This is a genomic window from Streptomyces sp. NPDC017520, assembly GCF_044329855.1.
Lineage (GTDB): Bacteria > Actinomycetota > Actinomycetes > Streptomycetales > Streptomycetaceae > Streptomyces.
In genome coordinates, this window is sequence record NZ_JBIRKB010000008.1 from 329943 (window position 1) to 387613 (window position 57671).

50 protein-coding genes and 1 riboswitch (2 of these 51 cut by a window edge) are annotated in these 57671 nt (G+C 71.8%); of the genes, 44 read left to right on the plus strand and 6 right to left on the minus strand.

Annotated elements, in window-relative coordinates:
* The 11 genes from alaS to nusB form a co-directional block, all read left to right on the plus strand.
* On the plus strand, positions 1 to 1727 hold the 3' portion of the coding sequence (alaS, locus tag ACH4KB_RS21575) for an alanine--tRNA ligase (RefSeq protein WP_398067494.1). The gene continues 943 nt to the left of window position 1, outside the view; only the last 1727 of its 2670 coding nucleotides appear in the window; its start codon lies beyond the left edge, outside the window; its stop codon occupies positions 1725 to 1727.
* 8 nt (positions 1728 to 1735) lie between these two features.
* Positions 1736 to 2209 carry a Holliday junction resolvase RuvX gene (gene ruvX, locus ACH4KB_RS21580; protein WP_178798498.1) on the plus strand — a complete coding sequence of 158 codons (474 nt, stop codon included), beginning with the start codon at positions 1736 to 1738 and terminating at the stop codon, positions 2207 to 2209.
* A gap of 100 nt (positions 2210 to 2309) precedes the next feature.
* Entirely contained in the window at positions 2310 to 4079 is a 1770-nt protein-coding gene (gene mltG, locus ACH4KB_RS21585) for an endolytic transglycosylase MltG (protein ID WP_398067495.1), read from the plus strand.
* Entirely contained in the window at positions 4072 to 4902 is an 831-nt protein-coding gene (locus ACH4KB_RS21590; protein ID WP_398067496.1) for a shikimate dehydrogenase, read from the plus strand. The genes mltG and ACH4KB_RS21590 overlap by 8 nt, the downstream gene beginning before the upstream one ends.
* A gap of 145 nt (positions 4903 to 5047) precedes the next feature.
* Positions 5048 to 6232, plus strand: coding sequence for a chorismate synthase (gene aroC, locus ACH4KB_RS21595; protein ID WP_398067497.1), 1185 nt, complete (start codon positions 5048 to 5050; stop codon positions 6230 to 6232).
* Positions 6229 to 7866: a 3-dehydroquinate synthase gene (gene aroB / locus ACH4KB_RS21600; RefSeq protein ID WP_398067498.1), complete on the plus strand. Its 1638-nt coding sequence runs from the start codon at positions 6229 to 6231 to the stop codon at positions 7864 to 7866. Before aroC ends, aroB begins: the two co-directional genes overlap by 4 nt.
* Complete coding sequence (gene aroQ / locus ACH4KB_RS21605; protein WP_398067499.1) at positions 7863 to 8303, plus strand: type II 3-dehydroquinate dehydratase; 441 nt, start codon at positions 7863 to 7865, stop codon at positions 8301 to 8303. Before aroB ends, aroQ begins: the two co-directional genes overlap by 4 nt.
* Positions 8304 to 8445: 142 nt before the next feature.
* A complete protein-coding gene (locus tag ACH4KB_RS21610) occupies positions 8446 to 9363 on the plus strand; it encodes a Pro-rich N-terminal domain-containing protein (protein WP_398067500.1) in 918 nt (305 codons plus the stop codon).
* Positions 9364 to 9551: 188 nt separating this feature from the next.
* Positions 9552 to 10658 (plus strand): M24 family metallopeptidase, encoded by a 1107-nt coding sequence (locus ACH4KB_RS21615; protein WP_398067501.1) that lies wholly within the window; start codon positions 9552 to 9554, stop codon positions 10656 to 10658.
* Between the two features lie 50 nt (positions 10659 to 10708).
* Positions 10709 to 11275, plus strand: coding sequence for an elongation factor P (gene efp / locus ACH4KB_RS21620; protein WP_007453234.1), 567 nt, complete (start codon positions 10709 to 10711; stop codon positions 11273 to 11275).
* 2 nt (positions 11276 to 11277) lie between these two features.
* Positions 11278 to 11709: a transcription antitermination factor NusB gene (nusB, locus tag ACH4KB_RS21625; protein ID WP_007453233.1), complete on the plus strand. Its 432-nt coding sequence runs from the start codon at positions 11278 to 11280 to the stop codon at positions 11707 to 11709.
* A gap of 252 nt (positions 11710 to 11961) precedes the next feature.
* Here nusB and bldD read toward each other — a convergent pair whose 3' ends face one another.
* Positions 11962 to 12462: a transcriptional regulator BldD gene (gene bldD, locus ACH4KB_RS21630; RefSeq protein ID WP_003970358.1), complete on the minus strand. Its 501-nt coding sequence runs from the start codon at positions 12460 to 12462 to the stop codon at positions 11962 to 11964.
* 222 nt (positions 12463 to 12684) lie between these two features.
* Here bldD and pyrR point away from each other — a divergent pair, with 222 nt between their 5' ends.
* The 14 genes from pyrR (at position 12685) to ACH4KB_RS21700 (ending at position 29378) form a co-directional block, all read left to right on the plus strand.
* Positions 12685 to 13269, plus strand: coding sequence for a bifunctional pyr operon transcriptional regulator/uracil phosphoribosyltransferase PyrR (gene pyrR / locus ACH4KB_RS21635; protein WP_398067502.1), 585 nt, complete (start codon positions 12685 to 12687; stop codon positions 13267 to 13269).
* A 101-nt stretch (positions 13270 to 13370) separates the two neighbouring features.
* Positions 13371 to 14357: an aspartate carbamoyltransferase catalytic subunit gene (locus ACH4KB_RS21640; RefSeq protein ID WP_398067503.1), complete on the plus strand. Its 987-nt coding sequence runs from the start codon at positions 13371 to 13373 to the stop codon at positions 14355 to 14357.
* A gap of 2 nt (positions 14358 to 14359) precedes the next feature.
* Positions 14360 to 15646: a dihydroorotase gene (locus tag ACH4KB_RS21645; RefSeq protein ID WP_398067504.1), complete on the plus strand. Its 1287-nt coding sequence runs from the start codon at positions 14360 to 14362 to the stop codon at positions 15644 to 15646.
* On the plus strand, positions 15643 to 16251 hold the full coding sequence (locus tag ACH4KB_RS21650) for a hypothetical protein (RefSeq protein ID WP_398067505.1): 609 nt from the start codon (positions 15643 to 15645) through the stop codon (positions 16249 to 16251). The genes ACH4KB_RS21645 and ACH4KB_RS21650 overlap by 4 nt, the downstream gene beginning before the upstream one ends.
* Positions 16248 to 17411 (plus strand): glutamine-hydrolyzing carbamoyl-phosphate synthase small subunit, encoded by a 1164-nt coding sequence (carA, locus tag ACH4KB_RS21655; RefSeq protein ID WP_398067506.1) that lies wholly within the window; start codon positions 16248 to 16250, stop codon positions 17409 to 17411. The genes ACH4KB_RS21650 and carA overlap by 4 nt, the downstream gene beginning before the upstream one ends.
* The gene (gene carB / locus ACH4KB_RS21660; RefSeq protein WP_398067507.1) at positions 17404 to 20712 is read left to right on the plus strand and encodes a carbamoyl-phosphate synthase large subunit; all 3309 of its coding nucleotides are present in this window, start codon (positions 17404 to 17406) and stop codon (positions 20710 to 20712) included. The genes carA and carB overlap by 8 nt, the downstream gene beginning before the upstream one ends.
* A 93-nt stretch (positions 20713 to 20805) precedes the next feature.
* Entirely contained in the window at positions 20806 to 21918 is a 1113-nt protein-coding gene (locus ACH4KB_RS21665) for a quinone-dependent dihydroorotate dehydrogenase (protein WP_398067508.1), read from the plus strand.
* The gene (gene pyrF, locus ACH4KB_RS21670; RefSeq protein WP_398067509.1) at positions 21915 to 22754 is read left to right on the plus strand and encodes an orotidine-5'-phosphate decarboxylase; all 840 of its coding nucleotides are present in this window, start codon (positions 21915 to 21917) and stop codon (positions 22752 to 22754) included. The genes ACH4KB_RS21665 and pyrF overlap by 4 nt, the downstream gene beginning before the upstream one ends.
* Before the next feature lie 244 nt (positions 22755 to 22998).
* Complete coding sequence (locus ACH4KB_RS21675) at positions 22999 to 23322, plus strand: integration host factor (RefSeq protein ID WP_003970367.1); 324 nt, start codon at positions 22999 to 23001, stop codon at positions 23320 to 23322.
* A gap of 38 nt (positions 23323 to 23360) precedes the next feature.
* Positions 23361 to 23954, plus strand: a complete 594-nt coding sequence (gmk, locus tag ACH4KB_RS21680) for a guanylate kinase (RefSeq protein ID WP_398067510.1) — start codon at positions 23361 to 23363, stop codon at positions 23952 to 23954.
* Positions 23955 to 24015: 61 nt separating this feature from the next.
* Complete coding sequence (rpoZ, locus tag ACH4KB_RS21685) at positions 24016 to 24288, plus strand: DNA-directed RNA polymerase subunit omega (RefSeq protein ID WP_003970369.1); 273 nt, start codon at positions 24016 to 24018, stop codon at positions 24286 to 24288.
* A 162-nt stretch (positions 24289 to 24450) separates the two neighbouring features.
* Positions 24451 to 25692: a bifunctional phosphopantothenoylcysteine decarboxylase/phosphopantothenate--cysteine ligase CoaBC gene (gene coaBC / locus ACH4KB_RS21690; RefSeq protein WP_398067511.1), complete on the plus strand. Its 1242-nt coding sequence runs from the start codon at positions 24451 to 24453 to the stop codon at positions 25690 to 25692.
* A 199-nt stretch (positions 25693 to 25891) separates the two neighbouring features.
* Positions 25892 to 27100: a methionine adenosyltransferase gene (gene metK / locus ACH4KB_RS21695; RefSeq protein WP_069737325.1), complete on the plus strand. Its 1209-nt coding sequence runs from the start codon at positions 25892 to 25894 to the stop codon at positions 27098 to 27100.
* Positions 27101 to 27233: 133 nt separating this feature from the next.
* On the plus strand, positions 27234 to 29378 hold the full coding sequence (locus ACH4KB_RS21700) for a primosomal protein N' (protein ID WP_398067512.1): 2145 nt from the start codon (positions 27234 to 27236) through the stop codon (positions 29376 to 29378).
* A 131-nt stretch (positions 29379 to 29509) separates the two neighbouring features.
* Here ACH4KB_RS21700 and ACH4KB_RS21705 read toward each other — a convergent pair whose 3' ends face one another.
* Positions 29510 to 30073 (minus strand): hypothetical protein, encoded by a 564-nt coding sequence (locus tag ACH4KB_RS21705; RefSeq protein ID WP_398067513.1) that lies wholly within the window; start codon positions 30071 to 30073, stop codon positions 29510 to 29512.
* A 444-nt stretch (positions 30074 to 30517) separates the two neighbouring features.
* On the opposite strand from ACH4KB_RS21705, the gene fmt reads away from it, so the two are divergent.
* From fmt to ACH4KB_RS21725, 4 genes are all read left to right on the plus strand, one after another.
* On the plus strand, positions 30518 to 31450 hold the full coding sequence (gene fmt / locus ACH4KB_RS21710) for a methionyl-tRNA formyltransferase (RefSeq protein ID WP_398067514.1): 933 nt from the start codon (positions 30518 to 30520) through the stop codon (positions 31448 to 31450).
* A gap of 131 nt (positions 31451 to 31581) precedes the next feature.
* Positions 31582 to 33015, plus strand: coding sequence for an RsmB/NOP family class I SAM-dependent RNA methyltransferase (locus ACH4KB_RS21715; protein ID WP_398067515.1), 1434 nt, complete (start codon positions 31582 to 31584; stop codon positions 33013 to 33015).
* A 148-nt stretch (positions 33016 to 33163) separates the two neighbouring features.
* On the plus strand, positions 33164 to 33847 hold the full coding sequence (rpe, locus tag ACH4KB_RS21720) for a ribulose-phosphate 3-epimerase (RefSeq protein ID WP_398067516.1): 684 nt from the start codon (positions 33164 to 33166) through the stop codon (positions 33845 to 33847).
* A 133-nt stretch (positions 33848 to 33980) separates the two neighbouring features.
* On the plus strand, positions 33981 to 34976 hold the full coding sequence (locus ACH4KB_RS21725) for a sugar-binding transcriptional regulator (RefSeq protein ID WP_398067517.1): 996 nt from the start codon (positions 33981 to 33983) through the stop codon (positions 34974 to 34976).
* 105 nt (positions 34977 to 35081) lie between these two features.
* On the opposite strand, the gene ACH4KB_RS21730 is transcribed toward ACH4KB_RS21725, so the two are convergent.
* Complete coding sequence (locus ACH4KB_RS21730) at positions 35082 to 36158, minus strand: terpene cyclase (protein WP_398067518.1); 1077 nt, start codon at positions 36156 to 36158, stop codon at positions 35082 to 35084.
* A gap of 308 nt (positions 36159 to 36466) precedes the next feature.
* Between ACH4KB_RS21730 and ACH4KB_RS21735 the strand changes: the two genes are divergently transcribed.
* From ACH4KB_RS21735 to ACH4KB_RS21755, 5 genes are all read left to right on the plus strand, one after another.
* A complete protein-coding gene (locus ACH4KB_RS21735; RefSeq protein WP_398067519.1) occupies positions 36467 to 37933 on the plus strand; it encodes a GuaB1 family IMP dehydrogenase-related protein in 1467 nt (488 codons plus the stop codon).
* A gap of 165 nt (positions 37934 to 38098) precedes the next feature.
* Entirely contained in the window at positions 38099 to 39556 is a 1458-nt protein-coding gene (locus tag ACH4KB_RS21740; protein WP_398067520.1) for an aldehyde dehydrogenase family protein, read from the plus strand.
* 139 nt (positions 39557 to 39695) lie between these two features.
* A complete protein-coding gene (locus ACH4KB_RS21745; protein ID WP_398067521.1) occupies positions 39696 to 40154 on the plus strand; it encodes an Lrp/AsnC family transcriptional regulator in 459 nt (152 codons plus the stop codon).
* Between the two features lie 195 nt (positions 40155 to 40349).
* Entirely contained in the window at positions 40350 to 41147 is a 798-nt protein-coding gene (locus ACH4KB_RS21750) for a carbon-nitrogen hydrolase family protein (RefSeq protein WP_398067522.1), read from the plus strand.
* A gap of 49 nt (positions 41148 to 41196) precedes the next feature.
* Entirely contained in the window at positions 41197 to 42891 is a 1695-nt protein-coding gene (locus tag ACH4KB_RS21755) for a flavin monoamine oxidase family protein (protein WP_398067523.1), read from the plus strand.
* Positions 42892 to 42942: 51 nt separating this feature from the next.
* On the opposite strand, the gene ACH4KB_RS21760 is transcribed toward ACH4KB_RS21755, so the two are convergent.
* Both ACH4KB_RS21760 and ACH4KB_RS21765 read right to left on the minus strand, forming a co-directional pair.
* Positions 42943 to 44388: a uracil-xanthine permease family protein gene (locus ACH4KB_RS21760; RefSeq protein ID WP_398067524.1), complete on the minus strand. Its 1446-nt coding sequence runs from the start codon at positions 44386 to 44388 to the stop codon at positions 42943 to 42945.
* A 313-nt stretch (positions 44389 to 44701) separates the two neighbouring features.
* Positions 44702 to 45931, minus strand: a complete 1230-nt coding sequence (locus tag ACH4KB_RS21765) for an MFS transporter (protein ID WP_398067525.1) — start codon at positions 45929 to 45931, stop codon at positions 44702 to 44704.
* 159 nt (positions 45932 to 46090) lie between these two features.
* Between ACH4KB_RS21765 and ACH4KB_RS21770 the strand changes: the two genes are divergently transcribed.
* The gene (locus ACH4KB_RS21770) at positions 46091 to 47281 is read left to right on the plus strand and encodes an ROK family protein (RefSeq protein WP_398067526.1); all 1191 of its coding nucleotides are present in this window, start codon (positions 46091 to 46093) and stop codon (positions 47279 to 47281) included.
* Between the two features lie 312 nt (positions 47282 to 47593).
* On the opposite strand, the gene ACH4KB_RS21775 is transcribed toward ACH4KB_RS21770, so the two are convergent.
* On the minus strand, positions 47594 to 49960 hold the full coding sequence (locus ACH4KB_RS21775; RefSeq protein ID WP_398067527.1) for a chitinase C-terminal domain-containing protein: 2367 nt from the start codon (positions 49958 to 49960) through the stop codon (positions 47594 to 47596).
* Positions 49961 to 50284: 324 nt separating this feature from the next.
* Positions 50285 to 50415: riboswitch (FMN riboswitch) on the plus strand.
* A 173-nt stretch (positions 50416 to 50588) separates the two neighbouring features.
* Between ACH4KB_RS21775 and ribD the strand changes: the two genes are divergently transcribed.
* The 9 genes from ribD to ACH4KB_RS21820 all read left to right on the plus strand — a co-directional run.
* Complete coding sequence (gene ribD, locus ACH4KB_RS21780; RefSeq protein WP_398067528.1) at positions 50589 to 51689, plus strand: bifunctional diaminohydroxyphosphoribosylaminopyrimidine deaminase/5-amino-6-(5-phosphoribosylamino)uracil reductase RibD; 1101 nt, start codon at positions 50589 to 50591, stop codon at positions 51687 to 51689.
* Entirely contained in the window at positions 51690 to 52298 is a 609-nt protein-coding gene (locus tag ACH4KB_RS21785; RefSeq protein WP_398067529.1) for a riboflavin synthase, read from the plus strand. It abuts the gene before it with no gap.
* On the plus strand, positions 52295 to 52939 hold the full coding sequence (locus ACH4KB_RS21790; protein ID WP_398067530.1) for a nicotinamide riboside transporter PnuC: 645 nt from the start codon (positions 52295 to 52297) through the stop codon (positions 52937 to 52939). Before ACH4KB_RS21785 ends, ACH4KB_RS21790 begins: the two co-directional genes overlap by 4 nt.
* Complete coding sequence (locus ACH4KB_RS21795; protein ID WP_398067531.1) at positions 52936 to 54234, plus strand: bifunctional 3,4-dihydroxy-2-butanone-4-phosphate synthase/GTP cyclohydrolase II; 1299 nt, start codon at positions 52936 to 52938, stop codon at positions 54232 to 54234. The genes ACH4KB_RS21790 and ACH4KB_RS21795 overlap by 4 nt, the downstream gene beginning before the upstream one ends.
* Positions 54235 to 54279: 45 nt before the next feature.
* Positions 54280 to 54765 carry a 6,7-dimethyl-8-ribityllumazine synthase gene (ribH, locus tag ACH4KB_RS21800; RefSeq protein ID WP_003970409.1) on the plus strand — a complete coding sequence of 162 codons (486 nt, stop codon included), beginning with the start codon at positions 54280 to 54282 and terminating at the stop codon, positions 54763 to 54765.
* Between the two features lie 35 nt (positions 54766 to 54800).
* Positions 54801 to 55073: a phosphoribosyl-ATP diphosphatase gene (locus ACH4KB_RS21805; RefSeq protein ID WP_097868061.1), complete on the plus strand. Its 273-nt coding sequence runs from the start codon at positions 54801 to 54803 to the stop codon at positions 55071 to 55073.
* A 116-nt stretch (positions 55074 to 55189) separates the two neighbouring features.
* On the plus strand, positions 55190 to 56038 hold the full coding sequence (gene hisG, locus ACH4KB_RS21810) for an ATP phosphoribosyltransferase (RefSeq protein ID WP_398067532.1): 849 nt from the start codon (positions 55190 to 55192) through the stop codon (positions 56036 to 56038).
* A 39-nt stretch (positions 56039 to 56077) separates the two neighbouring features.
* Entirely contained in the window at positions 56078 to 56548 is a 471-nt protein-coding gene (locus tag ACH4KB_RS21815) for a PH domain-containing protein (protein ID WP_398067533.1), read from the plus strand.
* Positions 56549 to 56741: 193 nt separating this feature from the next.
* Positions 56742 to 57671 carry the 5' portion of a hemolysin family protein gene (locus ACH4KB_RS21820; RefSeq protein WP_398067534.1) on the plus strand. The gene runs 429 nt beyond the window's last position, so only the first 930 of its 1359 coding nucleotides appear in the window; its start codon is at positions 56742 to 56744; its stop codon lies beyond the right edge, outside the window.

The window sequence follows — 57671 nt, forward strand, 5'->3', positions numbered from 1 at the left end:
TCCGCAACATGCGCCTCATGGGCGCCACCGGCTCGGTCGTGAAGGACCTGGTCGACGTCGTGATCGACACGATGGGCCTCCAGTACCCGGAGCTGATCACCGACCGCAAGCGCGTCGAGACGGTCGCGCTCGCCGAGGAGGCCGCCTTCCTCAAGGCCCTCAAGGGCGGCACCAACATCCTGGAGACCGCCGTCACCGAGACCAAGGCCGCCGGCGGCCAGGTCCTCGCCGGCGACAAGGCGTTCCTGCTCCACGACACCTGGGGCTTCCCGATCGACCTCACCCTGGAGATGGCCGCAGAGCAGGGGCTCTCCGTGGACGAGGACGGCTTCCGCCGCCTCATGCAGGAGCAGCGCGACAAGGCCAAGGCCGACGCCCGCGCCAAGAAGACCGGTCACGCCGACCTCTCCGCCTACCGCGAGGTCGCCGACACCTCCGGCGCCACCGAGTTCACCGGCTACACCGCCACCGCCGGCGAGTCCACCATCGTCGGCCTGCTGGTCGACGGCGTGCCCTCGCCCGCCGCCACCGAGGGCGACGAGGTCGAGGTCATCCTCGACCGCACCCCCTTCTACGCCGAGGGCGGCGGCCAGCTCGCCGACACCGGCCGCATCCGGCTCGACACCGGCGCCGTGATCGAGATCCGCGACGTCCAGAAGCCGGTCCCCGGCGTCCACGTGCACAAGGGCGTCGTCCAGGTCGGCGAGGTGACGGTCGGGGCTCCTGTCTTCGCCTCCATCGACAGCACCCGCCGCCGCGCCATCGCCCGCGCCCACAGCGCCACGCACCTCACGCACCAGGCACTGCGCGACGCGCTCGGCCCGACGGCCGCCCAGGCCGGCTCGGAGAACTCGCCCGGCCGCTTCCGCTTCGACTTCGGTTCGCCCGCCGCCGTCCCCGGCACGGTCCTCACCGACGTCGAGCAGCGGATCAACGAGGTCCTCTCCAGGGAGCTCGACGTCCAGGCCGAGGTCATGTCCATCGACGACGCCAAGAAGCAGGGCGCCATCGCCGAGTTCGGCGAGAAGTACGGCGAACGGGTCCGCGTCGTCACCATCGGCGACTTCTCCAAGGAGCTGTGCGGCGGCACCCACGTCCACAACACCGCCCAGCTGGGGCTGGTGAAGCTGCTCGGCGAGTCCTCCATCGGCTCCGGCGTGCGCCGTATCGAGGCCCTCGTCGGCGTGGACGCGTACAACTTCCTCGCCCGGGAGCACACGGTCGTCGCCCAGCTCCAGGAGCTGGTCAAGGGCCGCCCCGAGGAGCTCCCCGAGAAGATCGCGGGCATGCTCGGCAAGCTCAAGGACGCCGAGAAGGAGATCGAGAAGTTCCGCGCGGAGAAGGTCCTCGCGGCCGCCGCCGGACTCGTCGAGTCCGCCAAGGACGTCCGCGGCACCGCCCTGGTCACCGGCCAGGTCCCCGACGGCACCTCCGCCGACGACCTGCGCAAGCTGGTCCTGGACGTCCGCGGCCGCATCCAGGGCGGCCGGCCGGCCGTCGTGGCCCTGTTCACCACGGCCAACGGCCGCCCGCTCACCGTCATCGCCACCAACGAGGCCGCCCGCGAGCGCGGTCTCAAGGCCGGTGACCTGGTGCGCGCCGCCGCCAAGACCCTCGGTGGCGGTGGCGGCGGCAAGCCGGACGTCGCCCAGGGCGGCGGCACGAACCCGGCCGCCATCGGCGACGCCGTGGCCGCCGTCGAACGCCTCGTCACCGAGACCGCGTGACGAGCGGGATGACGCAGATGCGCCGAGGCCGGCGGCTCGCCGTCGACGTCGGGGACGCCCGTATCGGGGTCGCCTCGTGCGACCCCGACGGGATCCTGGCCACGCCGGTGGAGACCGTGCCGGGACGCGACGTCCCGGCCGCCCACCGGCGGCTCCGTCAACTCGTCGAGGAGTACGAGCCGATCGAGGTCGTCCTCGGCCTGCCGCGCTCCCTCGGCGGGGGCGAGGGCCCGGCGGCCGTCAAGGTCCGGGAGTTCGCGCAGGTGTTCGCCCGCTCGATCGCACCCGTTCCGGTGCGGCTGGTGGACGAGAGGATGACCACAGTGACGGCCGCTCAGGGGATGCGCGCCTCGGGCGTGAAGTCCAAGAAGGGCCGGTCTGTCATCGACCAGGCTGCCGCTGTGGTGATCCTTCAGAACGCTCTGGAGTCCGAACGGGCGTCAGGCAATCCTCCGGGTGAGGGCGTCGAAGTGGTGGTCTGATCGCGATACGGTAACGTTCCGCGCGATGCGGCGGTGTTCGAACAAACACCGCACAGCGAAGCGAAGAGACGGAACGTCGTCTCGCGGCTCTAGGGGATCGATGACTGAGTATGGCCGGGGCCCCGGCTCCGAACCGTGGCATCCCGAGGACCCCTTGTACGGGGACCAGGGATGGGGAGGCCAGCAGGCCGCCCACGGCCAGGGCCAGTACGGCGACCAGCAGCAGTCCTTTCCGCAGGACCCGTACGCCCAGCAGCAGCAGTCCTATGCGCAGGACCCGTACGCCCAGAACCATCAGCAGTACCCGCATCAGCAGTACGACCAGCAGAACCAGCAGCAGTACGACCAGCAGAACCAGCAGCAGTACGGCACGCCCCAGCAGGACCCGTATGCCCAGCAGCCGGGTGCCCAGCCGCAGTACAACGGCGGCTGGGACACCGGGCAGCAGGCCGCCATGCCGTACGGGGCCGAGCCCCAGGACCCGTACGCCCAGCAGCCCGGCGGCTACGAGGCGTCGCAGGACTACTACGGTACGCCCGAGGCGTACCCCCCGCCGCAGCCCCCGGGCCGCCGCGACGCCGCGGCCGAACAGCAGCAACAACAGCATCAGCAGCAGTCGACGGAGTGGGACCCGGACGAGCCGCAGGAGGAGACGCACCCCTTCTTCACCGGTGCGGACGAACCGGCCGGCCGTGAGCCGCGCGACGACGACGATGACCCGGACGACGACGGTTCGCGCTCCTCGCGCCGCGACCGCGGCGGCAGCGACCGCCGGGGTGGCAAGGGCAAGAAGAAGAGCCGCAGCGGAGTGGCCTGTCTGGTGGTCTCCGTCGTGCTGGTGGGTGGCCTCGGCGGAGTCACCTACGTCGGCTACACCTTCTGGCAGAACAAATTCGGCGCCCCGGCCGACTACGCGGGGGCGGGCTCCGGTCAGGTCGAGGTCGAGATCCCCGAAGGGTCGCTCGGCTACGACATCGCCAACATCCTGCGCAAGGAGGGCGTCATCAAGTCCTCCGACGCCTTCGTCGCGGCGCAGAACGACAACCCCAAGGGCAAGCTGCTCCAGGCCGGCGTCTACCTCCTGAAGAAGGAGATGTCCGCTGCCAGCGCGATCGAGCTGATGCTCGACCCCAAGAGCCAGAACGCTTTCGTGATCCCGGAGGGGACCCGTAACGCGCGGGTCTACGAGAAGATCGACGAGCGGCTGGAACTGGAGAAGGGCACCACGGCGAAGGTCGCCAAGGCCAAGGCGGAGTCCCTGGGGCTGCCCGACTGGGTGGGCGACAACCCGGATGTGAAGGACCCGCTGGAGGGCTTCCTGTACCCGGCCGCCTATCCGGTCGCCAAGGGGTCGAAGCCCGAGGACGCGCTGAAGCGGATGGTCGCGCGGGCCAACAAGGAGTACGCGGACATCGACTTCGAGGCCACGGCCAAGAAGTTCAATCTCGACGGGCCGTGGCAGGTGCTCACGGTGGCGAGCCTGGTGCAGGCGGAGGGTCTCACGCACGACGACTTCCGCAAGATGGCGGAAGTCGTCTACAACCGGCTCGAACCTGACAACACCATCACCAACCGCAAGCTCGAGTTCGACTCTGCTTTCAACTACCTCATGAAGCAGAGCAAGATCAAGATCAGTTCCAAGGAGATCCGGACCAACCCGGATCCGTACAACACCTACTACCACACGGGTCTCCCGCCGGGGCCGATCAGCAACCCGGGTATGGACGCCATCAAGGCGTCGCTCGACCCGACCACGAACGGCTACATGTTCTTCATCTCGCTCGACGGTAAGAAGACCAACTTCACGAAGACCGTCGAGGAGCACGAGAAGCTCAACACGAAGTGGAAGGAGCAGCAGGGACTTGGCTGATATTCGCCGCCGAGCCGCCGTCCTCGGCTCGCCCATCGCCCACTCCCTCTCCCCGGTCCTGCACCGCGCCGCCTACACCGAACTCGGCCTGGACGACTGGTCCTACGACCGGTTCGAGGTCGACGAGGCGGCGCTGCCCGGCTTCGTCGAAGGGCTGGACGCCTCCTGGGCGGGGCTGTCGTTGACCATGCCGCTCAAGCGGGCGATCATCCCGCTGCTCGACGAGATCAGCGCGACGGCCGCCTCCGTCGAGGCCGTGAACACGGTCGTGTTCACCGAGGAGGGGCGGCGGGTCGGTGACAACACCGACATCCCCGGCATGATCGCCGCCCTGCGGGAGCGCGGGATCGAGCAGGTCGAGTCCGCCGCCGTGCTCGGCGCCGGAGCCACCGCCTCCTCCGCGCTCGCCGCGCTCGCCGCGGTCTGCGCCGGACCCGTGACGGCGTACGTGCGCGGCCCCGAGCGCGCGGCCGAGATGCAGGCCTGGGGGGAGCGGCTCGGCGTCGACGTCGTGACCGCCGACTGGGCGGACGCGGCAGCGGCACTGACCGCGCCGCTCGTCGTCGCCACCACCCCGGCCGGTGCCACCGACGCCCTGGCCGGATCCGTGCCGGCGGCGCCGGGCATCCTCTTCGACGTGCTGTACGAGCCGTGGCCCACCGCGCTCGCCGCCGCCTGGTCGGCGCACGGCGGGGCCGTCGTCGGCGGACTCGACCTCCTCGTCCACCAGGCACTGCTCCAGGTCGAGCAGATGACCGGCCGGGTCCCGGCGCCGCTGGCCGCCATGCGGCAGGCCGGGGAAGCCGCGCTCGCCGCCCGCTGACGGGCCCACGGGCCGGTCCCGCCCGTCCGTCTGCTGGACCGGCGGCCGGAGCGTGCCCCCGGGCGTGGGAGGATCGGGGGCGGCGGGCCAGGGCCGCGCACCCGGTGGCGCCGTTGGATTTCGGGCGCGAGCATGAGGAGCACCGTTGAGCAGGTTGCGCTGGCTGACCGCGGGGGAGTCGCACGGCCCCGCACTGGTGGCGACGCTGGAGGGCCTTCCCGCCGGTGTCCCGGTCACTACGGAGATGGTGGCGGAGGCGCTGGCCCGGCGACGGCTCGGTTACGGCCGCGGCGCGCGGATGAAGTTCGAGAAGGACGAGGTCACCTTCCTCGGCGGCGTACGCCACGGCCTCACCATGGGCTCCCCGGTCGCCGTCATGGTCGGCAACACCGAGTGGCCCAAGTGGGAGCAGGTCATGTCGGCCGACCCGGTCGACCCCGACGAGCTGGCGAAGCTCGCCCGCAACGCCCCGCTGACCCGCCCCCGGCCCGGCCACGCCGACCTCGCGGGGATGCAGAAGTACGGCTTCGACGAGGCCCGGCCGGTCCTGGAGCGCGCCAGCGCCCGGGAGACCGCCGCGCGCGTCGCCCTCGGGGCCGTCGCCCGCTCCTACCTCAAGGAGACGGCGGGCATCGAGATCGTCAGCCATGTCGTCGAGCTGGCCGCCGCCAAGGCGCCGTACGGAGTCGTCCCCGTCCCCGGCGACGTGGAGAAGCTGGACGCCGACCCGGTCCGCTGCCTGGACGCCGACGCGTCCAAGGCGATGGTGGCCGAGATCGACCAGGCCCACAAGGACGGCGACACCCTCGGCGGGGTCGTCGAGGTGCTGGCGTACGGCGTGCCCGTCGGGCTCGGCTCGCACGTGCACTGGGACCGGCGCCTGGACGCCCGGCTCGCCGCCGCGCTCATGGGCATCCAGGCCATCAAGGGCGTCGAGGTCGGCGACGGCTTCGAGCTGGCCCGGGTCCCCGGCTCGAAGGCGCACGACGAGATCGTCGCCACCGAGGACGGCATCAGGCGCACCTCCGGGCGGTCCGGCGGCACCGAGGGCGGGCTCACCACCGGCGAGCTGCTGCGTGTGCGCGCCGCGATGAAGCCCATCGCGACCGTGCCGCGCGCCCTGGCCACCGTGGACGTCGTCACCGGCGAGGCCACCAAGGCCCACCACCAGCGCTCCGACGTCTGCGCCGTCCCGGCCGCGGGCATCGTCGCGGAGGCCATGGTCGCCCTCGTCCTGGCCGACGCGGTCGCGGAGAAGTTCGGCGGCGACAGCGTCCCCGAGACCCACCGCAACGTCCAGTCGTACCTCGACCACCTCCAGATCCGATGAGCGGCCCCCTGGTCGTCCTCGTCGGCCCGATGGGCGTCGGCAAGTCCACCGTCGGCGAGCTGCTCGCCGCCCGGCTCGGCACCACCTACCGGGACACCGACGCCGACGTCGTCGCCGAGGCGGGCAAGCCGATCGCGGAGATCTTCTACGACGAGGGCGAGGAGCACTTCCGCGCCCTGGAGCGCCGGGCCGTCGAGGCGGCCGTCGCCGGGCACACGGGCGTCCTCGCCCTCGGCGGCGGCGCCGTGCTGGACGCGACGACCAGGAAGCTGCTGGCCGGCCGCCCCGTCGCCTACCTCTCCATGGACGTGGACGAGGCCGTCCGCCGCGTCGGGCTCGGCGCCGCCCGCCCCCTGCTCGCGGTCAACCCGCGCCGGCAGTGGCGCGAGCTGATGGACGCCCGCCGTCACCTCTACGAAGAGGTCGCCCGCACCGTCGTCGCCACCGACGAGAACACCCCCGAAGAGGTCGCCCAGGCGATCATCGACGCACTGGAACTGCCGGAGGGCCACGCCGCCCCCGGCGTGGAGAACACCGGCATGACGCAGCAGGGACCCACCCGCATCCAGGTCGCAGGCTCCGCGGGCTCCGACCCGTACGAGGTCCTCGTCGGCCACCAGCTCCTGGGCGAGCTGCCCCAGCTGATCGGCGACCGCGCGCGACGCGTCGCCGTACTGCACCCGGAGGCGCTCACCGAGACCGGTGAGGCGGTCCGTCAGGACCTCGCCGACCAGGGGTACGAGGCCATCGCCATCCAGCTGCCGAACGCGGAGGAGTCCAAGACCGTCGAGGTCGCCGCCTACTGCTGGAAGGCGCTCGGCCAGACCGGCTTCACCCGCACCGACGTCATCGTCGGCATCGGGGGCGGGGCCACCACGGACGTCGCCGGGTTCGTCGCGGCCACCTGGCTGCGCGGGGTGCGCTGGATCGCGATCCCGACCACCGTGCTCGGCATGGTCGACGCGGCCGTCGGCGGCAAGACCGGCATCAACACCGCCGAGGGCAAGAACCTCGTCGGCGCCTTCCATCCGCCCGCCGGGGTCCTCTGCGACCTCGCCGCGCTGGACTCGCTGCCGGTCAACGACTACGTCTCCGGTATGGCCGAGATCATCAAGGCCGGGTTCATCGCCGACCCGGTCATCCTGGACCTGGTCGAGGCCGACCCCGAGGGCGCGCGCACCCCGGCCGGGCCGCACACCGCCGAGCTGATCGAACGGTCCATCCGGGTCAAGGCCGAGGTCGTCTCCAGCGACCTCAAGGAGTCCGGACTCCGCGAGATCCTCAACTACGGCCACACCCTCGCCCACGCCATCGAGAAGAACGAGCGCTACAAGTGGCGCCACGGCGCGGCCGTCTCCATCGGCATGGTCTTCGCCGCCGAGCTGGGCCGGCTCGCCGGACGCCTCGACGACGCCACCGCGGACCGGCACCGCAGCGTCCTCGCGTCGGTGGGCCTGCCGCTCGCCTACCGCGGCGACCAGTGGCCCAAGCTGCTGGAGAACATGAAGGTCGACAAGAAGTCGCGCGGCGACCTGCTGCGCTTCATCGTCCTGGACGGCATCGGCAGGCCCACCGTCCTGGAGGGCCCCGACCCGGCCGTGCTGCTCGCCGCCTACGGGGAGGTCTCCGCGTGACCCGAAGGGTCTTCGTCCTGAACGGCCCCAACCTCGGACGGCTGGGCTCGCGTGAGCCCGACGTCTACGGGGCCACCTCCTACGCCGGGCTCGTCGACGCCTGCACGACCCTGGGCAAGGAGCTCGGCCTCGACGTCGAGGTGCGGGAGACCAACGACGAGGGCCAGCTGATCCGCTGGCTCCACGAGGCGGCGGACGGATCGATTCCGGTCGTTCTCAACCCGGGCGCGTTCACGCACTACTCGTACGGCATGCGGGACGCGGCCGCCCAGCGCACCGCCCCGCTGATCGAGGTGCACATCTCCAACCCGTACACCCGCGAGGAGTTCCGGCACACGTCCGTGGTCGCCGCGGTGGCCACGGGCACGGTGGCCGGGTTCGGCATCGGCTCGTACAGGCTCGCCCTGCGCGCCCTGGCCGACGAACTGACGGACTGACACCACGCGGATGCCCGTCCGCCCTCCGCGCGGCCGACGGGCACTTCGCACCCTCCCGGGCCGTTCACCCCGAGACGGCCCGGGAAGGTACGGTGGCCGTCCCATCAGCGTCAGTTGCAGTTACGAGACGGAGTGGCACCGGATGCAGCACGCAGTGGGGGCCCCGCTGCCGCCGCCCCACGGCCCCGGTATCGGGCACGTCGGCCGGCCGTACCAGGCCCAGCACGCCGGCCACCCCGGTCCGCCCCCGATATCCCCGCCGCCGGGCCAGGCCCCGCCCCCGCCGGGCCAGGCCCCGTCCCCGCCCGGGCAGGCCCCGCCTCCGGCCCAGGGCCGGCCCCAGCAGCCTGCCGCCCCCGGCCAGACCCCGCAGCAGGGCTGGAGCGGCACCGGACCCACGCCGCCGCCCGCCGGGCAGGTCACCGGGCACACCGGGCACGTCCAGCTGCCCCCGGGCGGTCCCGTTCCCCTGCCCGCGCCGCCCGCCGGGGCCGGCACCGGCGGCGCCACGCTCGCCGTCCTGCTCATCGGCCCCGCAGGGGCGGGCAAGACCACGGTCGCCAAGCTCTGGGCGGCCCGCCGCCAGGTGCCCACCGCCCACGTCTCCCTGGACGACGTCCGCGAATGGGTCCGCTCCGGCTTCGCCGACCCGCAGGCCGGCTGGAACGACCACTCCGAGGCCCAGTACCGGCTGGCCCGCCGCACCTGCGGCTTCGCCGCCCGCAACTTCCTCGCCAACGGCATCTCCTGCATCCTCGACGACGCCGTCTTCCCCGACCGCCCGGTCGTCGGCCTCGGCGGATGGAAGCGCCACGTGGGCCCCGGCCTGCTGCCCGTGGTCCTGCTGCCCGGCCTGGAGATCGTCCTGGAGCGCAACGCCGCCCGCAGCGGCAACCGCAGGCTCTCCGACGAGGAGGTCGCCCGCATCCACGGCCGGATGGCCGGCTGGTACGGCTCCGGCCTCCCGATCATCGACAACTCCACGTACGACGTCGAGACCACCGCCCGCGTCCTGGACGACGTACTGGCCCGCTCCATCGCGAGCCCGCCCGCCTGGTAGCCGTCGGGCCCCGCCCGGCAGGGAGGCTGCCGGGCGGCGGCCGACCGCGGCCGGGGACCTCCCGACGGTGGCCGACCGCGGCCAGGGACCTCCCGACGGCGGCCGGCCGCGCGGCGCCCTCGGTGGCCGGGACCCCGGTCGGGTGCGCTGGCCGGGCGGGCAGCCGCCCTCGCTCGTACGCTCGAACCATGTCAGAGGTGCACGCCGTCCGACGCGGGCTGCTCCGCGACCGGTGCGCCGCCGCGGGCTCCGCGGCCGCCCTGGTCTCCCGCCCCGCCAACGTCCGCTATCTCGCGGGCGGAGCGCCGCCCGGCGCCGTGCTGCTGCTCGGCCCCGGCGACGACGTTCTGCTCTGCTCCCGCGCTCCGACCGGTGAACCCGCCCACGGGCGGCCCGACGAGGCGCTCCGGATCGACCTCCTGCCCGTCCCGGACGGGGACCCGGTGGTCGCCGCCGCCGGCCTCGCAGCCTCGGCCGGCGCGGATTCGCTCGCCGTCGAGGAGCACGATCTGACCGTGGCCCGGCACCGTGCCATGGGGAAGGCCGCCCCACGCCTCCGGCTGGCCGATCTGGGCTTCACCGTGGAGCAGCAGCGGATCGTCAAGGACGAGGAGGAGATCGGCTGCCTCCGGATCGCCGCCGAGATCACCGACCAGGCCCTCGGCGAACTCCTCGAATCGATCCTGGTCGGCCGCACCGAACGGCATCTCGCCCTGGAACTGGAGCGCCGCCTGGTCGACCACGGGGCGGACGGCCCCGCCTTCGCCACCTCCGTGGCCACCGGCCCCAACTCCGGCCAGGGCCGTCACCGGCCCTCGGACCGCAGGGTGGAGGAGGGGGATTTCCTCTCCGTCCGCCTCGGCGCGAGCTACCACGGCTACCGCTGCGAGATCGGCCGGACCTTCGTCATCGGCACCGCCCCCGCCGAGTGGCAGATCGAGCTCTACGACCTCGTTTTCGCCGCTCAGCGGGCCGGCCGGGAAGCCCTGGCGCCGGGGGCCGCCTACCGGGACGTGGACCGCGCCGCCCGTCATCCGCTGGAGTCGGCGGGGCACGGAGAGGGGCTTCAGCCGTGGACCGGGCACGGTGTGGGCCTGGAAATCGAGGAGGACCCGCAACTGGCACCGACAGCCATGGGTAAACTGGACGCTTGTGTGCCGGTCACCGTCGAACCGGGGGTCCACCTCCCGGGCCGGGGCGGTGTCCGGATCGATGACACGCTCGTCGTGCGCCCCGAGGCGGACGGCGGACCCGAGCTACTCACCATGACGACCAAGGAGCTGCTCGCGCTCTAGCGCGCATCCTCGGTCGTTCCACCAGCTTCAGTCCAGGAGATTCCGCAACCGTGGCTTCCACGAACGACCTCAAGAACGGCCTGGTGCTCAAGCTCGACGGAGGCCAGCTCTGGTCCGTCGTCGAGTTCCAGCACGTCAAGCCCGGCAAGGGCCCCGCCTTCGTGCGCACCAAGCTCAAGAACGTGCTCTCCGGCAAGGTCGTCGACAAGACGTTCAACGCCGGCGTGAAGGTCGAGACGGCCACCATTGACCGCCGAGACATGCAGTTCTCGTACATGGACGGCGAGTACTTCGTCTTCATGGACATGGACACCTACGACCAGCTCATGGTCGACCGCAAGGCCGTCGGCGACGCCGCCAACTTCCTGATCGAGGGCTTCACCGCCTCCGTCGCCCAGCACGAGGGCGAGGTGCTCTACGTCGAGCTGCCGGCCGCGGTCGAGCTGACGATCCAGCACACCGACCCGGGCGTCCAGGGCGACCGCTCCACCGGCGGCACCAAGCCCGCCACGCTGGAGACCGGTTACGAGATCGGCGTGCCGCTCTTCATCAGCACCGGCGAGAAGATCAAGGTCGACACCCGCTCGGGCGACTACCTCGGCCGGGTGAACAGCTAACCGTGGCTGCCCGGAACAAGGCCCGCAAGCGCGCCTTCCAGATCCTCTTCGAGGCCGACCAGCGCGGTGAGTCCGTGCAGAGCGTCCTCGCGGACTGGGTTCGGCTCTCGCGGACCGACGACCGTCAGCCGCCGGTCGGTGAATTCACGATGGAGCTCGTCGAGGGGTACGCGCAGTACGCGGACCGGATCGACGACCTCATCGTCACCTACGCCGTGGACTGGGAGATCGACCGCATGCCGGTCGTCGACCGGAGCATCCTGCGGCTCGGTGCGTATGAGCTGATCTGGATGGACGAGACCCCGGACGCCGTGGTGATCGACGAGGCCGTCCAGCTCGCCAAGGAGTTCTCCACCGATGACTCCCCGTCCTTCGTGAACGGCCTGCTGGCCCGTTTCAAGGACCTGAAGCCGAACCTCCGTCGGGAGCAGTAGCCCCGGCCGCGGCGGTTCGGTCGCACACGCCACGAGGGCCCGCGGTCTGCTGACCGCGGGCCCTCGTCGTACCCGGGGCCCCGCGTGGGGCCCGTCGTCCCCAGGCAGGGGCGGGGGCACGGAAACGCCGGGCCGGTGGGGGCACGGGAACGCCGGGCGGGCGCGCGGACACGGAAACGCCGGGTGGGCGGGGCCCGAAGGTCCCCGCCCACCCGGCGGCACGTTTCTGCTGTGGGGTCCTGCCCCGCTCGCTCAGCCCTCGTCGTGGGAGACCGCGCGGCGCGCGTCCGCGTCCAGCACGCCCCAGCTGATGAGCTGCTCCGTGAGCACGGAAGGCGACTGGTCGTAGATCACGGCGAGCGTGCGCAGGTCGTCCTGGCGGATCGAGAGCACCTTGCCGTTGTAGTCACCGCGCTGGCTCTGGATGGTCGCCGCGTAACGCTGCAGCGGACCGGCCTTCTCCGGCGGGACGTGGGCGAGGCGCTCCAGGTCCAGGACGAGCTTCGGCGGCGGCTCGGCGGCCCCGCCCGGCGTCGTACCGGGCAGCAGCTCCTGCACCGGGACCCCGTAGAAATCCGCCAGCTCGGCGAGGCGCTGTACGGTCACGGCACGGTCGCCGCGCTCGTACGAACCGACCACGACGGCCTTCCAGCGACCCTGGGACTTCTCCTCCACGCCGTGGAGGGAAAGGCCCTGCTGGGTGCGGATGGCACGGAGTTTGGCCCCGAGCTGTTTTGCGTATTCGCTGGACATATGGCTCCCCGGACGCTGGAACAGTGTGCGGCTCCGCCGCGTGGCTGGTAACTCACTGTGAGGTTACGCAGCGTTACTTGGTTGCGTCAAGCCGGATGGTCCGGACCGGTACCTCCCGGGGGCGGGTCCAGGGCCGGGCGCAAGCCCTGGTAGCGTGGATGACGCAATTTCGACGTCCTTTAACGATCCGTCCCGTGAGGCGGAGAAGGAGGTCCGTTTCTTATGGACGCACAGCACGACCACACCGGCAACGCGGCACGCCCCGTTCTCGAGGCCCCCGACATCGCCCGTGTCCTGACCCGTATCGCCCACGAGATCGTCGAACGCGCCAAGGGCGCCGACGACGTGGTGCTGCTCGGCATCCCGACCCGGGGCGTCTTCCTCGCCCGTCGGCTGGCCGAGAAACTCCAGGAGATCACCGGCCGGAAGACGCCGGTCGGATCGCTCGACATCACCATGTACCGCGACGACCTGCGGATGCGCCCGGCGCGCGCCCTGGCCCGTACCGACATCCCCGGCGAGGGGATCGAGGGCAGCCTGGTCGTCCTGGTCGACGACGTGCTCTTCTCCGGCCGCACCATCCGCGCCGCCCTCGACGCGCTCGGCGACATCGGCCGCCCCCGCGCGGTGCAGCTCGCGGTCCTCGTCGACCGCGGCCACCGGGAGCTCCCGATCCGCGCGGACTACGTCGGCAAGAACCTCCCCACGTCGCTGCGGGAGACGGTCAAGGTCCAGCTCGCCGAGGAGGACGGCCGCGACGCCGTGCTGCTGGGCGTCAAGCAGGCCACCCCCGCGGACACGCAGTAGCCCGAGCCCTCCCGTACGGCCCCGGCCCCCTTCGGGGACGTACGGCCGCTCCCGCGCGCCCGCATGCCTGAAACTCCCTCCAGCAACCCGGAGAACCCCAGATGAAGCGTCACCTCATCTCGGCCGCCGACCTCACCCGCGACGACGCCGTCCTGATCCTCGACACCGCCGAGGAGATGGCCCGGGTCGCGGACCGGCCGATCAAGAAGCTCCCCACCCTGCGCGGCCGTACCGTCGTCAACCTCTTCTTCGAGGACTCGACCCGCACCCGCATCTCCTTCGAGGCGGCCGCCAAACGGCTGTCCGCCGACGTCATCAACTTCTCCGCCAAGGGCTCGTCCGTCTCCAAGGGCGAGTCCCTGAAGGACACCGCGCTGACCCTGGAGGCGATGGGCGCCGACGCCGTCGTCATCCGGCACGGCGCCTCGGGGGCCCCCTACCGGCTCGCCACCTCCGGCTGGATCGACGGGGCCGTGGTCAACGCCGGCGACGGCACCCACGAACACCCCACCCAGGCCCTGCTGGACGCCTTCACGATGCGCCGCCGGCTCGTCGGCGCCGACGCCGGGCTCGGCCGCGACCTGGACGGCCGCCGCATCACGATCGTCGGCGACATCCTGCACAGCCGCGTCGCCCGCTCCAACGTCCACCTGCTCACCACGCTCGGCGCGCACGTCACCCTGGTGGCCCCGCCCACCCTGGTGCCCGTGGGCGTCGAGAAGTGGCCCTGCGACGTCAGCTACAGCCTCGACGACGTGCTGGCGCAGTCCGATGCGGTGATGATGCTGCGTGTGCAGCGTGAACGGATGAACGCCGCGTACTTCCCGACCGAGCGCGAGTACTCCCGCCGCTACGGCCTGGACGGCGAGCGGATGGCGAAGATGCCCGAACACGCCATCGTCATGCACCCCGGCCCGATGGTCCGCGGCATGGAGATCACCGCCGAGGTCGCCGACTCCGACCGCTGCACGGTCGTCGAGCAGGTCGCCAACGGCGTCTCCATCCGCATGGCCGTGCTCTACCTGCTGCTCGGCGGCTCCGACACCGCACTGTCCGCCGCCCCCGCCCGTACCGAGGAGAACAAGTAACCATGAGCAAGATCATTGTCCGCGGTGCGCGGATCCTCGGCGGCGAGCCGCAGGACGTCCTGATCGACGGCGAGACCGTCGCCGAGGTCGGCACCGGCCTCGACGCCGCCGGCGCCACCGTGATCGAGGCCGAGGGGCAGATCCTGCTGCCCGGACTGGTCGACCTGCACACCCATCTGCGCGAGCCCGGCCGCGAGGACTCCGAGACCGTCCTCACCGGCACCAAGGCCGCGGCCGTCGGCGGCTTCACCGCCGTGCACGCCATGGCCAACACCTTCCCCGTAGCCGACACCGCCGGCGTCGTCGAGCAGGTCTGGCGCCTCGGCAAGGAGTCCGGCTACTGCGACGTGCAGCCCGTGGGCGCCGTCACCGTCGGCCTGGAGGGCAAGCAGCTCGCCGAGCTCGGCGCGATGCACGACTCCGCCGCCGGGGTGAAGGTCTTCTCCGACGACGGCAAGTGCGTCGACGACGCGGTGATCATGCGCCGCGCCCTGGAGTACGTGAAGGCCTTCGACGGCGTCGTCGCCCAGCACGCCCAGGAGCCCCGCCTCACCGAGGGCGCCCAGATGAACGAGGGCATCGTCTCCGCCGAACTCGGGCTCGGCGGCTGGCCCGCCGTCGCCGAGGAGTCGATCATCGCCCGCGACGTCCTCCTCGCCGCCCACGTCGGCTCCCGCGTCCACATCTGTCACCTCTCCACCGCCGGCTCCGTGGAGATCGTCCGCTGGGCCAAGTCCAAGGGCTGGAACGTCACCGCCGAGGTCACCCCGCACCACCTCCTCCTCACCGACGAGCTGGTCCGCACCTACAACCCGGTCTACAAGGTGAACCCGCCGCTGCGCACCGAGGCCGACGTCCTGGCCCTGCGCGAGGCGCTCGCCGACGGCACGATCGACTGCGTCGCCACCGACCACGCCCCGCACCCGCACGAGGACAAGGACTGCGAGTGGGCCGCGGCCGCCATGGGCATGGTGGGCCTGGAGACCGCGCTCTCGGTCGTCCAGCAGACGATGGTGGACACCGGCCTGATGGACTGGGCGGGCGTCGCGGACCGCATGTCCTTCCGCCCCGCGGCCATCGGCCGGCTCGAAGGACACGGCCGCCCCGTCTCGGCGGGTGAGCCCGCCAACCTCACTCTGGTCGATCCGGCATACCGTGGAGCCGTGGACCCCGCGGGCTTCGCGTCCCGCAGCCGAAACACCCCCTACGAGGGCCGTGAGCTGCCGGGCCGCGTCACCCACACCTTCCTGCGGGGCCGTGCCACGGTCGTCGACGGGAAGCTCGCGTGACAACTCTGACCCCCCTGTACCACCTGGCCGCCGAGCAGAAGTCGGCGGAAGTGACGGACTGGGCCGCCCGCATCGCCTGGGTGATCGGCCTGTTCGTCTTCATCGCCCTCGTCTACTGGCTGATGCGCCAGGGCTGGAAGTGGCGCGCCAGCCTCCAGTCCGGTCTGCCGGAGCTCCCGGCCACCCCCGAGGGCTTCGCCGACGACGAGACGCTGCTGACACTCCAGGGGCGCTACCACGCCTCCACCACCGCCGGTCAGTGGCTCGACCGGATCGTCGCGCACGGCCTCGGCACCCGCAGCCGCACCGAGCTCACGCTCACCGCCCGCGGTCTGGACGTCGTACGCCCCGGGGCGGCCGACTTCTTCATCCCGGCCGACGCCCTGCGCGAGGCCCGCCTCGACAAGGCGCTCGCGGGCAAGGTCCTCCCCGAGGGCGGCCTGCTGATCATCACCTGGGCGCACGGCGAGACGCTGATCGACTCCGGCTTCCGCTCCGACCACGCCGCCGAGCACCAGGCCTGGGTCGACGCCGTCAGCCGGCTCGCCGGCGCACCGGCCACCACCGAACTCACCAGCACCACTACGGAAGGCACCGCACGATGACGATCTCCACCCGGGGGGCCCAGACCCCCGCCGTACTCGTCCTGGAGGACGGTCGCGCCTTCCGCGGCCGTGCCTACGGGGCCGTGGGGGAGACCTTCGGCGAAGCGGTGTTCTCCACCGGCATGACCGGCTACCAGGAAACGCTGACCGACCCCTCGTACCACCGCCAGGTCGTCGTCATGACGGCCCCGCACGTCGGCAACACCGGCGTGAACGACGAGGACCCCGAGTCCGCTCGCATCTGGGTCTCCGGCTACGTCGTCCGCGACCCCGCCCGCAAGCCCTCCAACTGGCGCTCCCAGCGCTCGCTGGACGAGGAACTGGCGGCGCAGGGCGTCGTCGGCATCAGCGGCGTCGACACCCGCGCCCTCACCCGCCACCTGCGCGAGCGCGGCGCGATGCGCGTCGGGATCTTCTCCGGCCCTGCGCTCACCAGCGGCTCCGCCGCGGGGATCCCGGACGAGGGCACCCTGCTCGCCAAGGTCCGCCAGGCCCCCGAGATGACCGGCGCCGACCTCTCCGCCGAAGTGGCGACGAAGGAGGCGTACGTCGTCCCCGCGATCGGCACGAAGAAGTTCACCGTCGCCGCGATCGACCTCGGCATCAAGGGCATGACGCCCCACCGGATGGCCGAACGCGGCATCGAGGTGCACGTGCTGCCCGCCACCGCCACGCTGGAGGAGGTGTACGCCGTCAACCCCGACGGCGTCTTCTTCTCCAACGGCCCCGGCGACCCGTCCACCGCCGACCACCCGGTCGCCCTCATGCGCGGTGTCCTGGAGCGGTCGACCCCGCTCTTCGGCATCTGCTTCGGCAACCAGATCCTCGGCCGCGCGCTCGGCTTCGGCACCTACAAGCTGAAGTACGGCCACCGGGGCATCAACCAGCCGGTGCAGGACCGCACCACCGGCAAGGTCGAGGTCACCGCGCACAACCACGGGTTCGCCGTCGACGCCCCGCTGGACCAGGTGTCCGACACGGAGTTCGGCCGCGCCGAGGTCTCCCACGTCTGCCTGAACGACCAGGTGGTCGAGGGCCTCCAGCTCCTGGACCGGCCCGCCTTCAGCGTCCAGTACCACCCCGAGGCGGCCGCCGGCCCGCACGACGCCGCTTACCTCTTCGACCGTTTCACCACCCTGATGGAGGGCCAGCGTGCCTAAGCGCTCCGATATCCAGTCCGTCCTGGTCATCGGCTCCGGCCCGATCGTCATCGGCCAGGCCGCCGAGTTCGACTACTCCGGCACCCAGGCCTGCCGCGTCCTCAAGGCCGAGGGCCTGCGCGTCATCCTGGTTAACTCCAACCCGGCGACGATCATGACCGACCCGGAGATCGCCGACGCCACCTACGTCGAGCCGATCACCCCCGAGTTCGTCGAGAAGATCATCGCCAAGGAGCGCCCCGACGCGCTCCTGCCCACCCTCGGCGGCCAGACCGCGCTGAACACCGCCATCTCCATGCACGAGAACGGCGTCCTGGAGAAGTACGGCGTCGAGCTCATCGGCGCCAACGTCGAGGCGATCAACAAGGGCGAGGACCGCGACCTCTTCAAGGGCGTCGTCGCGGCGGTCAAGGAGAAGACCGGGTACGGCGAGTCCGCCCGCTCCGTCATCTGCCACACCATGGACGACGTCATCGCCGGCGTCGACACCCTCGGCGGCTACCCCGTCGTCGTCCGCCCCTCCTTCACCATGGGCGGCGCCGGCTCCGGCTTCGCCCACGACGAGGAGGAGCTGCGCCGCATCGCCGGACAGGGCCTCACGCTCTCCCCGACCACCGAGGTCCTCCTGGAGGAGTCCATCCTCGGCTGGAAGGAGTACGAGCTGGAGCTGATGCGCGACAAGAACGACAACGTCGTCGTCGTCTGCTCCATCGAGAACTTCGACCCGATGGGCGTCCACACCGGCGACTCCATCACCGTCGCCCCCGCGATGACGCTCACCGACCGCGAGTACCAGCGGCTGCGCGACGTCGGCATCGCGATCATCCGCGAGGTCGGCGTCGACACCGGCGGCTGCAACATCCAGTTCGCCATCGACCCCGCCGACGGCCGGGTCATCGTCATCGAGATGAACCCGCGCGTCTCCCGCTCCTCGGCGCTCGCCTCCAAGGCCACCGGCTTCCCGATCGCCAAGATCGCCGCCAAGCTGGCCGTCGGCTACACCCTGGACGAGATCCCCAACGACATCACCGAGAAGACGCCGGCCTCCTTCGAGCCGACCCTCGACTACGTCGTCGTCAAGGCCCCGCGCTTCGCCTTCGAGAAGTTCCCCTCCGCCGACTCCACCCTCACCACCACCATGAAGTCGGTGGGCGAGGCCATGGCGATCGGCCGGAACTTCACCGAGGCCCTCCAGAAGGCCCTGCGCTCCCTGGAGAAGAAGGGCTCGCAGTTCGCCTTCACCGGCCCGGTCGGCGACAAGGCCGAGCTGCTCGCGGAAGCGGTCCGCCCCACCGACGGCCGCATCAACACCGTCATGCAGGCGATCCGGGCCGGAGCCACCCAGGAGGAGGTCTTCGACTCCACGAAGATCGACCCCTGGTTCGTCGACCAGCTCTTCCTGATCAAGGAGATCGCCGACGAGCTGGCCTCCGCCGAACGCCTGGACGCCGACCTGATCGCCGAGGCCAAGCGGCACGGCTTCTCCGACGCCCAGATCGGCGAGATCCGCGGGCTGCGCGAGGACGTCGTCCGTGAGGTCCGGCACGCGCTCGGCATCCGCCCGGTCTACAAGACCGTCGACACGTGCGCCGCCGAGTTCGCCGCGAACACGCCGTACTTCTACTCCTCCTACGACGAGGAGAGCGAGGTCGCGACCCGCACCAAGCCGGCCGTGATCATCCTCGGCTCGGGCCCCAACCGCATCGGCCAGGGCATCGAGTTCGACTACTCCTGCGTCCACGCCTCCTTCGCCCTGAGCGACGCGGGCTACGAGACCGTCATGGTCAACTGCAACCCGGAGACCGTCTCCACCGACTACGACACCTCCGACCGGCTCTACTTCGAGCCGCTCACCCTGGAGGACGTCCTGGAGATCGTGCACGCCGAATCGCTGGCGGGCCCGATCGCCGGTGTGATCGTGCAGCTCGGCGGCCAGACCCCGCTCGGCCTCGCGCAGGCCCTCAAGGACAACGGCGTGCCCGTCGTCGGCACCTCCCCGGAGGCCATCCACGCCGCCGAGGACCGGGGCGCCTTCGGCCGGGTCCTGGCCGAGGCCGGACTGCCCGCGCCCAAGCACGGCACCGCCACCACCTTCGGCGAGGCCAAGGCCATCGCCGACGAGATCGGCTACCCCGTCCTCGTACGACCGTCCTACGTACTCGGCGGGCGCGGCATGGAGATCGTGTACGACGAGACGCGCCTCGCCTCGTACATCTCCGAGTCCACCGAGATCAGCCCCACCCGGCCGGTCCTGGTCGACCGTTTCCTCGACGACGCCATCGAGATCGACGTGGACGCCCTCTACGACGGCACCGAGCTGTACCTCGGCGGCGTCATGGAGCACATCGAGGAAGCCGGCATCCACTCCGGCGACTCGGCCTGCGCCCTGCCCCCGATCACGCTCGGCGGCTTCGACATCAAGCGGCTGCGCGCCTCCACCGAGTCCATCGCCAAGGGCGTCGGCGTCCTCGGACTGATCAACATCCAGTTCGCGCTCTCCGGCGACATCCTCTACGTCCTGGAGGCCAACCCGCGCGCCTCCCGCACGGTCCCCTTCACCTCGAAGGCGACCGCCGTCCCGCTCGCCAAGGCCGCCGCCCGCATCTCGCTGGGCGCGACCGTCGCCGAGCTGCGCGCGGAGGGCCTGCTGCCGAGGACCGGCGACGGCGGCACCCTGCCGCTGGACGCGCCGATCTCCGTCAAGGAGGCCGTGATGCCGTGGTCGCGCTTCCGCGACATCCACGGCAGGGGCGTCGACACGGTCCTCGGCCCGGAGATGCGCTCCACCGGCGAGGTCATGGGCATCGACTCGGTCTTCGGCACGGCGTACGCCAAGTCGCAGGCCGGCGCCTACGGCCCGCTGCCCACCAAGGGCCGCGCGTTCATCTCGGTCGCCAACCGCGACAAGCGCTCGATGATCTTCCCGGCCCGCGAGCTGGTCGCCCACGGCTTCGAGCTGATGGCCACCTCCGGCACCGCCGAGGTCCTCAAGCGCAACGGCATCAACGCCACCGTCGTGCGCAAGCAGTCCGAGGGCGCCGGCCCGAACGGCGAGAAGACCATCGTCCAGCTCATCCACGACGGCGAGGTCGACCTCATCGTCAACACGCCGTACGGCACCGGCGGCCGGCTCGACGGCTACGAGATCCGCACCGCGGCCGTCGCCCGCTCCGTACCCTGCCTGACCACGGTCCAGGCGCTCGCCGCGGCAGTCCAGGGCATCGACGCCCTCAACCACGGTGGCGTCGGGGTCCGTTCCCTCCAGGAACACGCGGAACACCTGATCGCGGCCCGCGACTGAGGGGGCACCCGGCCATGATCCGCCGGGTACCCCCGGCAGCCCAGCAGGGGGACACCGGCAACGGTGTCCCCCTCTCTGTGAGGACATCTCTTCATGTACAAGCTCTTCTTCCGGCTGGTCTTCAAGCGGATGGACCCCGAGCAGGCCCACTACGCCGCCTTCCGCTGGATCCGCCTCGCCGCCCGGATCCCCGTCCTGCGCACCTTCGTCGCCGCCGCCCTCGCCCCGCGCTTCAGGGAGCTGCGCACCGAGGCCCTCGGCCTGCGGATGCACGGTCCCTTCGGCCTCGCCGCCGGCTTCGACAAGAACGCCGTCGCGATCGACGGCATGGCGATGCTCGGCTTCGACCACGTCGAGATCGGCACCGTCACCGGCGAACCGCAGCCGGGCAACCCCAAGAAGCGCCTCTTCCGGCTGGTCGCGGACCGCGCGCTGATCAACCGCATGGGCTTCAACAACGAGGGCTCCGCCGCCGTCGCCGCCCGCCTGGCCGCCCGCAACCCGGTCTTCCGCACCACGGTCGGCGTCAACATCGGCAAGACCAAGGTCGTGCCCGAGGCCGAGGCCGCCGCCGACTACGTGAAGTCCACCGAGGCGCTGGCCGGCCACGCCGACTACCTGGTCGTCAACGTCTCCTCGCCCAACACCCCCGGCCTGCGCAACCTCCAGGCCACCGAGTCGCTGCGCCCGCTGCTCACCGCCGTGCGCGAGGCAGCCGACCGCACCGTCACCGACCGGCGCGTCCCCCTGCTCGTCAAGATCGCCCCGGACCTCGCGGACGAGGACGTCGACGCCGTCGCCGACCTCGCCGTGGAGCTGGGCCTGGACGGCATCATCGCCACCAACACCACCATCGCGCGGGAGGGCCTGGGCCTGAAGTCGGCCCCCGGCCTGGCGGGGGAGACCGGCGGACTGTCCGGCGCACCCCTCAAGGAGCGCTCGCTGGAGGTCCTGAGCCGTCTGTACGCCCGTGTGGGGGACCGGATCACGCTGGTGGGCGTCGGGGGCGTCGAGAACGCCGAGGACGCCTGGCAGCGCATCCTCGCCGGAGCCACCCTCGTCCAGGGCTACAGCGCCTTCATCTACGAAGGTCCCTTCTACGCCCGCGCGATCCACAAGGGCCTCGCCGCCCGGCTCGCCACCTCCCCGTACGCCACCCTCGCCGAGGCCGTCGGCGCCGAGACCCGGAAGAAGGCCGCCCTGTGACGCCCGGACCCTTCGGCGCCCGCCTGCGCCGTGCCATGGACACCCGCGGGCCGCTCTGCGTCGGCATCGACCCGCACGCCTCCCTGCTCACCTCCTGGGGCCTGAACGACGACATCGCCGGCCTGGAGCGCTTCACCCGGACCGTCGTGGAGGCGCTGGCCGACCGGGTCGCCGTCCTCAAGCCGCAGTCCGCGTTCTTCGAGCGCTTCGGCTCGCGCGGCGTCGCCGTCCTGGAGAAGGCCGTCGAGGAGGCACGCGCCGCCGGGGCGCTCGTCCTCATGGACGCCAAGCGCGGCGACATCGGCTCCACCATGGGCGCCTACGCGGCGACCTACCTGGACCAGGACTCCCCGCTCTTCTCCGACGCGGTCACGCTCTCCCCGTACCTGGGCTTCGGCTCGCTGCGCCCGGCGCTCGACGCGGCCGCCGTCTCCGGCGCGGGCGTCTTCGTCCTCGCCCTCACCTCCAACCCGGAGGGCGCCGAGGTCCAGCGGGCCACGGCGGCCGACGGCCGCTCGCTCGCCCAGCTGATGCTCGACCACATGGCCGCCGAGAACGCCGGGGCCCTCCCGCTCGGCTCGGTCGGCGCGGTGGTCGGCGCGACGCTCGGCGACGCCGGGGTGAACCTGGCGATCAACGGGCCGCTCCTCGCGCCCGGCATCGGCGCCCAGGGCGCGACCCCGGCGGATCTTCCGGCGGTGTTCGGCGATGCGGTGGGCAACGTGGTCCCCAGCGTGAGCCGGGGCGTGCTGCGCCACGGCCCGGACGTGTCCGGGCTGCGCGAAGCCGCCGAACGGTTCGCGGACGAGGTCCGCGGGGCCGTATCCGGCAGTTGACCCTGACACGTTTACAGCGTGTTGACGAAATACTGACGAGAAACCTGGTCGATATGTCGCGAAAATCCTGGTCGGCCACAGCTGACCAGGACTTTTCGTCTGTTCTCGCTGACTACAGCGGCCCTTGCCGCTAGTCTCCGTCGGGAGCGGCCGAACACCCTGTGTTCTCCGCTCACCAGGTGGGTGGCGTCCAGCTTCCCCACCGGTCCGTATCCGACAGATCGACATCCGAGGTGACGTAGGCGTGGCTCTTCCGCCCCTTACCCCTGAACAGCGCGCAGCCGCGCTCGAAAAGGCCGCCGCGGCTCGCCGGGAGCGGGCCGAGGTCAAGAATCGACTCAAGCACTCCGGCGCTTCCCTCCACGAGGTCATCAAGCAGGGCCAGGAGAACGACGTCATCGGGAAGATGAAGGTCTCCGCACTGCTCGAATCCCTGCCGGGCGTCGGCAAGGTCCGCGCCAAGCAGATCATGGAGCGTCTCGGCATCTCCGAGAGCCGCCGGGTCAGGGGTCTTGGCTCCAATCAGATCGCATCCCTGGAGCGTGAGTTCGGCGGCAGCCCCGCCTGACGTTCTCAGGCACTCCTGAGAGCGGGGATAATCGCCCCATGGCTGCAACATCCCGGGGGACGTCCCCCGTACCCCCGGACGTACGTCCGCGGCTGACCGTGCTCTCCGGCCCCTCAGGGGTCGGCAAGAGCACGGTCGTCGCTCATATGCGCACCGTGCACCCCGAGGTCTGGCTCTCCGTGTCGGCGACGACACGCAAGCCACGCCCCGGGGAGCGCGACGGCGTGCACTACTTCTTCGTGGACGACGAGGAGTTCGACAAGCTCGTCGCCAACGGCGAACTGCTGGAGTGGGCCGAGTTCGCGGGCAACCGCTACGGCACACCCCGGCGCGCCGTGCTCGACCGTCTGGAGGCCGGCGAACCGGTCCTGCTGGAGATCGACCTCCAGGGCGCCCGACTGGTCCGCCAGTCGATGTCCGACGCTCGTCTGGTCTTCCTGGCCCCGCCGAGCTGGGAGGAGCTGGTGCGCCGGCTCACCGGCCGGGGCACCGAGGCCCCCGAGGTCATCGAGCGCCGGCTCGCCGCAGCGAAGATCGAACTGGCCGCCGAGGCCGAGTTCGATACGACGCTCGTCAACACCTCCGTCGAGGACGTGGCGCGTGAGCTGCTAACGTTGATGCTTCAGGCCTAGATCTCCACGATCGTTCAGATCGCTTTGATCTTTGATCTACACCCCCTTCGGAAGGCAGAGAGTGTCCTCTTCCATCACCACGCCCGAGGGCATCATCAACCCGCCGATTGATGAGCTCCTCGAAGCCACCGACTCGAAGTACAGCCTGGTGATCTACGCGGCCAAGCGCGCCCGCCAGATCAACGCGTACTACTCGCAGCTCGGTGAAGGCCTCCTCGAGTACGTCGGTCCGCTCGTCGACACCCACGTGCACGAGAAGCCGCTCTCGATCGCACTCCGCGAGATCAACGCGGGCCTGCTGACCTCCGAGGCCATCGAGGGCCCCGCGCAGTAACGCAGGAGCACCACGGCACTTCACCTCAGGCCCGGCGGCCCGTCCGCCGGGCCTGAGGCGTGTCCGGGGCCGGATGAACCCGATCCGTGCGGTGAGGCAGCATGGGGCGCATACGTATGGGACGCATACGTTGCCTTACGTTGCCGAGTGCGGGGAGACGCAGTGGACAAGCCGAAGGTCGTCCTGGGGGTCAGTGGGGGCATCGCCGCCTACAAGGCGTGCGAGCTGCTGCGCCGGCTGACCGAGTCCGGCCATGACGTACGGGTCGTCCCGACCGCCGCGTCGCTGCACTTCGTCGGGGCCGCCACCTGGTCGGCGCTCTCCGGTCACCAGGTCTCCGACGAGGTCTGGCAGGACGTCCACGAGGTCCCGCACGTGCGGATCGGGCAGGGCGCCGACCTCGTGGTGGTCGCCCCGGCCACCGCGGACATGCTGGCCAAGGCCGCCCACGGGCTCGCCGACGACCTGCTCACCAACACGCTCCTGACCGCCCGCTGTCCGGTGGTCTTCGCCCCCGCGATGCACACCGAGATGTGGGAGCACCCGGCCACGCAGGAGAACGTCGCCACCCTGCGCCGCCGCGGAGCCGTGGTCATCGAGCCCGCCGTCGGGCGGCTCACCGGGGTCGACACCGGAAAGGGCCGGCTCCCCGACCCCGGCGAGATCTTCGAGGTCTGCCGCCGGGTGCTGGCGCGCGTCGCCGAGCCCGACCTCGCGGGTCGCCATGTGGTGATCAGCGCCGGCGGCACGCGTGAGCCGCTCGACCCCGTGCGCTTCCTCGGCAACCGCTCCTCCGGCAAGCAGGGGTACGCGCTGGCGCGCACCGCGGTGGCCCGGGGGGCGCGGGTCACGCTGATCGAGGCCAACACCGGGCTGCCCGACCCGGCCGGGGCCGATGTCCTCCGCGTCGGCACGGCCGTCCAGCTGCGCGAGGCCGTGCTGAAGGCCGCACCCGGCGCGGACGTCATCGTGATGGCGGCCGCGGTGGCCGACTTCCGTCCTGCCGCGTACGCCTCCGGCAAGATCAAGAAGAAGGACGGCGAGGAGGCGCCCGTCGTCCCCCTGGTCCGTAACCCCGACATCCTCGCCGAGGTCTCCGGCGAGCGGGCCCGCCCGGATCAGATCGTCGTCGGATTTGCCGCCGAGACCGACGACGTCCTGGCCAACGGCCGTGCGAAGCTCCGCCGCAAGGGCTGCGACCTCCTCGTGGTCAACGAGGTGGGGGAGCGCAGGACCTTCGGCTCGGAGGAGAACGAAGCGGTCGTCCTCGCCGCCGACGGCCAGGAGACGCCGGTGCCGTACGGCCCCAAGGAAGCGCTTGCCGACACGGTCTGGGATCTGGTTTCGGGCAGTTTCCGGCCGATTTCACAATCAACTCTCCGGGCGGACGAAAACGCCCCATAAGGCCTGAAACGTGGGCTGGGGAGGGTGGATTGTCCTACTGGTTCCCCGTGTGGCGCACATCACGAACCTCCCAAAGGGCGAGACACCTGCCCCGGTGGCCCGATGCGACCGATAAACTGGCCGACGGTACGCGCCGAGCGCAGCTCTCGGACGTGCCACCCATGATCAGCCAGCAGCCGCTGCAACCCCAGGGAGCGATGTGTCCCGCCGTCTCTTCACCTCGGAATCCGTCACCGAGGGTCACCCCGACAAGATCGCTGACCAGATCAGCGACACGATTCTCGACGCGCTCCTGCGCGAGGACCCCTCCTCGCGCGTCGCCGTCGAGACCTTGATCACCACCGGTCTGGTGCATGTCGCCGGCGAGGTCACCACCAAGGCCTACGCCGACATCCCCAACCTCGTGCGCAACAAGGTTCTGGAGATCGGTTACGACTCCTCCAAAAAGGGCTTCGACGGTGCTTCCTGTGGCGTCTCGGTGTCGATCGGCGCGCAGTCGCCGGACATCGCGCAGGGCGTCGACACCGCGTACGAGAAGCGGGTCGAGGGTGATGAGGACGAGCTCGACAAGCAGGGCGCGGGCGACCAGGGCCTGATGTTCGGCTACGCCTGCGACGAGACCCCGGAGCTGATGCCGCTCCCGATCCACATCGCCCACCGCCTCTCCCGCCGGCTGTCCGAGGTGCGCAAGAACGGGACCATCCCCTACCTGCGCCCCGACGGCAAGACGCAGGTCACCATCGAGTACGACGGTGACAAGGCGGTACGTCTGGACACGGTGGTCGTCTCATCGCAGCACGCCTCCGACATCGACCTGGACTCGCTGCTCGCGCCCGACATCCGCGAGTTCGTCGTCGAGCACGTCCTCGCACAGCTCGTCGAGGACGGCATCAAGCTGGACACCGAGGGCTACCGCCTCCTGGTGAACCCGACCGGCCGCTTCGAGATCGGCGGCCCGATGGGCGACGCCGGCCTGACCGGCCGCAAGATCATCATCGACACCTACGGCGGCATGGCCCGGCACGGCGGCGGCGCCTTCTCGGGCAAGGACCCGTCCAAGGTCGACCGCTCCGCCGCCTACGCGATGCGCTGGGTCGCCAAGAACGTGGTGGCCGCCGGTCTCGCCGCGCGCTGCGAGGTCCAGGTCGCGTACGCGATCGGCAAGGCCGAGCCCGTCGGTCTGTTCGTGGAGACCTTCGGCACCGCCGCGGTCGACACCGAGAAGATCGAGAACGCGATCGGCGAGGTCTTCGACCTCCGCCCGGCCGCGATCATCCGGGACCTCGACCTGCTCCGCCCGATCTACGCCCAGACCGCCGCCTACGGTCACTTCGGCCGTGAGCTGCCCGACTTCACCTGGGAGCGCACCGACCGCGTGGACGCCCTGCGCGCCGCCGCCGGCCTGTAGCGAGACCCGCCCGCGTACGACAGCGGGGCGGGCGTCATCGAGAACGACAGCGGGGCCCGGACACCGAACGCGGTGACCGGGCCCCGCTGCCGTGCCCCCGCCGCTGTCAGTGCTCTCTGGTAGGAATTCAGCTGTGAGCAGCGAGAACGAGCAGTCCGCCGAACCCGGTGCCGGGGCGCCGGAGCAGCTTGCGCTGATCCGGGAGACCGTGCGCCGGGCGAAGGTGCCGCGTGCCAAGCCGCGCACCTGGCGCGGCGCGGCCCTCGCCGAGGAGCTGCCCGTCGCCCGCGTCCTGGTCAACAAGGGCGTCCTCCACCTCGACCAGTACTTCGACTACGCGGTCCCCGAGGAGCTGGACGCCGACGCGCAGCCGGGCGTCCGGGTGCGGGTCCGGTTCGGGGCGGGAGCACGCAATATCCAGGGCGGGCGGCGCGAGGGCGGCGGGCTGATCGACGGTTTCATCGTCGAGCGCCGCGCCGACTCCGACTATCAGGGGGCGCTGGCCGCCCTCGCCTCCGTGGTCTCCCCGGAGCCGGTCCTCGGGCCCGACCTGCTCGCCCTCTGCCGCGCCGTCGCCGACCGGTACGCGGGCAGCCTCGCCGATGTCCTCCAGCTCGCCGTCCCGCCCCGCAACGGCCGCGCCGAGTCCAAGCCCTCCCCGGACCCGCTGCCCCCGCCCCCCGCCCCGGACCCGGGCACCTGGGAGCGGTACGGCCAGGGCCCGGCCTTCCTGCGCGCGCTGGCCGAGGGCGGCGCTCCCCGCGCGGTGTGGACTGCCCTGCCGGGCCCGCACTGGCCCGCCGAGATCGCCGGGGCCGTCGCCGCGACCCTCTCCTCCGGGCGCGGCGCGCTCGTCGTCGTCCCGGACGGACGGGCCGCCGGACGGGTCGACGCGGCCCTGACCGAGGCGCTCGGCGCCGGCCGGCACGCCCTGCTGACCGCCGACTCCGGCCCCGAGAAGCGCTACCGGCAGTGGCTCGCGGTGCGCCGGGGCTCGGTGCGGGCGGTCGTGGGGACCAGGGCCGCCATGTTCGCCCCCGTCCAGAACCTCGGCCTGGTCGTCGTCTGGGACGACGGGGACTCCAGCCACAGCGACGACAACGCCCCCTTCCCGCATGTCCGCGAGGTCCTGGAGCTGCGGTCGGCACAGGGCCGCTGCGGCTTCCTCCTCGGCGGGACCAGCTGCACGGTCGAGGCCGCCCAGCTCGTGGAGAGCGGCTGGGCGCTGCCGCTCCTCGCGGACCGCGAGCGGCTGCGCCGGGCCGCGCCCCTCATCCGTACGGTCGGGGACGGCGAGCTGGCCCGGGACGGCGCCGCCCGCACCGCCCGGCTGCCCAGCCTCGCCTGGGGGGCCGTGCGCGACGGTCTGCGCAGCGGTCCGGTGCTGGTCCAGGTGCCCCGCCGGGGTTACGCCCCCCGCCTCGCCTGCGAACGGTGCCGCACCCCCGCCCGCTGCCGGCACTGCGCGGGCCCTCTCCAGGCCCCGGACCAGCAGGATCTGAACTGTGCCTGGTGCGGGCGGGCCGAGCGGGCCTGGCACTGCGTGGAGTGCGGCTCCGCCCGGCTGCGCGCCCAGATCGTCGGCGCCCGCCGCACGGCGGAGGAGCTGGGCCGGGCTTTTCCCGCCGTGCCCGTCCGCACCTCGGGGCGCGACCACATCCTGGACGCGGTGCCGGACACCCCGGCCCTGGTCGTCTCCACGCCCGGCGCGGAGCCCGTCGCCGAAGGCGGCTACGCGGCGGCCCTGCTCCTGGACGGCTGGGCCATGCTGGGCCGGCCCGATCTGCGCGCGGGGGAGGAGGCGCTGCGCCGGTGGACGGCGGCGGGGGCGCTGGTGCGGGGCCAGGACGAGGGCGGCACGGTGGTGATCGTGGCCGAGCCGACGGAGCGCGCGGTGCAGGCGCTGGTCCGCTGGGACCCGGCGGGATTCGCCCGGCGGGAGCTGGCGGAGCGGGCCGAGCTGGGCTTCCCGCCGGTCTCCCGGATGGCCTCGGCGACCGGCCCGGCCGAGGCCCTGGCCGCGTTTCTCCGGACCGCCGGGCTGCCGGCGGAGGCCGAGATCCTGGGTCCGGTGCCGGTCCCGTCGGCCGAGCCGGGCAGACCCCGCCGACCGGGGGACGCCCCGCCGGGCGAGACCTGGGAGCGGGCCCTGATCCGGGTGGTCCCGGGGCGGGGGGCGGCGCTCGCCCGCGCCCTGAAGACGGCGCTCGCGGCCCGCATGGCCAAGGGGGCGACCGAACCGGTGCGCATCAGGATCGACCCGCCCGACATCGGCTGAGACCGCGGGGGAGGCCCCTGCGGGGGCCCTGGCTCCCGGACAGGCTCGGGGTCCCGGACAGGCTTGGGGCCCCGGACAGGGGGCTGCCCCGCCGTGCGACCGGCACGGTGGGGCAGAGGGGCGGCGTGCGGTCAGCCGTTGCGGGGGCCCGGGAAGGCGCCGGGACGCAGCTCCTCGCGGACCGGCCGGTCCGCGAGAGGCTGCGGCGGCATCGAGCGGGCCGCCGGGACCGAGGGCGCCGGGGAGCCGGACCCCCCGGCGGAGGAGCCGGCCAGCCCGCTCCCGACGGAGACCGTGCGTGGCACGGCCGCGGTCTCGCCGCCCGTCTCGGCGGTGGGCTGCGGCGTGGCCCGGCGCGTTCCGTAACGGCGGTGCACGGCCTGCTTGGTGACGCCGAGGGCGGAGCCCACCGCGTCCCAGGAGAAGCCCAGGGAGCGGTCGAAGTCCACCGCGGCCGTGACCAGCGTCTCGACGCTGTCCCGCAGTTCCTGCGCGAGGCGGACGGTGGGGGCCGGGGCCCTGCCGTAGACGACGAAGCCCGCGGAGGGGCCGGAGCGGCGCGGACGGTAGACGTTGCCCAGCTGGGCGGTGAGGGTGCGCAGCGCGTCCACCTGCCGCCGGACCCGCTCGATGTCCCGCACCAGAAGATGCAGACTGGCCCGCGCTTGGGCGTCGTGGGTTGCGTGGTCGGCCATGAAGAAGCCTCTCGAACCGGCGTTGAAAGGGATCGGGTCGCATCGGGGCGGCCCGCTTCGGTCAATCTCCTTTGACCAACGCCCGAGCCGGGTATGTGGTCACGCTATCGGGGCGTATGTGCATATGCACGGGGCGTGCACGGCGCGCGTACGCCCCCCGGTCGCCGCCCCCACGCAAGGGAGCCACCGGGCCCCGATCAGCGGCACCCCCCTAGGCCCTGTCGTCAGACTCCCGCCTGCCCCGCGGCGCCATGCACGCACTCTCGCCGCACCGGGCACACGCCCGAGTACGTCCAGTACGCGGACCTGCGCCCGGCACACCGAGAGCACGCACCTGACCCCGCGGGGCCGCCCTTCGGGCGACGGCGGGAGTTTGACGACAGGACCTAGACTGGTGTGCTGCTCGTCACCGTACGTCTTGGCCCGAGAGGCAGTCAGCCACCCATGAAGCTCGTCTTCGCCGGCACCCCCGAAGTCGCCGTCCCCGCACTGGACGCCCTGATCGCCTCCGGCCGCCACGAGGTGGCCGCCGTCGTGACCCGCCCGGACGCCCCCGCCGGGCGGGGCCGTCGGCTCGTCGCGAGTCCGGTGGCCGAGCGGGCCGAGGAGGCCGGGATCGAGGTGCTCAAGCCCGCGAAGCCCCGGGACGAGGAGTTCCTCGCCCGGTTGCGCGAGATCGCCCCTGACTGCTGCCCGGTCGTCGCCTACGGGGCCCTGCTGCCCAAGGCCGCCCTCGACGTGCCCGCCCGGGGCTGGGTCAACCTGCACTTCTCGCTGCTGCCCGCATGGCGGGGCGCGGCGCCGGTCCAGCACGCGGTGATGGCCGGGGACGAGGTGACCGGCGCGTCGACCTTCCTGATCGAAGAGGGGCTGGACTCCGGCCCCGTCTACGGGGTCCTCACCGAGGAGGTCCGCCCCACCGACACCAGCGGCGACCTGCTCACCCGGCTCGCCTTCGCGGGCGCCGGGCTGCTCGCCGCCACCATGGACGGCATCGAGGACGGCACGCTGCACGCCGTGCCCCAGCCGCCCGAGGGCGTCACCCTGGCCCCGAAGATCACCGTCGAGGACGCCCAGGTCCAGTGGTCCACGCCCGCCCTGCGGGTCGACCGGGTGGTGCGCGGCTGCACCCCGGCCCCCGGCGCCTGGACCCTGTTCCGTGGCGAGCGGCTCAAGCTGATCCAGGCCACGCCGGTCCTGGACCGCACCGACCTGGCCCCCGGCGAGCTGTCGGCCGCCAAGAACAACGTGTACGTGGGCACCGGATCGCACGCGGTCGAACTGCTCTGGGTCCAGCCGCAGGGCAAGAAGCCGATGAAGGGCGCCGACTGGGCGCGCGGCGTCCGCATCGTCCACGGCGAGCTGCTCGGCCTGTAGGGGGCCGCCCCAGGCGGCAGCGACGGCTCCGGGCGGCGTTCGCGGGCCCCGGGCTGCCGTTCGGGCGCCCGGGGACGGCGACGTACGCTGGGAGGGTTCGCACCTCTCACCATCAGCGGAGCACCTTTCACGTGAACGACCAGCCGCGTCGCCGTCCCGCCAAGCCCCACCGCCGTCCGCAGAAGGACCCGGTCCGTTTCCTCGCCTTCGAGGCGCTCCGGGCCGTGGACGAGCGTGACGCGTACGCCAACCTCGTGCTGCCCCCGCTGCTGAAGAAGGCCCGTGCCAAGGGCGACTTCGACGGCCGGGACGCGGCGCTGGCGACCGAGCTGGTCTACGGGACGCTCCGCCGCCAGGGCACGTACGACGCGATCGTGGCGGCCTGCATCGACCGGCCGCTGCGTGAGGTCGACCCGCCGGTCCTCGATGTCCTGAACATGGGCGTCCATCAGCTGCTCGGCACCCGTATCCCCACGCACGCGGCGGTCTCCGCCAGCGTGGAGCTGGCCCGGGTGGTGCTGGGGGAGGGGCGTGCGAAGTTCGTCAACGCGGTGCTGCGCAAGGTCACCGCGCACGACCTCGACGGCTGGGTGGAGAAGGTCGCCCCGCCGTACGACCAGGACGCCGAGGACCACCTCTCCGTCGTGCACTCGCACCCCCGCTGGATCGTCTCCGCCCTCTGGGACGCGCTGGGCGGAGGCCGGGCGGGCATCGAGGACCTGCTGGAAGCCGACAACGAACGGCCCGAGGTGACGCTGGCGGCCCGCCCCGGCCGTTCCACCACCGCTGAGCTGGCCGAGGCGCTCGGCGAGGACAACTCTCTGCCGGGCCGCTGGTCCCCGTACGCCGTCCGGATGGCCGAGGGCGGCGAGCCCGGCGCGCTGGAGGCGGTCCAGGAGGGCCGGGCGGGCGTCCAGGACGAGGGCAGCCAGCTCGTCGCCGCCGCCCTGGCCGCCGCACCCGTCGAGGGCCGCGACACCCGCTGGCTGGACGGCTGCGCGGGCCCCGGCGGCAAGGCCGCCCTGCTCGCAGCCCTCGCCGCCGGTCGGGGCGCCGCCCTGCTCGCCGCCGAGAAGCAGCCGCACCGCGCCCGGCTGGTCGAGCGGGCGCTCGCCGGCAACCCCGGCCCTTATCAGGTGATCACCGCTGACGGCACCCGCCCGCCGTGGCTGCCCGGCACGTTCGACCGGATCCTGATGGACGTTCCCTGCTCCGGCCTGGGTGCTCTACGGCGACGTCCGGAGTCCCGCTGGCGGCGTCGGGCCGAGGACCTGGAAGCCTTCGCCCCGCTCCAACGCGGCCTGCTGCGCGAGGCGTTGAAGGCCGTACGGGTCGGCGGCGTGGTCGGCTACGCGACCTGCTCGCCACATCTCGCGGAGACCCGTGTGGTGGTCGAGGACGTCCTCAAGGGCCGGGGCGGGGAGCCGGTGGAGGCGGAGTGGATCGACGCCCGCCCGCTGATGCCCGGGGTGCCGGCGCTGGGGGACGGCCCCGACGTCCAGCTGTGGCCGCATCTGCACGGCACGGACGCGATGTACCTGGCGCTGCTGCGCCGGACCGGCTGAATAGCACCGCGTCAGCGCGCCCGCTCGTACGGCAAAGGAACAGCAAAGCACTGGCAAAATGCGCAGAATGTGCGAAGTGTGATGGCCCTGTGAGGCTTCGGAGCGCATCGAGGCGGGGAACCGGCGGGAGACGTGGCAGGCTTGGGGCATGGCGCAGATCAACCCCAGCATCCTGTCCGCCGATTTCGCGCGTCTCGCCGAGGAGGCGAAGGCCGTCGAAGGCGCGGACTGGCTCCACGTCGATGTCATGGACAACCACTTCGTGCCCAACCTGACCCTCGGCGTGCCGATCGTCGAGGCGCTCAGCAAGGCCACGGACATCCCGCTGGACTGCCACCTCATGATCGAGGACGCGGACCGGTGGGCCCCCCAGTACGTGGAGGCGGGAGCCGGGTCCGTCACCTTCCACGCGGAGGCGGCGGCGGCTCCGGTGCGCCTGGCGCGGGAGATCCGGGCGAAGGGGGCGCGCGCCTCGATGGCGCTCAAGCCCGCGACGCCCATCGAGCCGTACGAGGACCTGCTGCCCGAGCTGGACATGCTGCTGATCATGACGGTCGAGCCGGGCTTCGGCGGCCAGGCCTTCCTGGACATCATGCTGCCGAAGATCCGCCGCACCCGGGAGCTGATCAGCAAGCACGGTCTCGAACTGTGGCTCCAGGTCGACGGCGGGGTATCGGCCACCACCATCGAGCGCTGCGCCGAGGCCGGGGCCGACGTCTTCGTGGCGGGCTCCGCGGTCTACGGTGCGCAGGACCCGGCCGCGGCGGTGCGGGAGCTGCGGGCCCAGGCGGACGCGGTCACGGCCGTCGCCCCCTGGGCATGCGGACACTGAACCAAGGGCAGATGAACGTGGTCCGACAGGGCCGATCAAGGATCGCCGGATCTGACAGGATGAACGGCGTATCGGGCGTGTGAACAGCAGTGAGGAGATCGCGGTGTCTGGCATCTCGGCGGGTCGGTCAGCCATGCGGATGGGACCCGCGGAGCTGGTGCAGGCGGCGGCCATGGCCCGCCGGTTCTACCTGGAGGGCAAGTCCAAGATCCAGATCGCCGAGGAGTTCGGCGTGAGCCGCTTCAAGGTGGCCCGGGTCCTGGAGACAGCCCTCGAACGCGATCTCGTACGCATCGAGATCCGGGTACCGGCCGAGCTGGACGCCGAACGCTCCGACGCCCTGCGGGCCCGTTACGGGCTGCGGCACGCGGTGGTCGTCGAGTCCCCGGCCGAGGAACAGGAGGACGCCCCCGACCCGGAGAACCTCGGCGAGGTCGCGGCCGACCTCCTCGGCGAGCTGGTCGCCGAGGGCGATGTGCTCGGCCTGGCCTGGGGCCGCTCCACCATCCACATGGCGGCCGCCCTCGACCGGCTCCCGCCGTGCACGGTCGTCCAGCTGACCGGCGTGTACGACGCGGGCACCGCCGAGCGCGGCTCGGTCGAGGCCGTCCGCCGGGCGGCGCAGGTCTCCGGCGGCGAGGCGCACCCCATCTACGCGCCGATGCTGCTCCCCGACCCCGCGACGGCCGCCGCGCTGCGCGAGCAGACCGGCATCGCCCGGGCCTTCGAGTACTTCGACAAGGTGACGGTCGCCGCCGTCTCCATCGGTTCCTGGGAGCCGGGCATCTCCACGGTCCACGACATGCTCTCGGACGCCGAACGCGCCCATTACGCCTCGCTCGGCGTGGCCGCCGAGATGTCCGCGCACCTCTTCGACTCCGAAGGCCGCCGGGTCGGCCGTGACCTCGGGGAGCGCTGCATCACCGTGGAGGCGGACCGGCTGCGCCGGATCCCCGAGGTGGTCGCGATCGCGGGCGGTCTGCGCAAGGCGGCGGCGATCGGCGCGGTGCTGCGCTCCGGACTCGTCACCAGCCTGGTGACGGACACCGCCGCGGCCGACTTCCTGCTCACCGAGTCCCCCGCGGGCGTCCGTCCGGCACTGGAGCGGGCCGACCCCGACGGGGAGTGACCGGCGGGAACACACCGAGGGCCGTGCACCGGATGCGGTGCACGGCCCTCGGTGTGTCCTGACCCGAGTCCGGGGGAGTGTCCGGCGGATCAGGACCGGACACCCTCAGCCCGCCGGCGGGGCCTTGGCGACGCACGGGGCGGGGGCGGCGGTCTCGGTGCGTGCGGAGGGTACGCCCAGCACGGCCTCCTCCAGATACTCCTCGGGCTCCTCGTACTGGCCCACGTCGGCGGGGTTGTAGCGCGGCGTCTGGCGGGACCAGTCCAGGTTGCCGCGCATCCAGCTCCGCATTCCGTCGAGGTAGGGCACCAGCATCCCGGACAGCTCCGGATACAGCTCCAGCAGCTCGTCCTCGGCGGTCAGGAACCGCTCGGTCTCCCTCGCGAGGCGCTCCGCGACGTGGTCCAGCGCCTGCTGCTCCCCGAAGCCCCGGTGGTGGCGGACCAGATGGACGAGATTGTGGATCTCGCCGAGCACCTGCTCCTTCTCGAAGGAGTACACGTCGTTGGCCCAGCACACGTGGTTGCACGCGGCTTCCAGGGCGGTGATGAAGCGGGGGTCGTTGTGGATCGACTCCGGGGCGTCGATGCCCGCCACGATCTCTATGAGGTCCATGCAGACGTGAATGGCCCCGGTGTGCCGCCGCTTGGCGATGTACGTGTCCTCCGAGGGCACCACGTCCTCGGCGCGGTTCCCCGCTTCCCAGGTCGTGGCGGTCGTGAGGTAGGTGACCAGGTGCCAGGCGAACCGGGTCCGCCAGTGCGGGGCGGCGTTCGGCATCGTACGTTTCCACAGGTCCGCCAGGGCCGTCACGGCCGCCGGGACGTCCTCGCCCGGCAGCGGCTCGGGGGCGGAGCCGTCGACCACCGCGCGCATCCGGTCGACGACGTCTCTCACCCGGTCGGGCGAACGTCCGAGGTGGCCGTCGTCCAGCTGGTCGTCGACCAGGAAGAGCCAGACGAACCAGTCGGCCACCAGATCGAGGTGTTCCTCGTCGGCCGTCGGATAGACCATGCCGACGAACGCCCCGAAATCGGCCTGTTCGAATCGGTTCCTCGCGGACTCGCGGTGGACCAGGCCCGTCCGTCTGGTCCAGCTGTCCAGATGCCCACGGGTGTGCGCCACGTGCGGGTTGGTCCGCTGTGGGAACGGGCAGTAGATGTCCGGCAGTTCGCTGTCCACAGGCGGATCGGGATCCTCTCCGGTCAAACGGTGTGCCCGGGGGTGCCGACGGGTCGGATCGACGCTTCGGACACCCACGGGACCTGCGAATTTGAAGCTACCTGACCCCTTGTCATCCGGTCCAGGGATGGTGATCACGAATGATTCGAATCCTGTTCGGGTAGGGTCCGTGGGTAAGGCAGGTCCCACTTGCCCGGAGCCCCCGGCCACGTCTTCGCGCCTCTTCGGAGGAAGAGACGAACGCGGGGGCCCTTTGTTGTGTCTTCGTGGAAACGACCTGCACCGTTTCGTATGAAAAAATGAGTGTTATGCGTTTTCTTGAGCCGGGCACCGGTCGCTACACAGAGTCCCCCGCGGTCCCGTACGACCTCACGTACGACGACGTCTTCATGGTCCCGGGCCGTTCCGCGGTCGGCTCCCGGCAGGGCGTGGACCTCTCGTCGCCCGACGGGACCGGCACCACCATTCCGCTCGTGGTCGCCAACATGACCGCCATCGCCGGCCGCCGGATGGCCGAGACCATCGCCCGCCGGGGCGGCCTCGTCGTCATCCCCCAGGACATCCCGATCGAGGTCGTCGCCGACGTCATCTCCTGGGTCAAGACGCGCCACCTCGTCCTCGACACCCCGATCGAACTGGCCCCCGGCCAGACCGTCGCCGACGCGCTGTCCCTGCTGCCCAAGCGGGCCCACGGCGCGGGCGTCGTCGTCGACGCCGACCGCCGTCCGGTGGGCGTCGTCACCGACCACGACCTCACGGGCGTCGACCGCTTCACCCAGCTCTCCGAGGTCATGTCCAAGGACCTGGTGCTGCTCGACGCGGACATCGACCCGCGCGACGCCTTCAACAAGCTCGACGGTGCCAACCGCAAGCTCGCCCCCGCGGTCGACGCGCAGGGACGCCTCGTCGGCATCCTCACCCGCAAGGCCGCCCTGCGCGCCACGCTCTACACCCCCGCCACCGACGCCGAGGGCAAGCTGCGCATCGCGGCCGCCGTCGGCATCAATGGTGACGTGGCCGGCAAGGCCAAGCAGCTCCTGGACGCGGGCGCCGACGTCCTCGTCGTGGACACGGCCCACGGCCACCAGGAGTCCATGATCAGCGCCGTGAAGGCAGTCCGGGCGCTCGACCCGCGGGTGCCGATCGTCGCGGGCAACATCGTCGCCGCCGAGGGCGTGCGCGACCTGATCGAGGCGGGCGCGGACATCATCAAGGTCGGCGTCGGCCCCGGCGCCATGTGCACCACCCGGATGATGACGGGCGTCGGCCGCCCGCAGTTCTCCGCCGTCCTGGAGTGCGCCGCCGAGGCGAAGAAGCACGGCAAGCACGTCTGGGCGGACGGCGGCGTCCGGCACCCGCGCGACGTCGCGATGGCGCTCGCCGCCGGCGCGTCCAACGTGATGATCGGCTCCTGGTTCGCGGGGACGTACGAGTCGCCCGGCGACCTCCAGCAGTCCGCCGACGGCCGCCTCTACAAGGAGTCCTTCGGGATGGCCTCGGCCCGCGCCGTGAAGAACCGCACCTCGGACGAGTCCGCGTACGACCGCGCCCGCAAGGCGCTCTTCGAGGAGGGCATCTCCACCTCGCGGATGTTCCTCGACCCGACACGCCCGGGAGTCGAGGACCTCGTCGACTCGATCATCGCGGGTGTCCGCTCCTCCTGCACCTACGCCGGCGCCGGCTCCCTCGCGGAATTCGCCGAGAAGGCGGTCGTCGGCGTCCAGAGCGCCGCCGGTTACGCCGAGGGCAAGCCGCTCCACGCCAGCTGGAGTTGATCCCGAGATCACCGCAACGACCCTGCCCCCTCCGGTGCTTCGCGTCCGAGGGGGCAGGATCGTTTCCGGGCTCCCGGAAGTGGGACGGGGGTGCGCTTCAACTTCGTTGAAGCGTAAGTAATATGAACCGCACTCAGCTGCTGCCTCTCTGCGGTAAGGGATCTCATGTCCTTCTTCACTGACCTGGCCCACCAGTACATCGACGGCGAGTGGAGGCCGGGGAAGGGGTCCTGGGACATCATCGACTTCAACCCGTTCGACGGGGAGAAGCTCGCCTCGATCCCGGTCGCCACCGCCGACGAGGTCGACCAGGCCTACCGCGCCGCCGAGCGCGCCCAGCAGGCGTGGGCGGACACCAACCCGTACAGCAGGCGGACCGTCCTGGAGAAGGCGCTGCACCTCGTGGAGGAGCGCGAGCCGGAGATCAGCGACGCGATCGTCGCCGAGCTCGGCGGCACCCGCCTGAAGGCCGCCTTCGAACTGCACCTGGCCAAGGAGTTCCTCCGCGAGGCGATCCAGCTGGCGCTGCGCCCCGCCGGACAGATCCTTCCCTCGCCGACCGAGGGCAAGGAGAACCGCGTCTACCGCGTGCCCGTCGGGGTCGTCGGCGTGATCAGCCCGTTCAACTTCCCGTTCCTGCTCTCCCTCAAGTCCGTCGCCCCCGCGCTGGCCCTCGGCAACGCCGTCGTCCTCAAGCCCCACCAGAACACCCCGATCTGCGGCGGCACCCTGCTGGCCAGGATCTTCGAGGACGCGGGGCTGCCCGCCGGGCTCCTGAACGTCGTGATCACCGACATCGCGGAGATCGGCGACACCCTGCTGGAGCACCCCGTGCCGCAGGTCATCTCCTTCACCGGCTCGGACAAGGTCGGCCGTCACGTCGCCACCGTCTGCGCCCGGAACCTCAAGCGCGCCGTCCTCGAACTCGGCGGCAACAGCGCCCTGATCGTGCTGGACGACGCGGACGTGGACTACGCCGTCGACGCGGCGGTCTTCAGCCGGTACGTCCACCAGGGCCAGGTCTGCATGGCCGCCAACCGCATCCTGGTCGACCGCGCCGTGGAGGCGGAGTTCACCGAGAAGTTCGTCGCCAAGGTCGCCTCGCTCACCGTCGGCGACCCCGCCGACCCGGCCACCCACATCGGCCCGCTGATCAACTCCTCGCAGGCCGAGTCCATCTCCAAGCTCGTCGACCAGACCGTGGCGGCCGGGGCGACGGCGCTGCTGCACGGCCGCGCCGACGGCAACCTGGTCAGCCCCTCCGTGCTGACCGGTCTCGCCGCCGACTCGCCCGTCCTGCACCAGGAGATCTTCGGCCCCGTCGCCCTGCTGGTGCCCTTCGACGGTGAGGACGAGGCCGTCCGCATCGCCAACGACACCCCGTACGGCCTCAGCGGCGCCGTCCACACCGGCAACATCGAGCGCGGGGTGCGGATCGGCCGGCGCATCCACACCGGCATGATCCACATCAACGACGGCACCGTCCACGACGAGCCGATCGTCCCCTTCGGCGGCGAGAAGAGCTCCGGCCTCGGCCGGCTGAACGGCGACTCGATGGTCGAGGCCTTCACCACCCAGAAGTGGATCTCCATCCAGCACGGCCGCTCGCAGTTCCCCTTCTGAGCCACCTTTCCCCGCCCGGCCCCGGCCGGGCGGGGAACTGCGCCGAGCAGGCCTGGGACGGCGGCTCATGGTCTACTGCGGGAGGCGGCACGCTCCGCCTCCCGCAGCCGGCCCACCGCAGAGAAGTGAACCGCCCGACGTGCGCCTGAACGACCTCGACGAACGCATCGTCCACGCCCTCGCCGAAGACGCCCGGCGCTCCTACGCCGACATCGGCGCGATCGTCGGCCTCTCCGCCCCCGCCGTGAAACGCCGCGTCGACCGGCTGCGGGCCGAGGGGGCGATCACCGGCTTCACCGTGCGGGTCGACCCGGCGGCGCTCGGCTGGGAGACCGAGGGTTTCATCGAGATCTACTGCAGCCGCAACACCTCCCCGGACGCCATCAAGCAGGGCCTCGCCCGCTATCCGGAGATCGCCTCGGCCTCGACGGTGACCGGGGATGCGGACGCGGTGGTGCAGGTCTTCGCCGCCGACATGCGCCACTTCGAACAGGTCCTGGAGCGGATCGCGGGAGAGCCGTACGTCGAGCGCACCAAATCCGTCCTGGTGCTCTCGCCGCTGCTGCGGCGGTACTCGGCGGAGGGCCCGCCGGCCTGAGGGCCGGCCCGCGACAGTGGCGCACGTCACCCCGCTGACCTGCGATGACGCCCCACGCAACGATTCGCCGCGCCAGGCCCTCCCCACGCAACGAATCAACGGTTGGTGCGCAACACTCGCGCCTTGTCCGCGCCGATCAGGGCCACGTACCTTCGATACGTCTCCCCACCCCGCCCGCACCGCCCGAGGTCAGCCATGCCGTCGTTGCGCACCGCCCTGCTCCAGAGCTCCGGACGCCCGGGTGCCGTCGCCGAGAACCTGAAGGTGCTGGACGAGGCCGCCGCACGGGCCGCCGGCGCGGGGGCCCGGCTGCTGGTCTCGCCCGAGCTGTTCCTCACCGGATACGCCATCGGCGACGCCGTCCCCGAGCTGGCCGAACGCGCCGACGGCCCCGGCGCCGGGGCCGTCGCCGAGATCGCCGTACGCCACGGCCTCGCGGTCCTCTACGGCTACCCGGAGCGCGACGGGGAGCGGATCTTCAACGCGTCCCAGCTCATCGGCCCCGACGGCGTGCGGCTCGCGAACTACCGCAAGACCCACCTGTTCGGCTGCTTCGAGCAGGAGTGGTTCACCCCCGGCGACCAGCCGGTCGTCCAGGCCGACCTCGACGGCATCCGCATCGGCCTGCTGATCTGCTACGACGTCGAGTTCCCGGAGAACGTCCGGGCGCACGCCCTCGCCGGCACCGATCTGCTGCTGGTGCCCACCGCGCAGATGCATCCCTTCCAGTTCGTCGCCGAATCCGTCGTCCCCGTACGGGCCTTCGAGAGCCAGCTGTACGTGGCGTACGTCAACCGCACCGGTCCGGAAGGCGAGTTCGAGTTCGTCGGGCTCAGCTGTCTGGCCGGCCCCGACGGCACCGTGCGCACCCGCGCCGGACGCGGCGAGGAACTCGTCGTCGGCGAGGTGGACCCGGAGTTCCTGGCCGCCTCGCGCGCCGCCAACCCGTATCTGCGCGACCGCCGCCCCGGCCTGTACGGCTCCCTCGTCTGAACCCGCCTCTCTCCCCGAACTTCCGTACCGCGCAAGGAGTCCGTACCCCATGACGTCCACGGTGCCCAACGCCGTCCAGCACACCGACGCGGCCGCCCCGCCGATCACCATGTTCGGGCCGGACTTCCCGTACGCGTACGACGACTTCCTCGCCCATCCGGCGGGGCTCGGGCAGATACCGGCGACCGAGCACGGCCAGGAGGTCGCCGTCATCGGCGGCGGGCTCTCCGGGATCATCGCCGCGTACGAGCTGATGAAGATGGGCCTCAAGCCCGTCGTCTACGAGGCCGACCGGATCGGCGGCCGGCTGCGCACCGTCGGCTTCGACGGCTGCGACCCCTCGCTCACCGCCGAGATGGGCGCCATGCGCTTCCCGCCCTCCTCCACGGCGCTCCAGCACTACATCGACCTGGTGGGCCTGGAGACCCGGCCCTTCCCCAACCCGCTCTCCCCGGCGACGCCCTCGACCGTCGTCGACCTCAAGGGCGAGTCGCACTACGCCGAGACCATCGACGACCTGCCGCAGGTCTACCGTGACGTGGCCGAGGCGTGGAGCACCGCTCTGGAGGAGGGCGCCGACTTCTCCGACATGAACCGGGCGCTGCGCGAGCGCGACGTACCGCGCATCCGGGAGATCTGGTCGCAGCTCGTCGAGCGGCTCGACAACCAGACGTTCTACGGCTTCCTCTGCGACTCCGACGCGTTCAAGTCCTTCCGGCACCGCGAGATCTTCGGCCAGGTCGGCTTCGGCACCGGCGGCTGGGACACCGACTTCCCCAACTCCATCCTGGAGATCCTGCGCGTCGTCTACACCGAGGCCGACGACCACCACCGCGGCATCGTCGGCGGCAGCCAGCAGCTCCCGCTGCGCCTGTGGGACCGCGAGCCGCGGAAGATCGTCCACTGGCCGCTCGGCACCTCGCTGGCCTCCCTCCACGAGGGCGAGCCGCGTCCCGCCGTGACCCGGCTGACCCGTACCGCGGGCAACCGCATCACGGTCACCGACGCGACCGGCGACATCCGCACTTTCCGGGCCGCGGTCTTCACCGGCCAGTCATGGCTGCTGCTCTCCAAGATCGACTGCGACGACGCGCTCTTCCCGATCGACCACTGGACGGCGATGGAGCGCACCCACTACATGGAGTCGTCCAAGCTCTTCGTCCCGGTCGACCGGCCGTTCTGGCTGGACAAGGACGCGACCACCGGCCGCGACACCATGTCGATGACGCTCACCGACCGGATGACCCGGGGGACGTACCTCCTGGACGACGGCCCCGACAGGCCCGCCGTCATCTGCCTCTCCTACACGTGGTGCGACGACAGCCTGAAGTGGCTGCCGCTCTCCCCGAAGGAGCGCATGGAGGTCATGCTCAAGTCGCTCGGCGAGATCTACCCGAACGTCGACGTCCGGAGCCACATCATCGGCAATCCGGTCACCGTCTCCTGGGAGAACGAGCCCTGGTTCATGGGCGCGTTCAAGGCGAACCTGCCCGGCCACTACCGCTACCAGCGGCGGCTGTTCACCCACTTCATGCAGGACGGACTGCCCGCCGACAAGCGGGGCCTGTTCCTGGCGGGCGACGACATCTCCTGGACGGCCGGCTGGGCCGAGGGCGCGGTGCAGACCGCGCTGAACGCCGTGTGGGGCGTCATGCACCAGTTCGGCGGGGCGACCGACGCGACCAACCCCGGGCCCGGCGACGTCTTCGACGAGATCGCCCCGGTGGAACTCCCCGAGGACTGAGCGGGCTTCGACGGAACGGCGGACGCGGGCGCCCGCGAAGGACCCGCCGGATCAGGGCTTTTGGGTCCCCGCGCCCCGGTCGCCGGAGCCCCCGTCGGACGCGCCCTCGGACGAGGACGCGTCCGAGGGCGCGTCGTACGCGGAAGTGCCCGAGTCCAGCAGCGGTTCCTGCGTCTTGAGATGGGCCGGCGCGAAGGCCCGCAGCACGTGGTAACCGGTGATCACGACGATCGTGCCGAGGGCGATGCCGCCCAGCTCGAAGTTGTCGGTGATCTTCAGGCTGACGCCGCCCACGCCGATGATGATGCCCGCGGCGGCCGGGACGAGGTTGAGCGGATTGCGCAGGTCCACCCGGCCGTTGAGCCAGATCTGCGCACCGAGCAGGCCGATCATCCCGTACAGGATCACGGTGATCCCGCCGAGCACCCCGCCCGGGATCGCGGCGACGACCGCGCCGAACTTCGGGCACAGGCCGAAGAGCAGCGCGAAGCAGGCCGCCGCCCAGTACGCCGCGGTGGAGTAGACGCGGGTCGCGGCCATCACACCGATGTTCTCGGAGTACGTGGTGTTGGGCGGCCCGCCCACGGCGGTGGAGAGCATCGACGCCGCGCCGTCCGCCGCGATGGCGGTGCCGAGCTTGTCGTCCAGGGAGTCGCCGGTCATCTCGCCCACGGCCTTCACATGCCCGGCGTTCTCCGCGACCAGCGCGATCACCACGGGCAGCGCCACCAGGATCGCGGACCACTCGAAGCTCGGCGCGTGGAAGGACGGCAGCCCGATCCAGTCGGCCTGCCCGACGGCGGAGAGGTCCAGACGCCAGTGGTCCACGGCCTCCGCGCCCCCCACCGGGGAGTGGATCCTGCCGAAGACCAGGTCCAGGACCCACGACAGCGCGTACCCGAAGACCAGTCCCAGGAAGATCGCGATCCGGGAGAGGAATCCGCGCAGACAGACCACGGCGAGCCCGGTGAACAGCATGACCGCGAGCGCCGTCCACTGGTCCTGCGGCCAGTAGGTCGACGCGGTCACCGGGGCGAGGTTGAAGCCGATGAGCATCACCACCGCGCCCGTCACCACCGGCGGCATGGCCGCGTGGATGATCCGCGCGCCGAACCGCCGCACGGCGAGACCCACGAGGAAGAGGGCCACCGCGACCACGAACACCGCGCCCGTGATGGTGGCGACATCGCCGCCGCTCGCCCGGATCGTGGCCGCGACGCCGACGAAGGAGAGCGAGCAGCCCAGATAGCTGGGTACCCGGCCCTTGGTCGCCAGCAGGAAGATCGCGGTCGCGACACCGGACATCATGATCGCGAGGTTGGGGTCCAGGCCCATGAGGACCGGAGCGACGAACGATGCCCCGAACATTGCGACCACGTGCTGCGCGCCGAGCCCGAACGTACGGGGCCAGGAAAGCCGCTCGTCGGGCCGCACCACCGCCCCGGGCGCCGGTGTCTTCCCGTCACCGTGCAAGGTCCAGCGCACGCCGAGGCTCATGGTTGCTCCCTGAAGGTCTGCTCGGTGTGCCGGCCGGTCTGCGACCCGGTGTTCGGTGTTCACCTGCGGAAAAGATCAGCGCCATGGTAGTGGTGCGGCGGGCGGCGCCCGCGCGGAGGCCTCCCGCCGCGCGCCGCCGTACCGTGTCCCGGCCTGCCGTACCGCGCCCCGGGCCGCCGTCCCGCGTCCCGGGCCGCTGGACCCGCGCGCCGCCGCCCGCCGCACCCGTGCGCCGCCGCCCGCCGCACCCGAACCGCGCCGCCGTCCCGCCTCCCGCGCCGCCGCATCCGCGCGCCGCCGTCGATCCGCCCCGTCAGCTTCCGGCCGCGCTCTTCGTCGTCGTACCGCTTCCGGCCGCCGAGCCGGTGACCTTGCGGTCGGCCGACCGCAGCACCCCGGCGCCCAGTACAAGGCCGAAGGCCAGCGCCGTCACCACGCCGAACGACACCACCAGCGAGGTGGCCTCGGCCAGCGAGCCGATCGCGGAGGGGGCGATCAGGCTGGAGGTGTACGTGATGGTGGCGACGCCCGCGATGGCCTGACTCGGGTTCGGCCCGCTGCGCCCGGCCGCCGCGAAGGCCAACGGGACCACGACCGCCACGCCGAGGCCCAGCAGCGCGAAGCCGCACATCGCGGCCGCGGCGGAGGGCGAGAACACGACCAGCAGTCCGCCCGCGGTGGCCATCAGACCGCCGGTGCGGACCGTCCGGACGGCGCCGAAACGGTCGACGATCCGGTCCCCGGCGATCCGGGCCAGGGCCATCGTCAGGGTGAACGCCGTGGTGGACGCCGCGGCGAGGCCGTCCGAGCTGTCCAGCACATCCCGCAGGTAGACCGCCGACCAGTCCAGGCTCGCGCCCTCCGCGAACACCGCGCAGAACCCGATCGCCCCGATGATCAGGGCCGACTTCGGCGGCAGCGTGAAACGCGGCGGCGGCTCCTCGTCCGGGCTGCTCTGGAGGTCGAGGACGCCCCGGCAGGCGAACAGCCCCAGTGCGGTGAGCGCCAGGGCCGCGACGGCGTGGTGCAGCCGGGCGTCGGTCGCGGTGTGCGCGGCGACGGTGCCCGCCGCCGAACCGATCAGCGCGCCCACGCTCCACATGCCGTGCAGGCCCGACATGATCGACTTGTCGAGACGGTTCTCCACCTCGATGCCCAGGGCGTTCATCGCCACGTCGGACATCCCGGCCGTCGCCCCGTAGACGAACAGCGCCGCGCACAGCGTGACCAGGCTCGGCGCCAGCGCGGGCAGGATCAGCGCCAGCGTCCACAGTGCCAGCAGCCCCCGCAGGGCGGTCCGCGCGCCGAACCGGTGGCTGATCCGGCCGGCGAGCGGCATCGCGATCGACGCGCCGATCGCCGGGAAGGCCAGCGCCAGACCGAGCTGACCCGCGCTCACTCCGGCGTGGTCCTGGATCCACGGCACCCGGGTCGCGAAACTGCCGGTCACCGCCCCGTGGACGGTGAAGACCGCGGCGATGGCGATCCGCGCCCGCTTCACCTGCTCCGTGCTGTAGACCGTGACGGTCGGGTCCTTCGTCATGCCGTCGTGTCCCTCCCCTGGGAATTCTCGGATGCCGGCGGTCCCGGCGCTCCCGTGCGACGATGCGGGCCGTAAACTATCAGGAACCCTGCCTGATAAATAGTCGTTACTTCGCGGCCCCCGGAAAGCGGCGGGGTGGCCATCTGGAAGGATCCCGGTATGCCCGCATCACCGAGCACGGCTCGGGCCATCAACGACCGGCTCGCCCTGCGGCTGCTCCAGCAGGACGGCCCGCTGACGGCCACCCAGCTCAAGACGTTGACCGGACTCTCCCGCCCGACCGTCGCCGACCTCGTCGAACGGCTCCAGGGCGCCGGGCTGATCCAGGTCGTGGGCGAGTCCGGGGCCGTCCGCCGCGGACCCAACGCCCGGCTGTACGGAATCGTCGCCGACCGGGCCCATCTCGCGGCGCTCGACGTACGGCTCGGAAGCGTCAGCGTGGTCGTCACCGACCTGTTGGGGGCCACGCTCGCCGAGGGCTCCCTGCCCATCGGCAGCGACACCGGCACCGAACCGGCCGTCGAGCGGGCCGCCGCCCTTCTGGAGCGCACCGCCCGCGCGGCCGGCTCCGTCCCGCTGCACAGCGTCGGGGTCGGAGCGCCGGGGCTGATCGACCCCGGCACCGGCGAACTGCGCGACAGCACCGGCCTGCCCGCCTGGCACCGGGGCCTGGTCCGGGAGCTCCAGCGGCGGCTTTCCGCCGCCGTCCTGGTGGAGAACGAGACCAACCTCGCGGCCGTCGCGGAACACCGGGCGGGCGCCGTCCGCGACCGGGAGACCTTCGTCCTGCTCTGGCTCGGACAGGGGATCGGGGCCGCCGTCATGCTGGACGGCAAGTTGCGTCAGGGTGCGTCCGGCGGCGCGGGTGAGATCGGTTTCCTCCCTGTCCCCGGCGTGAGCGGGCTGCCCTCGGCGGTCAACTGCGAGGGCGGCTTCCACTCCCTCGCCGGCTCCGCCGCCCTGTGCGAACTCGCCGTCGCGCACGGCCTCGTGGACCCCGGCGCGATGTCCGACGGCCGGGAGGAGGCGGCGGCCGTGGACGCGGTGCGGACCGCCCTGGGAGCGGGGGAGGCGGGCGAGCCGTTCCTGAAGGAGCTGGCGGACCGCCTCGCCCTCGGCGCCGCCGCCGTCGTCTCGGTGCTCGACCCCGGCTGCGTCCTTCTCGCGGGGGCCGTGGGCCACGCGGGCGGCCCCGCGCTCGCCGCCCGGGTCGAGGAGCGGCTGGCGGCGATGTCACCCCTGCGGACCGAGGTCCGGGCCGGTTCGCTGGGCGACGGGGCCGTGCTGCGCGGTGCGCTGATCACCGCCCGGGACGCGGCGCAGGACGCGCTGTTCGCGCAGGAGGGCTGACCGGCCGGCCACAGCTTCGCCTGGGCCCTGTCGTCGAACTCCCGCCTCCATCCACACGCTCGCTTCCGAACCGGGCACATGCCCGCGTACGCCCCAGAACGGGGTCCGGGCCGCCGTCAAGCGCCCGGGGGCCGGTCAGCGGCCCGGCAACGCCCCCGGCCCCGGCAACGCCCCTGGCCCCGGCAACGCCCCTGGCCCCGGCAACGCCCCCGGCCCCGGCGGTGGACGCCGGGGCCGGGGGCGACAGGGCCGGTCGCCCGGTGGTGAACGGAGGGGTGGAGCCGCTCACCACCGGGCGGTTCGGAGAAGGGTTCAGCAGGCGCCGAGGTCCTTCCAGACCCCCCACTGACCGGTGGATCCGGGCGTCTCGCCCTTCGTCCACCACGAGGCCTTCCACTGGTGGCCGCCGTGGCTGACGGTGGAGCCGCCGCCGTACTCGGTGGCCGCGTTCCAGGCCGGGGCCGTGCAGCTGCCGCCCGGCTGCGTCGGGGTCGGCGTCGGCGTCGGGCCGGTCGGGTCCGGCGTCGGCGTCGGGGTGGGCGTGGGGTCGGTGCCGGTGCCGGGTTCGACCACGGTGGTGCCCCGGGCCAGGTCACCGGCGAGGGAGTAGGACTTCCCGCCGAAGGTCACGGTCCAGTTCGACGGTGTGGAGGTGGGCAGGTAGTAGACGAAGTCCAGCTCCACCGAGGCGCCGGGGGCCAGCGTCTGCCAGGCCGGGAGCTTCAGCGAGACGCGGTTGTAGTCGCCCTTGAGGCCGCCGATGTTGTTGGCCGCCGTGTGGTCGCTGCGGATGATCGTCGTGCCGAAGCCGGACTGGTCCTTGGCGTTGGCCGGGGCGGAGGTGGAGTAGTCGAACTGGAACTCCGTACCGCCGGGCAGTGTGGCCTTGGTCCGGTTGGTGATCTTCAGCTTGGGGCTGATCGGGTAGTTGGAGTCGCCCAGCGGGAACTGCCCGAAGGAGACGTCGATGTTCACGGCCTGGGTGGGCAGGTCGATCGTGGAGCGCTTCGCGCCGTACGGGGTCGCCGACTTGAAGGCGTCGTACATCGCGGTGGTCAGCGTCGAGCCGGTCTCGTACTGGCCCTTGGCCGCGTTCCACTGGTAGTCGCCCGCCAGCTCCCAGATCATCGTGCCGCCGATGCCCTTGTCCACGACGTAGTCGGCCTTGGCCTTCACCGACTGCTCGTCCTCGGTGGAGAGGAACACCTTCTTCTGGGCGTTCCACAGCCACGGCGCGACCAGCGTGGAGTCGTACTTGCGGACGTACGTGCCGGTCAGCTGGGTGTTCGCGGGGAAGCCGTAGTCGGTGACGTAGTCGCCGACGATGCCCTTCTCCAGGTTCTTCGCGTGCCACATCGGGTTGGAACCGGCAGGCGATTCCTTGCCGTTGGTGTCCTTGTCGTGCCAGAGGTTGTCGATCCCGACCGCGCCGTCACCGCACTTGGTCAGTCCCGCACCCGCCGGGCAGTCGGTCGTGGCCGCCTTGCCCCACAGGCCGTCGGTGCCGCCCTGCACGTTCTTGAAGCCGCGGGTGTAGTACGGCAGGCCGATGTTGATCCGGCCGGCCGGCATCGAGCCGCGGAAGTAGTGGTAGGCCCAGTCGGTGTTGAGGTAGCCGGTGCCGCCGTACTGCGAGGTGGAGTACACGCTCGCCTGCGCCAGTTCGGCGTCCTTGCCGTCGTCGAACAGCGAGGCGTTCGGGCCGACGTACTCGTTCCAGGCGCCGTGCAGGTCGTAGGACATGATGTTGACGTAGTCCAGGTACTTCTGCATCTGGTACGTCTCCATGCCCCGCAGCAGGTAGCCGGAGGAGGGGGCGGCGACGGTCAGCAGGTAGTGCTTGCCGTCGGCGGCGCCCGCGCGGTCGAGCTTCTCGCGCAACGTCTTCATCAGGGCGTCGTAGCCCTTGACCAGCCCGGCGCGGCGGCCGTTGGACAGCGTGTGGTCCAGCGGGTTGCCCGCGTCCTTCATGGTCGTCGCGTACTCGTAGTCGATGTCGACGCCGTTGAAGCCGTACTTCTTGATGAAGTCGACGGCCGAGTCGGCGAAGGTGTTGATGCCGCTCTGGTTGACCGAGCCGTCGGCGTTGGTCGCCATCGAGTAGAAGCCGCCCGAGTCGACGCGCTTGCCGTCGGGACCGAAGTAGCCGCCGGTCTCCGCCCAACCGCCCACGGAGACCAGGGTCTTCACGTTCGGGTGCTTCTTCTTGTACTTCGTCAGCAGGTTGAAGTGCCCCTTGTAGGGGAGCGCCGGGTCCATCTCCGCGCCCGCGACACCGGGCCAGGTCATGCCGGTGGAGGCGTTGTCGGCGCTGTCGGGGCCGACCGAGAGCTTGTTGGAGCCGTCGACGTGCGCGAAGGCGTAGTTGAGGTGCGTGACCTTGTCCCACGGGATGTCCGGGACCAGATAGGCGTCCTTGCCGTCCTTGCCGGTACGCCAGTTGGTGAAGTAGCCGATCACGCGGCGCTTGTGGTCGGCGCCCATCATCTCGCGGCCGTCGGCGTCGTAGACGGAGCAGTAGGGGACGTCGACCCCGGGGGTCTGGTACAGCCCGTCGGGGCGACAGGAGGTCTGGTCGGCGGCGGCCGACGGACCTGCGGCGAGTGAGCTCATCAGCAGTCCGGCGACGGCGGCGCCGGCGGCGAGCAGGGTGGCTCTCGCTCGGGTGGGGGACAGCATGTGGTCGTTCCTCCTGGGGAGGTCGGCAGAACACAACTGGCAAAAGGGGGTGGGTCGTGTCGGGGTCCTGGTGTGCGCACACCGCCGGACCGAACCTCGGAGGTGACGCAGAGATTAAGAGGACTAGACCAGTGCGTCAATAGGTCTGGACCTTCAAGCGTCAACTTTTCCGACGCCTTCCCTGTGACTCCCCTGTGGCTTCCGCGATGACTACGTTGTCGCCTTCGCGCCAACGAAATCGCGCCACGGCCCCTGTGATCCAGCCCACAGCGCTCACCCGCATGGCCGGGAGGCGTTCGTGGCAGACTGGTTCCGTACCAGTAGCAGCGCACTCCGGGGTCGGTGCAATTCCGAACCGGCGGTTATAGTCCGCGACCCGTCCGCAGCCAGCGGCCGGTTGACCAGGTGAGATTCCTGGACCGACGGTGAAAGTCCGGATGGGAGGCAGTGCGCGGCGGGTTGTCATCGGTACGCCGCCGTCGGCGGGCGCATGGCCGGGAGTCTCCCGTGATGCCGTGCGTTCCTGGCGTTCCCGTTCTCGGGTTCTCGGCGTTTCCGCTGGTGAGCCGCTCTATCTGTCGTCATCGACAGGCCCCGGAGTCCGTGCCCGAAGAGGCAGGAGGACCCGGTGGACACCGCAGCCGACATCACCGCCATGCGCCGAGCGATCACGCTCGCGGCGCGCGGTCTCGGCTCCACCAGCCCCAACCCGGTCGTCGGCTGTGTGATCACCGACGCCGCCGGAGCCGTCGTCGGCGAAGGCTTCCACCAGCGCGCCGGAGGGCCGCACGCCGAGGTCCACGCCCTGCGGGCGGCCGGCGGGAGGGCCCGCGGCTCCACCGCCTACGTCACCCTCGAACCCTGCGACCACACCGGCCGCACCGGCCCCTGCTCCCAGGCCCTCCTGTCCGCCGGGATCAGCCGCGTCGTGTACGCGGTCGCCGACCCGAACCCGGGGGCCGCGGGCGGCGGCGACACGCTGCGCGCGGCCGGTGTCCGGGTGGAGCGGGGCCTTCTCGCGGAGGAGGCCGAGGCGGGCAACGCCGCCTGGCTGACCTCGGTGCGCCTCGGGCGGCCGTACGTCCTGTGGAAGTACGCCGCCACCCTCGACGGCCGGATCGCCGCCGCCGACGCCACCAGCCGCTGGATCACCTCGCCGGAGGCCCGCGCCGACGTCCACCGGCTGCGCGCCGAGGCGGACGCCGTGCTCGTCGGCTCCGGCACCGCCCGCACCGACGACCCCCAGCTGGCGGTACGCGGCATCGACGGCGTCACCCAGCCACTGCGGGTCGTCGTCGACACGGACGCCACCGCCGTGAAGCCAGGCGCCCGGGTCCTGGACGCCACCGCGCCCACCCTGGTCGCCGTCGCCGACGACGCCCCCGCAGGCCACCTTCCCGAGGCCGCCGTCCTGCGCCTGCCCCGTGCCGCCACCGGCCCCGGCCTGGACCTCGACGCCCTCCTCGGGGCCCTGCACGAGCGCGGCGTCCTCTCCGTACTCCTCGAAGGCGGCCCCACCCTCGCCGGCGCGTTCGTCGCCGCGGGAAAGGTCGACAAGGTCGTCGGCTATCTCGCCCCGGTGCTCCTCGGCGCGGGCCCCGCCGCCCTCGCCGACGCCGGAATCACCACGATCGACGAGGCGTTGCGCCTCGATGTGACCGAGACCGTGCCGATCGGCCCCGATCTGCGCATCACCGCCGTCCCCGCCCCTGCTCGGAAGGGAAACTGAGTGTTCACCGGAATTGTCGAAGAACTGGGTGAGGTCACCGCCGTCGAGCGGCTGGCGGACGCCTCCCGCTTCCGGCTGCGCGGTCCCGTCGTCACCGAGGGCGCCCAGCACGGCGACTCCATCGCGGTGAACGGCGTCTGCCTCACCGTCGTGGACACCGCCGACGGCGAGTTCACCGCCGACGTGATGGCCGAGACGCTGAAGCGCTCCAGCCTCGGCGCGCTCACCACCGGCTCCCGGGTCAACCTGGAGCGCCCCATGGCGCTCGGCGGCCGGCTCGGCGGACACCTCGTCCAGGGCCATGTGGACGGCACCGGCACCATCGTCGAGCGCACCCCCTCCGAGCACTGGGAGCTCGTCAAGGTCTCCCTGCCGGCCGAGCTGACCCGGTACGTCGTGGAGAAGGGCTCCATCACCGTCGACGGCGTCAGCCTCACCGTCGTCGACGCGGCGGCCGACCACTTCACCATCAGCCTCATCCCCACCACCCTCGCCCTGACCACGCTCGGCCGCAAGCAGCCCGGCGACCCGGTCAACCTGGAGGTGGACGTCCTCGCCAAGTACGTCGAGCGGCTGCTCGGCGACCGGGCCGGACAGGACCCGCGATGAACGCGGCGAACTGGCTCAACTCCGAGGCCTTCACCGTGTTCGGCCAGCACATCAAGTGGTCGGACATGATCGGCAACCTCGTCGGCCTGATCGCCCTGGCCCTCGGCTGGCGGCGCTCGATCTGGACCTGGCCCGCCCAGCTCCTCTCCGGCGTGATCCTGCTCGTCGCCTTCGCCTCCGCGCACCTCTCCGGCAGCGCGGGCAAACAGCTGGTCGTCATCGTCGTCGCCCTGTGGGGCTGGTGGTCCTGGAACCGCGGCAAGCAGCAGGCCCAGGACGGCTCCATAGCCGTCCGCTTCGCCACCTGGCGCGAGCGCGGCGTGCTGATCGCCGCCGCCGCTCTCGGCACCCTCGCCGTCGGCGGCCTGTTCACCGCCTTCCCGTCGCTCTCCTGGGACCCCTGGCCGGACGCGTACATCTTCGTCGGCACCGTCGTCGCGATGTACGCCCAGGCCCGCGGCATGGTCGAGTTCTGGTTCGCCTGGCTGCTCGTCGACCTGGTCGGCGTCCCGCTGAACTTCGCCAACGGATTCGCCTTCTCCGGCTTCGTCTACGTCATCTACGGCGCCCTCGTCCTCTGGGGGATGCGCGACTGGTGGCTGCGTACGCGGACACCCGCTCTGGAAGGAGCCACGGCATGACTGCCCAGCCCACCTGGCTGCACCCCGACCACGAACCGCTCCCCGAGAACCTCTCCCTGGACCCGGTCGAACAGGCGGTCCGCGACATCGCCCTGGGCCGGCCCGTCGTCGTCGTGGACGACGAGGACCGCGAGAACGAGGGCGACCTCGTCATCGCCGCCGAGAAGGCCACCCCCGAGATCGTCGCCTTCATGATGAGCGAGTGCCGCGGCCTCATCTGCGCGCCCATGGAGAGCGACGAGCTGGACCGCCTCGACCTCCCGCAGATGGTCGAGCACAACACCGAGTCGATGCGGACCGCGTTCACCGTCTCCGTCGACGCCTCCGCCGAGCACGGCGTCACCACCGGCATTTCCGCCGCCGACCGCGCCACCACCCTGCGCATGCTCGCGGGCGGCGTCGCCGGCCCCGGCGACTTCGTCCGGCCCGGCCACATCTTCCCGCTGCGCGCCCGCTCCGGCGGCGTCCTCGTCCGCAACGGCCACACCGAGGCCGCCGTCGACCTCGCCCGGCTCGCCGGACTCCGCCCCGCCGGGGCCATCGTCGAGATCGCGGGCGAGGACGGCGTCATGCTCCGGCTGCCCGAGCTGATCCCCTTCGCCCGCAAGCACGGCCTGACGATCATCTCCATCGAGGACCTGATCGCCTACCGCCGCAGCAACGAGCCGACCGTCCGCCGCGAGGCCGCGACCCGGCTGCCCACCGCGTTCGGCGACTTCACCGCGTACGGCTACCGCTCCAGCGTCGACGGCGTCGAACACGTCGCCCTGGTCCACGGCGACATCGGCGACGGCGAGGACGTCCTCGTCCGGATCCACTCCGAGTGCCTGACCGGCGACATCTTCCAGTCCCAGCGCTGCGACTGCGGCCCCCAGCTGCACGCCTCCATGCGGCGCATCACCGAGCAGGGCCGGGGCGTCGTCGTCTACCTGCGCGGCCACGAGGGACGCGGCATCGGCCTGCTCTCCAAGCTGCGCGCGTACGAACTCCAGGAGCGCGGCGTGGACACCCTCGACGCCAACCTGGAGCTCGGCCTCCCCGCCGACGCCCGCGACTACGCGGCGGGCGCCCAGATCCTCGCGGACCTCGGCGTGCGCAGCCTGCGGCTGATGACCAACAACCCCGACAAGACCGCGGCCGTCGTCCGCCACGGCCTCGCCGTCACCGGCCGGGAGCCCATGCCCGTCCAGGCCGGCGAGCACAACCTGCGCTACCTGCGCACCAAGCGCGACCGCATGGGCCACGACCTGCCCTGGCTGGACGGCGCCCCCGCGTCGACCTGCGCCAACCAGTAACGAACGACCGAACACCTCGTCACCAGCATCGGCATCAGGAGAGACATGAGCGGCAAGGGTGCACCCGAACTGTCCGTACGCAACTGCGGCGACCTGCGCGTGGCCGTGATCGCGGCCCAGTGGCACGAGAAGGTCATGGACGGACTCGTCGACGGCGCCCTGCGCGCCCTGCACGAGCTGGGCATCGACGAGCCGACCCTCCTCCGCGTCCCCGGCAGCTTCGAGCTGCCCGTCGTCGCCAAGGTGCTCGCCGGCCGCGGCTATGACGCGATCGTCGCCCTCGGCGTGGTCATCCGGGGCGGCACCCCCCACTTCGAGTACGTCTCCCAGGGCGTCACCCTCGGCCTCACCCAGGTCACCGTCGACACCGGTGTTCCCGTCGGCTTCGGCGTACTGACCTGCGACACCGAGGAGCAGGCGCTGGACCGGGCCGGCCTCGAAGGGTCCAACGAGGACAAGGGGCACGAAGCGGTCACCGCCGCCGTGGCCACCGCGGCCACGCTGCGCACCGTCAGCGAACCCTGGCGCTGAGTGCCCTCCGGCGACCCCGTATTCTGAGGACCATCATGGCTGACAAAACCTTCGAAGAGCTCTTCGCCGAGCTCCAGCTCAAGGCCGCCGAGGGCGACCCCGCGACCTCCCGCACCGCCGAACTGGTGGGCAAGGGCGTGCATGCCATCGGCAAGAAGGTCGTCGAGGAGGCCGCCGAGGTCTGGATGGCGGCCGAGTACGAGGGCAAGGAAGCCGCCGCCGAGGAGATCTCGCAGCTGCTGTACCACGTCCAGGTGATGATGGTCGCCCGCGGCATCTCGCTCGACGACGTCTACGCCCATCTCTGAGCCGACCGCCACGCCGTTCCCCGGGCCCGGCCCGGGCGACACCGTCCGGGCCCGGCCCGGGCGACACCACCGCGAAACAGCCCGCACACTCCCTCCGCACGAAGGAAGCCGACCTCATGCTGCGCATCGCCGTTCCCAACAAGGGTTCACTCTCCGGACCTGCGATGGCGATGCTCCATGAGGCCGGCTACCAGCAGCGCAAGGAGTCGAAGGAACTGGTCCTGGTCGACCCGGCGAACGAGGTCGAGTTCTTCTACCTCCGCCCCCGCGACATCGCGATCTACGTCAGCTCCGGCAAGCTCGACATCGGCATCACCGGCCGCGACCTGCTGCTGGACTCCGGGGCCGACTCCGAGGAGATCCTCCAGCTCGGCTTCGCCCGCTCCACCTTCCGCTACGCCACCAAGCCCGGCACCGCGGCGGGCCCGCAGGACTTCGACGGCATGACGATCGCCACCTCCTACGAGGGCATCGTCGCCGCCCACCTCGCCGAGGCGGGCGTCAAGGCCTCCGTCGTCCACCTCGACGGAGCGGTCGAGACCGCCATCGAGCTGGGCGTCGCCCAGATCATCGCGGACGTGGTGGAGACCGGGACCAGCCTGCGCAACGCCGGACTCGAAGTGATCGGCGACCCGATCATGACCTCCGAGGCCGTCGTCATCCGCCGCAACGGCGCCCCCGCCGACGACCCCAAGGTGCAGCAGTTCCTCCGCCGCCTCCAGGGCGTCCTGGTCGCCCGGTCCTACGTGATGATGGACTACGACTGCCGCGTCGAGCACCTGGAGCGCGCCGTCGCCCTCACCCCGGGCCTGGAGTCGCCGACCATCTCCCCGCTGCACCACGAGGGCTGGGTCGCCGTCCGCTCCATGGTCGCCGCCAAGGAGGCCCAGCGGATCATGGACGACCTGTACGAGCTCGGCGCCCGCGCCATCCTCACCACGGCCATCCACGCCTGCCGCCTCTGAGGGCCCCGGCCCACCCGCACCCCCCCGAGAGAAGACCCGATGTCCGCGTCCAGGCCCGAACAGCCCACCCTGCCGGTCACCTTCCGGCCCACCCTCACCCGGGTGGTCCTGCTGAGCACGGGCCTGGCGATGTTCCTCGTCATCACCGTCATCGCCCTGATGCTGGAGCGGCTCAACCCGGGGGAGCGGATCACCTTCGTCTTCGTCGCGGCGCTCTTCTTCGGCGTCCTGGCCCTGCTCAGCAGGCCCAAGGTCACCGCCGACGAGACCGGAGTCACCGTCGTCAACCTCACCCTGACCCGCAGGCTGGCGTGGGAGGAGATCCTCCGCGTCAACCTGCGCTCCGGCGACCCCTGGGTCTACCTCGACCTCAGCGACGGAACGAGCCTGCCCGCCCTCGGCATCCAGCCCGGCCTGGCCAAGCAGCAGGCCATCCGCGACGCCCGCGCCCTGCGCTCCCTCGCCGAGTCACGCGGCTCCGGGAGCGACGACACCCCGGCCGGCGGCTGAGCCCCTGCCCCGCGCTGGGCCTTCTTGTCTACTCTGGTGGGCGGCGGCGCCCCGCGCGCCCCGCCCCGCCCGTTCCACGGCCCCACCCCGGGCCCGCGGGGCTTTACCTGCGACCCAAGGAGTGACTCCCTCCAGCAATGGACGGATCGTCCGGTAGTACCTGCGCCGCCCCTTCCCCGGAGGCGGCGGCCTCATGACCACCCCCCTGCTGCTCCTCGGAGCGGCCTTTCTCCTCATCCTCGCCAACGGATTCTTCGTGGCGGCCGAATTCGGGCTCGTCACCGTGGAGAAGCCGGACGCCGAACGGGCCGCCGCCGAAGGCGACCGACGGGCCCGTACCGTCGTCGAAGCCCTGCGCGAACTCTCCTTCCAGCTCTCCGGCACCCAGCTCGGCATCACCATCACCTCCCTGGTGGTGGGCATGCTCGCCGAACCGGCCCTCGCCCAGCTGCTCGCCGGACCCCTCACCGCCGCCGGGCTCCCCGCGGGGGCCGTCCCGGGCGTCGGCGTCGTCGTCGGCATGCTGCTGGCCTCGGCCGTGCAGATGGTCGTCGGCGAACTCGTGCCCAAGAACTGGGCGGTCTCCCGGCCGCTCCAGGTGGCCCGTTTCGTCGCCGGACCGCAGGCCCGCTTCGCCGCGCTCCTGCGTCCGGTGATCACCCTCCTCAACGCCCTGGCCAACCGGCTGGTGCGGCTCCTGGGCGTCGAGCCCACCGCCGAACTGGCCTCCGCCCGCACCCCGGGCGAGCTGGTCTCCCTGGCCCGGCACTCCGCCGAGGCCGGAGCCCTGGAACAGGACACCGCCGACCTCTTCGTCCGGACCCTCGCGCTGGCCGGTCTCACCGCCCAGCACGTCATGACCCCCCGGGTGAAGGTCAGCGCCCTGCACTCCACCGCGACCGCCGCGGACGTCCTCAACCTCACCCGCGCCACCGGCCTCTCCCGCTTCCCCGTCTACCGGGACCGCATCGACGAGGTCATCGGCATGGTCCACCTCAAGGACGCCCTCGCCGTCCCCGCCTCTGAGCGCCTGCGCACCCCGGCCGGACGGATCGCCGTCCCCCCGCTCCTGGTGCCCGGGACGCTGCCGGTGGAAGCGCTGCTGCGGCGGCTGCGCCACGAA

Coding starts and splice junctions, on each gene's coding strand:
- ruvX (WP_178798498.1), top strand. CDS start 1,736: ATGACGCAGATGCGCCGAGGCCGGCGGCTCGCCGTCGACGTCGGGGAC.
- mltG (WP_398067495.1), top strand. CDS start 2,310: ATGACTGAGTATGGCCGGGGCCCCGGCTCCGAACCGTGGCATCCCGAG.
- aroB (WP_398067498.1), top strand. CDS start 6,229: ATGAGCGGCCCCCTGGTCGTCCTCGTCGGCCCGATGGGCGTCGGCAAG.
- ACH4KB_RS21610 (WP_398067500.1), top strand. CDS start 8,446: ATGCAGCACGCAGTGGGGGCCCCGCTGCCGCCGCCCCACGGCCCCGGT.
- ACH4KB_RS21615 (WP_398067501.1), top strand. CDS start 9,552: ATGTCAGAGGTGCACGCCGTCCGACGCGGGCTGCTCCGCGACCGGTGC.
- bldD (WP_003970358.1), bottom strand. CDS start 12,462: ATGTCCAGCGAATACGCAAAACAGCTCGGGGCCAAACTCCGTGCCATC.
- pyrR (WP_398067502.1), top strand. CDS start 12,685: ATGGACGCACAGCACGACCACACCGGCAACGCGGCACGCCCCGTTCTC.
- ACH4KB_RS21640 (WP_398067503.1), top strand. CDS start 13,371: ATGAAGCGTCACCTCATCTCGGCCGCCGACCTCACCCGCGACGACGCC.
- ACH4KB_RS21645 (WP_398067504.1), top strand. CDS start 14,360: ATGAGCAAGATCATTGTCCGCGGTGCGCGGATCCTCGGCGGCGAGCCG.
- carA (WP_398067506.1), top strand. CDS start 16,248: ATGACGATCTCCACCCGGGGGGCCCAGACCCCCGCCGTACTCGTCCTG.
- ACH4KB_RS21665 (WP_398067508.1), top strand. CDS start 20,806: ATGTACAAGCTCTTCTTCCGGCTGGTCTTCAAGCGGATGGACCCCGAG.
- gmk (WP_398067510.1), top strand. CDS start 23,361: ATGGCTGCAACATCCCGGGGGACGTCCCCCGTACCCCCGGACGTACGT.
- ACH4KB_RS21705 (WP_398067513.1), bottom strand. CDS start 30,073: ATGGCCGACCACGCAACCCACGACGCCCAAGCGCGGGCCAGTCTGCAT.
- fmt (WP_398067514.1), top strand. CDS start 30,518: ATGAAGCTCGTCTTCGCCGGCACCCCCGAAGTCGCCGTCCCCGCACTG.
- rpe (WP_398067516.1), top strand. CDS start 33,164: ATGGCGCAGATCAACCCCAGCATCCTGTCCGCCGATTTCGCGCGTCTC.
- ACH4KB_RS21725 (WP_398067517.1), top strand. CDS start 33,981: ATGCGGATGGGACCCGCGGAGCTGGTGCAGGCGGCGGCCATGGCCCGC.
- ACH4KB_RS21735 (WP_398067519.1), top strand. CDS start 36,467: ATGCGTTTTCTTGAGCCGGGCACCGGTCGCTACACAGAGTCCCCCGCG.
- ACH4KB_RS21740 (WP_398067520.1), top strand. CDS start 38,099: ATGTCCTTCTTCACTGACCTGGCCCACCAGTACATCGACGGCGAGTGG.
- ACH4KB_RS21750 (WP_398067522.1), top strand. CDS start 40,350: ATGCCGTCGTTGCGCACCGCCCTGCTCCAGAGCTCCGGACGCCCGGGT.
- ACH4KB_RS21755 (WP_398067523.1), top strand. CDS start 41,197: ATGACGTCCACGGTGCCCAACGCCGTCCAGCACACCGACGCGGCCGCC.
- ACH4KB_RS21760 (WP_398067524.1), bottom strand. CDS start 44,388: ATGAGCCTCGGCGTGCGCTGGACCTTGCACGGTGACGGGAAGACACCG.
- ACH4KB_RS21765 (WP_398067525.1), bottom strand. CDS start 45,931: ATGACGAAGGACCCGACCGTCACGGTCTACAGCACGGAGCAGGTGAAG.
- ACH4KB_RS21770 (WP_398067526.1), top strand. CDS start 46,091: ATGCCCGCATCACCGAGCACGGCTCGGGCCATCAACGACCGGCTCGCC.
- ACH4KB_RS21775 (WP_398067527.1), bottom strand. CDS start 49,960: ATGCTGTCCCCCACCCGAGCGAGAGCCACCCTGCTCGCCGCCGGCGCC.
- ACH4KB_RS21790 (WP_398067530.1), top strand. CDS start 52,295: ATGAACGCGGCGAACTGGCTCAACTCCGAGGCCTTCACCGTGTTCGGC.
- ACH4KB_RS21795 (WP_398067531.1), top strand. CDS start 52,936: ATGACTGCCCAGCCCACCTGGCTGCACCCCGACCACGAACCGCTCCCC.
- ribH (WP_003970409.1), top strand. CDS start 54,280: ATGAGCGGCAAGGGTGCACCCGAACTGTCCGTACGCAACTGCGGCGAC.
- ACH4KB_RS21805 (WP_097868061.1), top strand. CDS start 54,801: ATGGCTGACAAAACCTTCGAAGAGCTCTTCGCCGAGCTCCAGCTCAAG.
- hisG (WP_398067532.1), top strand. CDS start 55,190: ATGCTGCGCATCGCCGTTCCCAACAAGGGTTCACTCTCCGGACCTGCG.
- ACH4KB_RS21815 (WP_398067533.1), top strand. CDS start 56,078: ATGTCCGCGTCCAGGCCCGAACAGCCCACCCTGCCGGTCACCTTCCGG.